Origin of the sequence: Flavobacterium panici, assembly GCF_903819335.1 — a bacterium.
Classification (GTDB): Bacteria; Bacteroidota; Bacteroidia; order Flavobacteriales; family Flavobacteriaceae; genus Flavobacterium; species Flavobacterium panici.
Genome location: NZ_CAIJDE010000034.1, coordinates 461,229 through 518,899 on the forward strand (window position 1 = coordinate 461,229; position 57,671 = coordinate 518,899).

47 protein-coding genes and 1 tRNA gene (2 of these 48 cut by a window edge) are annotated in these 57,671 nt (G+C 32.0%); 24 read left to right on the forward strand and 24 right to left on the reverse strand.

What is annotated here, in order from left to right; translation table 11 throughout:
- The 4 genes from FLAPXU55_RS08255 to FLAPXU55_RS08270 all read left to right on the forward strand — a co-directional run.
- Positions 1 to 2,566 carry the 3' portion of a SusC/RagA family TonB-linked outer membrane protein gene (locus FLAPXU55_RS08255; RefSeq protein WP_180857274.1) on the forward strand. It extends 410 nt beyond the left edge of the window, so only the last 2,566 of its 2,976 coding nucleotides appear in the window; its start codon lies beyond the left edge, outside the window; the stop codon is at positions 2,564 to 2,566.
- Between the two features lie 35 nt (positions 2,567 to 2,601).
- Positions 2,602 to 4,230 carry a RagB/SusD family nutrient uptake outer membrane protein gene (locus tag FLAPXU55_RS08260; RefSeq protein WP_180857275.1) on the forward strand — a complete coding sequence of 543 codons (1,629 nt, stop codon included), beginning with the start codon at positions 2,602 to 2,604 and terminating at the stop codon, positions 4,228 to 4,230.
- Positions 4,231 to 4,258: 28 nt separating this feature from the next.
- Positions 4,259 to 5,074, forward strand: coding sequence for a SusE domain-containing protein (locus tag FLAPXU55_RS08265; protein ID WP_053469998.1), 816 nt, complete (start codon positions 4,259 to 4,261; stop codon positions 5,072 to 5,074).
- Between the two features lie 70 nt (positions 5,075 to 5,144).
- Positions 5,145 to 8,012 carry an alpha-amylase family glycosyl hydrolase gene (locus FLAPXU55_RS08270; RefSeq protein ID WP_180857276.1) on the forward strand — a complete coding sequence of 956 codons (2,868 nt, stop codon included), beginning with the start codon at positions 5,145 to 5,147 and terminating at the stop codon, positions 8,010 to 8,012.
- A 115-nt stretch (positions 8,013 to 8,127) separates the two neighbouring features.
- On the opposite strand, the gene FLAPXU55_RS08275 is transcribed toward FLAPXU55_RS08270, so the two are convergent.
- Both FLAPXU55_RS08275 and FLAPXU55_RS08280 read right to left on the reverse strand, forming a co-directional pair.
- Positions 8,128 to 8,355, reverse strand: a complete 228-nt coding sequence (locus FLAPXU55_RS08275; protein ID WP_053470000.1) for a DUF6814 family protein — start codon at positions 8,353 to 8,355, stop codon at positions 8,128 to 8,130.
- Between the two features lie 12 nt (positions 8,356 to 8,367).
- The gene (locus tag FLAPXU55_RS08280; protein ID WP_180857277.1) at positions 8,368 to 9,864 is read right to left on the reverse strand and encodes an MFS transporter; all 1,497 of its coding nucleotides are present in this window, start codon (positions 9,862 to 9,864) and stop codon (positions 8,368 to 8,370) included.
- A gap of 184 nt (positions 9,865 to 10,048) precedes the next feature.
- Between FLAPXU55_RS08280 and FLAPXU55_RS08285 the strand changes: the two genes are divergently transcribed.
- Positions 10,049 to 10,615: a hypothetical protein gene (locus tag FLAPXU55_RS08285; protein ID WP_180857278.1), complete on the forward strand. Its 567-nt coding sequence runs from the start codon at positions 10,049 to 10,051 to the stop codon at positions 10,613 to 10,615.
- Between the two features lie 58 nt (positions 10,616 to 10,673).
- Here the strand turns inward: FLAPXU55_RS08285 and FLAPXU55_RS08290 are convergent.
- Positions 10,674 to 10,749 (reverse strand) — tRNA-Phe (locus FLAPXU55_RS08290).
- A gap of 104 nt (positions 10,750 to 10,853) precedes the next feature.
- On the opposite strand from FLAPXU55_RS08290, the gene FLAPXU55_RS08295 reads away from it, so the two are divergent.
- The 7 genes from FLAPXU55_RS08295 to FLAPXU55_RS08325 all read left to right on the forward strand — a co-directional run bounded on the left by FLAPXU55_RS08295 (position 10,854) and on the right by FLAPXU55_RS08325 (position 17,813).
- Complete coding sequence (locus FLAPXU55_RS08295; protein ID WP_180857279.1) at positions 10,854 to 11,588, forward strand: type III pantothenate kinase; 735 nt, start codon at positions 10,854 to 10,856, stop codon at positions 11,586 to 11,588.
- Positions 11,581 to 12,807 carry a hypothetical protein gene (locus FLAPXU55_RS08300; protein ID WP_180857280.1) on the forward strand — a complete coding sequence of 409 codons (1,227 nt, stop codon included), beginning with the start codon at positions 11,581 to 11,583 and terminating at the stop codon, positions 12,805 to 12,807. Before FLAPXU55_RS08295 ends, FLAPXU55_RS08300 begins: the two co-directional genes overlap by 8 nt.
- Positions 12,808 to 12,859: 52 nt before the next feature.
- Positions 12,860 to 13,420 (forward strand): LPS export ABC transporter periplasmic protein LptC, encoded by a 561-nt coding sequence (gene lptC / locus FLAPXU55_RS08305; protein ID WP_180857281.1) that lies wholly within the window; start codon positions 12,860 to 12,862, stop codon positions 13,418 to 13,420.
- 3 nt (positions 13,421 to 13,423) lie between these two features.
- Positions 13,424 to 13,618, forward strand: a complete 195-nt coding sequence (locus tag FLAPXU55_RS08310) for a hypothetical protein (RefSeq protein ID WP_053470005.1) — start codon at positions 13,424 to 13,426, stop codon at positions 13,616 to 13,618.
- Between the two features lie 2 nt (positions 13,619 to 13,620).
- Positions 13,621 to 14,880: a hemolysin family protein gene (locus FLAPXU55_RS08315; RefSeq protein ID WP_180857282.1), complete on the forward strand. Its 1,260-nt coding sequence runs from the start codon at positions 13,621 to 13,623 to the stop codon at positions 14,878 to 14,880.
- Between the two features lie 108 nt (positions 14,881 to 14,988).
- The gene (locus tag FLAPXU55_RS08320) at positions 14,989 to 17,088 is read left to right on the forward strand and encodes a peptidylprolyl isomerase (RefSeq protein ID WP_053470007.1); all 2,100 of its coding nucleotides are present in this window, start codon (positions 14,989 to 14,991) and stop codon (positions 17,086 to 17,088) included.
- A gap of 290 nt (positions 17,089 to 17,378) precedes the next feature.
- Positions 17,379 to 17,813 (forward strand): hypothetical protein, encoded by a 435-nt coding sequence (locus FLAPXU55_RS08325; RefSeq protein ID WP_053470008.1) that lies wholly within the window; start codon positions 17,379 to 17,381, stop codon positions 17,811 to 17,813.
- Between the two features lie 21 nt (positions 17,814 to 17,834).
- Here the strand turns inward: FLAPXU55_RS08325 and FLAPXU55_RS08330 are convergent, their stop codons facing one another.
- A complete protein-coding gene (locus FLAPXU55_RS08330) occupies positions 17,835 to 18,749 on the reverse strand; it encodes a GYDIA family GHMP kinase (RefSeq protein WP_180857283.1) in 915 nt (304 codons plus the stop codon).
- Between the two features lie 97 nt (positions 18,750 to 18,846).
- Positions 18,847 to 20,169: a hydroxymethylglutaryl-CoA reductase, degradative gene (locus tag FLAPXU55_RS08335; RefSeq protein WP_180857284.1), complete on the reverse strand. Its 1,323-nt coding sequence runs from the start codon at positions 20,167 to 20,169 to the stop codon at positions 18,847 to 18,849.
- 180 nt (positions 20,170 to 20,349) lie between these two features.
- Here FLAPXU55_RS08335 and FLAPXU55_RS08340 point away from each other — a divergent pair, with 180 nt between their 5' ends.
- From FLAPXU55_RS08340 to FLAPXU55_RS08365, 6 genes are all read left to right on the forward strand, one after another.
- Positions 20,350 to 22,521: a S9 family peptidase gene (locus tag FLAPXU55_RS08340; RefSeq protein WP_180857285.1), complete on the forward strand. Its 2,172-nt coding sequence runs from the start codon at positions 20,350 to 20,352 to the stop codon at positions 22,519 to 22,521.
- Positions 22,522 to 22,556: 35 nt separating this feature from the next.
- Positions 22,557 to 24,233 carry a peptide MFS transporter gene (locus FLAPXU55_RS08345; RefSeq protein WP_180857286.1) on the forward strand — a complete coding sequence of 559 codons (1,677 nt, stop codon included), beginning with the start codon at positions 22,557 to 22,559 and terminating at the stop codon, positions 24,231 to 24,233.
- A 1-nt stretch (position 24,234) separates the two neighbouring features.
- Positions 24,235 to 25,719 (forward strand): peptide MFS transporter, encoded by a 1,485-nt coding sequence (locus tag FLAPXU55_RS08350; RefSeq protein WP_180857287.1) that lies wholly within the window; start codon positions 24,235 to 24,237, stop codon positions 25,717 to 25,719.
- A gap of 51 nt (positions 25,720 to 25,770) precedes the next feature.
- Positions 25,771 to 26,238 (forward strand): thioredoxin family protein, encoded by a 468-nt coding sequence (locus tag FLAPXU55_RS08355; RefSeq protein ID WP_180857288.1) that lies wholly within the window; start codon positions 25,771 to 25,773, stop codon positions 26,236 to 26,238.
- 227 nt (positions 26,239 to 26,465) lie between these two features.
- Positions 26,466 to 26,918, forward strand: coding sequence for a thioredoxin domain-containing protein (locus FLAPXU55_RS08360; RefSeq protein WP_053470015.1), 453 nt, complete (start codon positions 26,466 to 26,468; stop codon positions 26,916 to 26,918).
- A 266-nt stretch (positions 26,919 to 27,184) separates the two neighbouring features.
- A complete protein-coding gene (locus FLAPXU55_RS08365; RefSeq protein WP_053470016.1) occupies positions 27,185 to 27,634 on the forward strand; it encodes a hypothetical protein in 450 nt (149 codons plus the stop codon).
- A gap of 6 nt (positions 27,635 to 27,640) precedes the next feature.
- On the opposite strand, the gene FLAPXU55_RS08370 is transcribed toward FLAPXU55_RS08365, so the two are convergent.
- Genes FLAPXU55_RS08370 through surE form a run of 5 tightly spaced genes read right to left on the reverse strand, consistent with a single transcriptional unit; the run spans position 27,641 to position 32,415 of the window.
- Positions 27,641 to 29,677 (reverse strand): ComEC/Rec2 family competence protein, encoded by a 2,037-nt coding sequence (locus FLAPXU55_RS08370; RefSeq protein WP_180857289.1) that lies wholly within the window; start codon positions 29,675 to 29,677, stop codon positions 27,641 to 27,643.
- Positions 29,678 to 29,722: 45 nt separating this feature from the next.
- The gene (locus tag FLAPXU55_RS08375; protein ID WP_180857290.1) at positions 29,723 to 30,208 is read right to left on the reverse strand and encodes a C40 family peptidase; all 486 of its coding nucleotides are present in this window, start codon (positions 30,206 to 30,208) and stop codon (positions 29,723 to 29,725) included.
- Positions 30,209 to 30,219: 11 nt separating this feature from the next.
- Positions 30,220 to 31,335, reverse strand: a complete 1,116-nt coding sequence (gene lpxB / locus FLAPXU55_RS08380) for a lipid-A-disaccharide synthase (RefSeq protein WP_053470019.1) — start codon at positions 31,333 to 31,335, stop codon at positions 30,220 to 30,222.
- A 35-nt stretch (positions 31,336 to 31,370) separates the two neighbouring features.
- Entirely contained in the window at positions 31,371 to 31,643 is a 273-nt protein-coding gene (locus FLAPXU55_RS08385) for a hypothetical protein (RefSeq protein WP_180857291.1), read from the reverse strand.
- Positions 31,636 to 32,415, reverse strand: coding sequence for a 5'/3'-nucleotidase SurE (gene surE, locus FLAPXU55_RS08390; RefSeq protein ID WP_180857292.1), 780 nt, complete (start codon positions 32,413 to 32,415; stop codon positions 31,636 to 31,638). The genes FLAPXU55_RS08385 and surE overlap by 8 nt, the downstream gene beginning before the upstream one ends.
- A 212-nt stretch (positions 32,416 to 32,627) precedes the next feature.
- Here surE and FLAPXU55_RS08395 point away from each other — a divergent pair, with 212 nt between their 5' ends.
- Together FLAPXU55_RS08395 and FLAPXU55_RS08400 are read left to right on the forward strand one after the other, a co-directional pair.
- Entirely contained in the window at positions 32,628 to 34,811 is a 2,184-nt protein-coding gene (locus FLAPXU55_RS08395; RefSeq protein ID WP_053470022.1) for a carboxy terminal-processing peptidase, read from the forward strand.
- An 88-nt stretch (positions 34,812 to 34,899) separates the two neighbouring features.
- Positions 34,900 to 35,685 (forward strand): DNA/RNA non-specific endonuclease, encoded by a 786-nt coding sequence (locus FLAPXU55_RS08400; RefSeq protein WP_180857293.1) that lies wholly within the window; start codon positions 34,900 to 34,902, stop codon positions 35,683 to 35,685.
- On the opposite strand, the gene rpe is transcribed toward FLAPXU55_RS08400, so the two are convergent.
- Entirely contained in the window at positions 35,662 to 36,324 is a 663-nt protein-coding gene (gene rpe, locus FLAPXU55_RS08405) for a ribulose-phosphate 3-epimerase (RefSeq protein ID WP_180857294.1), read from the reverse strand. The two genes, FLAPXU55_RS08400 and rpe, sit on opposite strands and share 24 nt — an antisense overlap.
- A 249-nt stretch (positions 36,325 to 36,573) precedes the next feature.
- Between rpe and FLAPXU55_RS08410 the strand changes: the two genes are divergently transcribed.
- Positions 36,574 to 38,496 carry a transglutaminase-like domain-containing protein gene (locus FLAPXU55_RS08410; protein ID WP_180857295.1) on the forward strand — a complete coding sequence of 641 codons (1,923 nt, stop codon included), beginning with the start codon at positions 36,574 to 36,576 and terminating at the stop codon, positions 38,494 to 38,496.
- Between the two features lie 6 nt (positions 38,497 to 38,502).
- Complete coding sequence (locus tag FLAPXU55_RS08415; RefSeq protein WP_180857296.1) at positions 38,503 to 40,656, forward strand: DUF3857 domain-containing protein; 2,154 nt, start codon at positions 38,503 to 38,505, stop codon at positions 40,654 to 40,656.
- Positions 40,657 to 40,848: 192 nt separating this feature from the next.
- Here the strand turns inward: FLAPXU55_RS08415 and FLAPXU55_RS08420 are convergent, their stop codons facing one another.
- The 12 genes from FLAPXU55_RS08420 to FLAPXU55_RS08475 form a co-directional block, all read right to left on the reverse strand.
- Entirely contained in the window at positions 40,849 to 41,712 is an 864-nt protein-coding gene (locus FLAPXU55_RS08420) for a sigma-70 family RNA polymerase sigma factor (RefSeq protein WP_007804760.1), read from the reverse strand.
- A gap of 169 nt (positions 41,713 to 41,881) precedes the next feature.
- Complete coding sequence (locus FLAPXU55_RS08425; RefSeq protein ID WP_235992005.1) at positions 41,882 to 43,576, reverse strand: hypothetical protein; 1,695 nt, start codon at positions 43,574 to 43,576, stop codon at positions 41,882 to 41,884.
- Positions 43,577 to 43,590: 14 nt separating this feature from the next.
- Entirely contained in the window at positions 43,591 to 44,766 is a 1,176-nt protein-coding gene (locus FLAPXU55_RS08430; protein ID WP_180857298.1) for a DUF4249 domain-containing protein, read from the reverse strand.
- A 78-nt stretch (positions 44,767 to 44,844) separates the two neighbouring features.
- Positions 44,845 to 46,026 carry a DUF4249 domain-containing protein gene (locus FLAPXU55_RS08435; protein WP_180857299.1) on the reverse strand — a complete coding sequence of 394 codons (1,182 nt, stop codon included), beginning with the start codon at positions 46,024 to 46,026 and terminating at the stop codon, positions 44,845 to 44,847.
- Positions 46,027 to 46,073: 47 nt separating this feature from the next.
- Positions 46,074 to 47,264, reverse strand: coding sequence for a DUF4249 domain-containing protein (locus tag FLAPXU55_RS08440; protein WP_180857300.1), 1,191 nt, complete (start codon positions 47,262 to 47,264; stop codon positions 46,074 to 46,076).
- Between the two features lie 3 nt (positions 47,265 to 47,267).
- Entirely contained in the window at positions 47,268 to 50,054 is a 2,787-nt protein-coding gene (locus tag FLAPXU55_RS08445; RefSeq protein WP_180857301.1) for a TonB-dependent receptor, read from the reverse strand.
- 5 nt (positions 50,055 to 50,059) lie between these two features.
- Positions 50,060 to 50,803, reverse strand: coding sequence for a hypothetical protein (locus tag FLAPXU55_RS08450; RefSeq protein ID WP_180857302.1), 744 nt, complete (start codon positions 50,801 to 50,803; stop codon positions 50,060 to 50,062).
- A gap of 190 nt (positions 50,804 to 50,993) precedes the next feature.
- Entirely contained in the window at positions 50,994 to 51,245 is a 252-nt protein-coding gene (locus FLAPXU55_RS08455; RefSeq protein WP_053470032.1) for a hypothetical protein, read from the reverse strand.
- 189 nt (positions 51,246 to 51,434) lie between these two features.
- A complete protein-coding gene (locus FLAPXU55_RS08460; protein WP_053470033.1) occupies positions 51,435 to 52,181 on the reverse strand; it encodes a LytR/AlgR family response regulator transcription factor in 747 nt (248 codons plus the stop codon).
- Between the two features lies 1 nt (position 52,182).
- Positions 52,183 to 53,916 carry a tetratricopeptide repeat-containing sensor histidine kinase gene (locus FLAPXU55_RS08465; RefSeq protein ID WP_053470034.1) on the reverse strand — a complete coding sequence of 578 codons (1,734 nt, stop codon included), beginning with the start codon at positions 53,914 to 53,916 and terminating at the stop codon, positions 52,183 to 52,185.
- A 2-nt stretch (positions 53,917 to 53,918) separates the two neighbouring features.
- Complete coding sequence (locus FLAPXU55_RS08470) at positions 53,919 to 54,317, reverse strand: hypothetical protein (protein WP_053470035.1); 399 nt, start codon at positions 54,315 to 54,317, stop codon at positions 53,919 to 53,921.
- 210 nt (positions 54,318 to 54,527) lie between these two features.
- Positions 54,528 to 55,490: a hypothetical protein gene (locus FLAPXU55_RS08475; protein WP_180857303.1), complete on the reverse strand. Its 963-nt coding sequence runs from the start codon at positions 55,488 to 55,490 to the stop codon at positions 54,528 to 54,530.
- Positions 55,491 to 55,593: 103 nt separating this feature from the next.
- On the opposite strand from FLAPXU55_RS08475, the gene FLAPXU55_RS08480 reads away from it, so the two are divergent.
- Positions 55,594 to 56,427 (forward strand): LA_2272 family surface repeat-containing protein, encoded by an 834-nt coding sequence (locus FLAPXU55_RS08480; RefSeq protein ID WP_053470037.1) that lies wholly within the window; start codon positions 55,594 to 55,596, stop codon positions 56,425 to 56,427.
- Positions 56,428 to 56,439: 12 nt separating this feature from the next.
- A complete protein-coding gene (locus tag FLAPXU55_RS08485) occupies positions 56,440 to 57,039 on the forward strand; it encodes a CDP-alcohol phosphatidyltransferase family protein (RefSeq protein ID WP_180857304.1) in 600 nt (199 codons plus the stop codon).
- An 89-nt stretch (positions 57,040 to 57,128) separates the two neighbouring features.
- On the opposite strand, the gene FLAPXU55_RS08490 is transcribed toward FLAPXU55_RS08485, so the two are convergent.
- Positions 57,129 to 57,671 carry the 3' end of a hypothetical protein gene (locus FLAPXU55_RS08490; RefSeq protein ID WP_180857305.1) on the reverse strand. 1,134 nt of this gene lie beyond the right edge of the window, so only the last 543 of its 1,677 coding nucleotides appear in the window; the start codon falls outside the window, past its right edge; its stop codon occupies positions 57,129 to 57,131.

A 57,671-nucleotide genomic window follows, 5' to 3' on the forward strand; every position in this document is an offset into this window, starting at 1 on the left:
AACTCCAGAAAGTTTAATCAGCGGCCGTATTTCGGGTGTAAATGTAACAGGAGGAGGAGCGCCAGGTGCAAAAGCAGATATCAGGATTCGTGGAGGATCTTCTTTAAATGCATCAAATGAGCCTTTGATCGTTTTAGACGGATTACCTTTAAGTAATGCTGTACCAAGTGGAGCTACTAGTATTTTATCTACAATTGATCCTAATGATATTGAGTCTTTTACAGTGCTTAAAGATGCTTCTGCTGCTGCGATCTACGGATCTCGTGCTGCAAATGGTGTAATCGTTATTACTACTAAAAAAGGAACAAAAGGCGGTGTTAAAGTAAACTTTAGCTCTCAGGTTGGTATCAATACTGTTGCTAATACTGTTGACGTGATGAGTGCAGATCAATTCCGTGAATTGGTTAATACAAAAGGTACTCCTGCTCAACAAGCTTTATTAGGTAACGCAAACACAAACTGGCAAGATGAAATCTTTCATACAGCTTTAACAACAAATAACAATATATCTGTAAGTGGTGCTTTATTTAATAAATTACCAGTACGTTTATCTGTTGGAAATGTTGATAATCCTGGAATCCTAAGAAACACTTCTTTTGAAAGAACTACGACATCGTTATCGTTAAATCCAGTTTTATTTGATAATCATTTAAAAATTGATATTAGCGGAAATCTATCTTTTGGAAAAAATCAATTTCAGGACGAAGGAGCAGTAATTGGAAGTGCGATTGGATTTGATCCAACGCAGCCAGTGTATCAGCCAGGATCTCGTTATGGAGGATATTTTGAATGGTTAGAGCCTACTGGAAACTTGCCTTTATTGCCTGCAAGAAACCCTGTAGCAAGATTGAATCAAGATGAAAGAAGAGCAACTTCTACAAGAAAATGGGGAAATGTTAGATTGGATTATAAATTCCATTTCTTCGAAGATTTGAGAGCTGTTGTTGAAGCTGGTATCGATAGATTTGATAGCAGCGGTTACACAGAAGTAAGTACTCAAAGTGCTTTAGGATATCAGCCAAAACCTTTTACTGATCCAGGTTATGTGAACTTAGGAAACTATAATCATTATACTGATGCACTTCAAAACAAAAACTTAAATGCGTATTTTAATTATACTAAAGATTTAGGAAAGTTTAAAATTGATGCAACAGCAGGTTATAACTATCAGTTATTCCAAAAAGAGAAATATTCATCAGGAGAAGTTAGACAGCCAAATCCTAATGCGGATGTTGCTACAGATCCAGATGTTAATTTACAATCTTATTTCGGTCGTTTAAACTTAGGTTATGACAGCAGATATTTATTGACACTTAACTACAGAAGAGACGGAACTTCTCGTTTCTCTGAAGATAACAGATGGGGTAATTTTGGAGGAGCTGCTTTTGCATGGAATCTTTCTGAAGAAGCTTTCTTAAAAGATAATGCAACAGTATCAACTTTAAAATTAAGAGTTGGTTACGGTACAACCGGACAACAGGATATTTCTGCGCAGTATGATTATTTACGCAGAGTAACTCTTGGAACAATTAATACACAATACATTTTTGGAAATACTGTTTATTCAACAGCAAGACCAGAAGGTTATAATGAAGATATTAAATGGGAAGAGCTGGCAGAGACAAACGTTGGTATTGATTACGGTTTCTTCAATGATAGAATAACTGGATCTATCAATTATTTTAATAAAAAATCAACAGATTTATTAGCTGATATCGCAGTTCCTGATGGAGCTAATCTTAGAAATCAAGGTTTCTTTAATATTGGTAGTGTAGATACAAAAGGGGTTGAGTTCAGTATTCAATCAGATATTGTTAAAACAGATGATCTGAATTGGAATGTTGCTTTTAATGCTACTTATATCGATCAGAAAATTGCTGATTTAGGAATTACTGTTCCAGGTTTTCAAGGCTACCTAGCTGGTGATAATATTGCTGGAGGAAGTGGAAATAAAATTCAGATAAACTCTGTTGGATATGCTCCAAACTCATTCTTTGTTTACGAACAATTATATGATGCAAACAAACGACCAATTGCTGGTGCTTATGTGGATAGAAATGGAGATGGAAAAATAGATACTGGAGATCGTTACAGATTTCATAAAACAGCTCCAGATTATACTTTCGGATTGTTTTCTACTTTAAACTATAAAAAGTTTGATTTTACAATGAACTGGAGAGCGAGTTTAGGGAATCGTATTTTTGATAACGTAAGTTCTAACTTAGGATATTCTGATGCAGGTTTAAGAAGACAAACAGATTTATCTAACGTGAGTTCAGATTATTACAATACTGGTTTTACATTTGAAGACAATGGTACACAGCGTTATTTATCAGATTATTTTGTTAAAGATGCCTCTTTTATAAAACTGGATAATGTAACTCTTGGATATACTTTTGATAAAACAATAATTAAAGGGGCTTCTCTAAGATTTACTGCTGGTGTACAGAATGTATTTATTCTAACCAAATATGATGGTTTAGATCCGGAAAAATTCAATGGAATTGATAACAATGTTTATCCAAGAGCAAGAACATACTTGTTTGGTGTTAATGTGAATTTCTAATAGGAACTGAAATCAAAATTTAAAAAATAAACAAAATGAAAATATCATTTAAATATATAAGTTATTTTTTCCTATTCGTTTTAGGATTAAGTATGACGCTTACTTCGTGTACGGACGACTTAAACGTGACGCCAAAGGATGATGATGAATTTTTATCTGAAACCTTTTTTCAAGATCCGGCATCATACAAACAAGTACTTGCAAAATTATATGCAGGACTATATGTAGGAGGTAACGATGGAGATGGAGATGCAGCGGTTCCAACAAAAAGCCCTGATATTGCAGGACTTGGAGGAGATTTTAGTAGTTACTTAAGGTTACTTTTTGTAACTCAGGAATTTACAACAGATGAAGCAATTATTGCATGGGCAGATGGTACTTTACCAACATTAAATAGTCAAACCTGGTCTCCGGCAAATGAATTTTTGGCAGGAACTTTCTCTAGAGCATTTTATCACATTAGTGTTGCTAATGAATTTTTAAGACAAACTACAGATGAAAAACTAACTGCAAGAGGAGTTGATGCTAATCTAAAAACGCAAATCGCAGCTTTTAGAGCAGAAGCTCGTTTCTTGAGAGCTTTTTCATACTATAATTTAATGGATTTGTTCGGTAATGTGCCAATTACAACAGAAAATGATCCTGTTGGATTCTTTTATCCGGTACAAAAATCAAGAGCAGAAGTTTTTGCTTTTGTTGAATCTGAATTAAAAGACTTGGATAATAGCTTAGTTGCTTCAAAAGCAAATGAATATGGAAGAGTTGACAAAACTGCTGCTAAATTTTTATTAGCTCAGCTTTATTTAAATGCTAAAGTATATACAGGTACTGCAAGAAATGATGAAGCAGCGACATTATGTAATGAAATAATTACTAGTTCAGGTTATACTTTTGCAAATGTTCCTTACGGATACTTATTTTCTGCAGACAATAACAGAAACGGTGCTCAAAGTGAAGTTATCTTTCCTATTATTGGTGATGGTAATGCAATTAGAGCTACTGGTGGAGGAATGAGTTTTATTATGCACGCTTCAATTGGAGGAAGTATGAACGCTGCATCCAGAGGTATGGACGGAGGATGGCAGGGAATTAGAACTCGTAGAGAGTTTGTAAATCTTTTTCCTGATGAAACTGCAACTGGTGATAAGAGAGGTACATTTTATACAAATGGACAATCAAAAGACATCAAAAATGTTGGAACTTTTACAGATGGTTATGCTGTAACTAAATACATCAATGTTAATTCTGATGGATCTGCAGCACAAAGAAATGATATTCCAGATATCGATTTCCCAATGTTCAGATTAACAGATGCTTATTTAATGTATGCTGAGGCAACGCTTAGAGGGGCATCAACAGGAAATATGGGTACAGCTTTAGGGTACATCAATCAAATTAGAACAAGAGCCGGAGCTCAGACTATAACAACGCCTCAACTAACCCTTGATTTTATTTTAGATGAAAGAGGAAGAGAGTTGTTTTGGGAATGTCACAGAAGAACTGATTTAATCCGTTTTGGGAAATTTACTGGTGGATCAAAAATCTGGCAATGGAAAGGTGGTTCTATAAATGGAAGCGCAACTGAATCATACAGAGATTTAATGCCTATTCCTGCAAGAAATATACAAGCAAATCCAACATTAAAACAAAATCCAGGATACTAAACTAACCTATAACTAAAAATAAAACAAAATGAAAAATATATATAAAGTATTAATCGCATTCATTGGTGTATTAGCTGTGTCTTGTAATGCTGACGATGTAGAAAACAGACCAGTAATCGAGGCAGCAACTGCTCCAGTATTATTAAATCCTAAATCTGATTTTAGTATCGTTCTATCGAAAGAAACTGAAAACAATGTGGCAACAATTGTAGTATGGAATGATGCAAAATATGAAGGATCCCAAACAGTTGTTAATTACACAATCGAAGTAGCAAAAGCAGGAACAAATTTTGCTGTTCCTGTAGTTGTGTCAAATACTACTGAAAGAGTTAAAAGTTTAACGGTTGCTGAATTAAACTCAGCTTTAGTAAATGGTGGTTTTGTTGAAAAAGAAGAAAACAAAGTTGATATTCGTATCAAATCTGTTGTAGGTGCTTCAGGTTTGCCTCAATATTCTAATGTTTTCACTATTACAGCTACTCCATACCACGTACCATTAGCAAGTTCTCACTGGTTAGTAGGTGCTGCAACTCCAGGAGGTTGGACATGGGCTGGTGATGCTGAAACTGAATTCCCATTAGTAATTGGAAAAACAGATGTTTATCAAGTAACAATTGTTCTTAAAAGCGGAGAAGCATTTAGAGAATTCTTAGGAAATAACTTTACAAGTGATGGTAACTGGGATTCTAGTCATAACTACACTTACTATTCAGGCCAAGGATTTACTATTGATCCAGAATTAGTAAATGCAAACGATGGAGACAGTAACTTTAAATATACTGGACCAACTGGACCAAGAGTTCTAACAATTGACAATAGTGCAAAAACTATAACATTAGACTAGTTTCTAATGTATTATACAAAAGGGCTATCTCCAGATAGCCCTTTTTTAATAATTAACTAACCGAATTATTATGAAAAAAACTTTACTCTTATTTTTCCTTTTATTGTCTGTGTTTTCTTTTGCACAGCAACAAACGGTTACCTATTCTGTTAGTCCTGCAGCTTTTGAAGAAACTACTTCTATAACTATTACAGTTAATGGAAACAGTATTAATGAGGCTACATGGGGAGTTGCAGATCATTCTCTTTACATGTGGGCATGGGCTTTTGACACAAACGATACTACACAAAAAGGTACTCCAAACAATGGTTCTTGGGAAGCTTCAAGTGATGCCAGTAAGTTTACTTATAATGCAGGCACAGATACTTATACAAAAACAATTGTTCCAACAACATATTACAACACCACAGGAATTGGAAAAATTGGTTTTTTAATTAAAGCTAAAAACGGAACAGGCGATAAAAAGTCTCAGGATATTTTAGTTGAGGTAGGATCTTTTCAGGTAAATCTATCTGCACCAGTTGAAAATAGCGCAACAATTATAGCTTCTGGTTCTAATTTTACTATTACAGCGACAAATACAAACGGAAACGCAAGCTATTCTTTAAAAGCAAATGGAACGGTTATCAATACAAATACAAACACAGCAAGTTACTCGTATTCGCATACTAATATTACAGGTAATCAAAGTTATGAATTAAGCGCAACTCAAGGAGCAGTTACTATAGTAAAAAAGTTCTCGGTTGTAGTAAATCCTAATACTGTTTCAGCAGCGATGCCAACAGGCTTGGTTGACGGAATTAATTATAATAGTGCAGATGCTTCAAAAGCAACTTTAGTTTTAGACGCACCTTTAAAAGATTTTGTTTACGTAGCAGGAAGTTTCAATAACTGGCAGCCAACTTCGGCGTATGCCATGAAAAAAGATCCAACTTCTGGTAAATTTTGGCTGGAGTTAACTGGCTTGATTTCTGGTGTAAATAATACGTATCAATATTGGGTTGTAGATGCGACACCACTAGCGAATTCACCTGCAATGGTAAAAACTGCCGATCCGTATTCTACTTTGGTTTTATCTCCTTATGATGATCCGGGAATTCCAGCAGCTTCATATCCAAATATTCCTGCTTATCCAGCAGGGCAGCAATTTGAAGTTACAGTACTTAAAACTGGACAAACTCCTTATAATTGGCAAGTAACGAACTTTACAAAACCGGCAAAAGAAAAATTGGTTGTTTATGAAGTTTTAGTTCGTGATTTTGATGCTGCTAAAAATTATCAAAGTTTAATAGATAGGATAGATTATTTTAAAAATCTTAAAATAAATGCAATCGAATTAATGCCGGTAATGGAATTTGAAGGCAATGAAAGCTGGGGTTATAATACTTCATTTCACATGGCTTTGGATAAATTTTATGGATCGTCTGATAAACTAAAAGAGTTGATCGATGTATTCCACCAAAACGGAATCGCAGTTATTCTTGATGTTGCGCTAAACCATGCTTTTGGAAGAAATCCAATGGTGAGAATGTGGATGAACGATCCTGATGGAGACGGTTTTGGATCTCCAACGGCCGAAAATCCTTATTTTAATATGGTTGCGAAGCATACGTATAGTGTTGGAGAAGATTTTAATCACCAATCACTTAAAACACAGTATTATGTTAATCGTGTTATCAAACAATGGATTGAAGAATATAAAATTGATGGTTTCCGTTGGGATTTAACTAAAGGATTTACACAAGCTTGTACAGCTTCTGATGAATCTTGTACCAATGGTTATCAGCAGGATAGAGTTGATATTCTAAAAAAATATGCTGATTATTCATGGAGTTTAGATCCAACACATTATACTATTTTTGAACATTTAGGAACTGATACAGAGGAGCAGCAATGGGCAAATTATAGAATTGCCGAAACGCCAAGTAAAGGAATTATGATGTGGGGAAAAATGACAGATCAATACAATGAATTGTCAATGGGATACACAAGTAATATTACAAGAATGTCAAGTGCAAGTCGTGGTTTTATAGCAAACCGTTTAATGGGTTATGCAGAAAGTCATGATGAAGAAAGACTGATGTATAAAAATGTTCAATACGGAGCTTCAAATGGTTCATACAATGTAAAAACATTAAATACAGCTTTATCTAGAATGTCTGCAATTGGAGCGGTTTCATTACTGGTTCCGGGACCAAAAATGATTTGGCATTTTGGAGAATTAGGGTGGGAGAAATCTATTTACACTTGTAACGATGGAACTGTAAACGATGCTTCAGCAACAATAGCAGGAGATTGTAAATTAGATACAAAACCACAGCCGCAATGGGTAAACAATTGGTTAGGAGATTCAAATCGTAGTAAAATTTATAACGATTGGGCAAAAATGATAACGCTTAAAACTGTAGAGCCGGTATTTTTAGGAACTTCTACAATTACAAATGCTAATTCATCAACAGTAAACATCAAAATTACAAATGCAAGTTTAGCTTCAACACAATTAAAAGATGTTGTGATTTTAGCCAATTTTGGTACTTCTGCACAAAATGTTGCAACAGGCTTTCCTTACACAGGAACTTGGTACAATTTAATGGATAATACAACGATTAATGTTACGGATGTAAATGCTGCAATAAGTTTACCAGCAGGAGAATACAGAATTTATGGTAATAAAACAGCAAATCTTGCTATTGAAGATTTTGAAAAAGGAAATACAGTGAGTTTGTATCCAAATCCGGTTTCAAATTACTTTACCTTAAATACTGCTTTTACAAAAGTTCAGGTTTATTCAATTTCGGGACAATTAGTAAAAAGTTTTGCTTCAAATGGTAATGCTGATTTTCAATTTGGCGTAAGCGAATTACAAACAGGATTGTATGTCGTAAAAGCTTCAGATGAAAATAACAAAGTTCAGGTAATGAAGTTTATCAAAAAATAAACGCTGAAAATATATCTCTAACAGATTAAAAATTTGGTTTGGTTAGTAATGAGAAAGGGCTGTTCTATTGAAAAATAGACAGCCCTTTTCTGGTTTAGTTGTTTATTGTTTTCGTTTATTTCTTTTTATCGTTGTATTCCCCAATTACGGCAAAATAACCAAAAGTCCCTAAGCCCAAAACAATAAGAGGCGTTAGAATAAAAAGAATAATGATGCCAAAAACTAAATCATCTTGCTGGTCTGATAATAATTTAGGTAAGCCAAATTCAAACACGCAGAAATAAGCGGCTGCAACTGCCAAAATAACCCATAAAACGCCTAAAGTTTGTTTGATTTTGTCCATGTTCATAAAATGTTAAAGATGATTAATTTTGTTTTTGTTGTCTATGTAAATCATTCCAATCACAAAGCAGATTGAAGCTATAATAATAGGATACCAAAGTCCGTCAAGATAAAAATCACTTTTTCCGGCCGCTTTTGCATGCGTTACAAAATAAGTCGAAATGGCCGGCAGTAAACCTCCAAAAATTCCATTTCCTACATGATAAGGAAGTGACATCGAAGTATACCTAATTTTAGTTGGAAACATCTCAACCAAAAATGCCGCAATTGGCCCATAAACCATTGTAACAAAAATAACCTGAATGAAAACTAAAAAAATTAAGGTCCATTCATCGCCAGAATTGATATTAATAATAACACTGCTTTGAGATTTCTTCTTATTAGCAAAATCTGTCTTCTTTTCAATATACGTAGTTCCGTCAGTATAGGTTTTTGAAACTGTGGTAATTACATCATTATTTTTTGCTGTTTCTGTATTTTGGGTTGTTCTTTCTACGATTTCGGTTTTGTAATTAACATCAGTAGTATTGTACATCATCTTATATATAGGTCTGTAAAACAAAATAGCAAGCAGCATTCCAGACATCATAATATACTTTCGGCCTACTTTATCACTCAGCCATCCAAAAACAATAAAAAACGGAGTACCTAATAATAATGCAATTCCCAGTAAGCTATCAACCTGAGAAGATTCTACATTCATAACCGTTTTCATAAAACTCATAGCATAGAATTGACCGGTATACCAAACAACACCTTGCCCCATTGTGGCTCCAAACAAAGCCAGCAAAACAAATTTTAGATTGTATCTATTGCCAAAACTTTCCTTTAGCGGATTTGTACTTGTAGTCCCTTCTTTTTTCGCTTTTGCAAAAACAGGCGATTCATCCATATTTTTTCGAATCAAATAAGAAACACCAACCATAACAATAGAAACCCAAAAAGGAACGCGCCATCCCCAGGAATCAAAAGCCTCGCTTGAAAGTATATTTTTAGTAGCCAGAATTACCATTAAAGAAATAAATAAACCAACAGTTGCTGTGGTTTGAATCCACGAAGTCCAATATCCTTTTTGACCAACAGGAGCATGCTCTGCAACATAAGTAGCCGCGCCGCCATATTCTCCGCCAAGGGCTAAACCTTGTAATAAACGTAAAATCAAAACTAATAATGGAGCAAGAAAACCAATCGTTTCATAACTCGGAATACATCCTATTAAAAAGGTAGAACCTCCCATTAATAATAACGTAGCCATGAAAGTATATTTTCTGCCAATAATATCGCCTAATCTTCCAAAGAACAAAGCTCCAAAAGGTCTAACAACAAATCCGGCAGCAAAAGTGGCTAAAGTCGATAAAAACGCAGCGGTGGGATTATCACTCGGGAAAAATTTGGTTGAAATTACAACGGCCAAACTTCCAAAAATATAGAAATCATACCATTCAATCATTGTTCCCATAGAAGAGGCAGAAATTACTTTCCAAATGCCTTTAGTAGAAGTTTTACCCATAAAAAACGCTCTGTGTTTTTAATAATAAATAAAAAGCTATAATACGATTTCACGAATATAACGGATATTTTTTTATTTAGTTAATACTTTTTTAACAAAAACAACTTAAAATTTGACTTATAAGATTTAACTGTTTAATTTACATTTGAAATTAATTAAATGAGAGTAAAAGTTTAAAATTATTATGAAAAAGAAAATAGGGCTGTTAATCGTTTTTTTAATTTTAAGTGCATGTACAACTCGCAAAGAGATAGTTTCTGCTAAAAGTGAATGCAGTGTTTCAATTGTTACTCCAGAAGATTTGGCTTCAAATTACAAAGCATTTTATTCTTCTTCATATTTCAACATCAATCAGTTTGAAGATTTTGATAAAATAAAAAATGGAATTCTTATGTGTCGTTGGAATGAAGGTTTTAAGAATTCTACTTTTTTGATAGTTGACTTTGATAAAGAATTCAATGCTATCAAAAAAAGAGAAAATTCAACGGAGGCAGTAATTCTTTCTTTGGAAGAAAAAATGCGCCTAAAAAATATCTTAGAAATTTTGAAGAAAGAGAGCTACTATCAAAATTGTGCACATGATCATGGACATGCATCATTATATATATTAGAAATAAGACATAATGATGAAAAGATAGTTCAGTATTATTCACCTATGAATCATCCCTATGAAATAGTAACATCAAATGCTAACATTAAATTAGTCCAAGACGTATTTGGTATAATGGATCGTTGCTATTATAGAAAATGATTGATGCTTTTCAGGAAAATATGTAAAAACAAAAAAACCCACTCGGTTGAGTGGGTTTTGGTGGTACCTCCAGGGATCGAACCAGGGACACATGGATTTTCAGTCCATTGCTCTACCATCTGAGCTAAGGTACCGTGTGGTGCTTATTGCGGGTGCAAAGATAGAATCATTTTTCGTTTATCCAAAACATTTTTTTAAAAAAATCAATTCGTATCTTCGCAAGGGTAAAAAAATAAATATGACTTTAGCGGTTGACGTTGGAAACACTCGAATTAAAGCAGCTGTCTTTGAGGGAAGTACTGTTCTTGAGAATTTTGTTTTTGAGAAAAACGAACTCGAAAAAAAAATTACAAAAATTTTAGAAAAATTTCAAAACTGCTCTGATTTGGTTGTTGCTTCAGTTGGAAATGTCGAAAAACAATCATTTTTGACTTTCGAAAAACAGCTTAACATTCATTTTTTTACCCATGAAGATATTTTTCCCTTCATCAATAAATATGCAACACCAAAAACTTTAGGAATAGACCGAATGATTTTGGCCGCTGGAGCAACTTTACAATTTCCCAAGCAAAATAGATTAGTAATTGATGCCGGAACTTGCATAACCTACGATTTTATCGACGAAAATGATAATTATCTGGGCGGCGCGATTTCTCCGGGACTTCGTTTACGCTACGAATCTTTGCACAATTTCACGGCCAGACTGCCGTTACTGACCTTAGAAGCACCAGATTCCTATATAGGAAACTCGACTGCACAAGCCATTCATTCTGGAGTTGTTAATGGTTTCGTCTATGAAATTGATGGTTTTATCGATGAATATCGGTCGAACTTTTCAAATTTTATAATAATTTTAACGGGAGGTGATGCAGAATTTTTGGCTAAACGATTAAAAAATACCATATTTGCCAATTCAAATTTCCTTCTGGAAAGTTTGAACCAAACATTTCAATATAAAATCGACAATGATTAAAAAAATTATAATAAGCGCTTGTCTGCTTATCTCGTTCGTTTCATTTGCTCAGCAAGGTACTTCGTCACCATATTCTTTCTACGGAATTGGAGATACAAGATTTAAAGGAACTCTTGAAAACAGAAGCATGGCAGGAGTTGCGGTTGAACAGGATAGTATTCACCTGAATATTGAAAATCCGGCAAGTTATGCCAGTCTGGGTCAAACTACTTTTTCAGTAGGAGGAACTTTTGGAACTAATACTATCAAAAGCAGCACAGAATCCTCAAAAGCACAAAGATCAACTTTCGATTATTTGGCATTAGGAATTCCTATGGGCAAATTTGGAGCTGGTTTTGGTTTGATTCCATTATCATCAGTTGGTTATAAAATCACAGATTTTAATGCCGGACCAAATGAAGTTAGCAGCCAGCTTGAAGGAAAAGGTGGTGTTAATAAAGTATTCTTTGGTTTAGGATATAAAATTACACCAAAGTGGAACATTGGAGCAGATTTGCAATACAACTTCGGTAAGATCACAACAACGACAATTGAAGCTGTGACTGATGTGCAAAATGCAACCAGAGAAACAAATTCATCTGAATTATCGGGTGTGAATTTTAATATTGGTACAATGTATCAAACTAAAATTACAAAAAAGCTAAACGTTTACACGAGTTTAAACTATACTTTCGGAAGTACATTAAATTCAGTTAGTACAAGAGTAATTGAAGTTGATGGAGATCCGGATGCAGTAACTGCAGATCCGGTTGACACAAAATTAAAACTTCCAAATAAATTGACTTTCGGAGCAGGTATCGGAGAGGCAAGAAAATGGTTAGTAGGTACTACACTTGCTTTTCAGGGAACAGGTCAGCTTGCTAATTATTACAACGCAAGCCCAAATGTTAGATATGAAAAGTATACTAAATATGCAGTAGGAGGTTACTATATTCCAAACTATAGTTCGTTTGCTAGTTACTTTAGCAGAATTACCTATAGAGCTGGTTTGAAATATGAAAAACTGGGTTTAATAGTGAACAACGAATCAATCAACGATGTTGGAATGTCATTAGGAGCAGGATTCCCAATTACAGGAACTTTTTCAAATGTAAATTTCGGAATCGAATTTGGAAAAAGAGGAACAACTTCTGCTGGATTGGTTCAGGAAAATTATATGAACTTCAGCGTAGGCTTCTCATTTAACGACAGATGGTTTGTGAAGAGTAAATTTAACTAAACCTAAATTTACGTGGTTTTTTAACCTCGTCACAATTTATTACATTTGGCAGATGAATTTACCAAAGAGATATATCATAAATGTTGTCACAGTTTTTGCTGTGACACTGTTTTTTGGATGCGAAAGTAATTTTAAAGATGTCCAGAAAATTAACTTCTCAGAGTTCGTTCCAGGAAGTGATGCAGATACCGTAAACATTAAATATACAGATTCAGGAAGAATAACAGGCGTTTTGATAAGTCCAAAAATGCTGGATTATTCCAATCTTGACTTTCCTTTTACAGAATTTCCTAAAGGACTCGATGTTACTTTATACGATAAAAAACAAAAGCGTACTTTTATACGATCAAATTATGCCGTTTCATACAAAACGACCGGTATAATTGATTTGCAGGGAAAAGTTAAAATCACATCAGAAGCAGGTCAGGTTCTGGAAACAGAGCAATTGTATTTTGACCAGAAAAATGAATGGTTTTATACCGAAAGAAAATTTAAGCTTACAGATGCAAAAGGAGTTTCTTACGGACAGGGAATTGATTTCAGCAAAGATTTTAAAGTGATCAATTCACAGCGAATAAGCGGTGAAATTGAATCAAATGATGATAAATTATAAATTATGGGTTACTTAAAATATACACAATACGTTTACATAGCATTTGCGGTTTTCTTTATTTACGACGGTGTAATAAAACTAAACGAAGGAAATGTAAATTATCCGTTAAGCTTTCTAATTGCCGGAATGGCGATTTTTATGTTTTTCTTTAGAAGAAGGTTTACCAAGAGGTTTGATGATCGTAATAAAAAACAGTAAACATGGAGATTAGTATTATAATATTATGTTTAATACTATCAGCTTTTTTCTCAGGAATGGAAATAGCTTTTATTTCCTCAAACAAAATTTATCTTGAAATTGAAAAAAAACAAGATAATTTTCTATCTCAAATTTTAACCAAACTTACCCAAAACCCTTCAAAATTTATTGCGTCAATGCTTATTGGAAACAATGTAGCACTTGTAGTTTATGGGTTTTATATGGGAGATGTTGTGCTTCAATGGATAATTGGTTTTGGATTTCAATTCTCTTATTTAACAACAATTCTGGTTCAGACTGTGATTTCAACTTTTATAGTTTTAATAACGGCTGAATTTTTCCCGAAGGTATTTTTTCAAATTTATGCCAATTCATTAATTAAGGTATTTGCAGTTCCGGCTTATCTTTTCTACAGACTCTTTTATTATATCTCAACATTTTTTATCTGGATTTCAGATTTTGTTTTGAAGAAATTTTTCAAGACAGAAGGCGATCAGGTGCAATTGTATTTCAGTAAAATAGAACTGGGAAATTATATTACAGAGCAAATGAATTATGTTGAAGATGATGAAGAAGTCGATTCAGAAATACAGATTTTTCAGAACGCATTAGAATTTTCCGGGGTAAAAGCGCGCGATATTATGACCCCGCGTACAGAGATTGTTTCGATAGATTTATTTGAAACAGTTTCAGATTTAAAAGAACTTTTTATTGAAACAGGATATTCTAAGATTGTTGTAAGTCAAAACTCCCTTGACGATATTGTGGGATATGTACATTCATTTGATTTGTTTAAAAAGCCAAAAACTATAAAATCGGTTTTAATGACCGTTGAATTTGTGCCGCAAACCATTTTAATTAAAGATGCTTTAGATCTTTTAATTAAAAAGCGAAAAAATGTTGCTGTAGTTTTAGATGAATACGGAGGAACTTCGGGAATTATAACCATAGAAGATATAGTTGAAGAACTTTTTGGCGAAATCGAAGACGAACATGATTTAGATGAAGAACTAATAGAACAGGAATTAGGAGAAGGTAAGTATTTGTTTTCGACACGATTAGATGTAGAGTATTTAAACGAAACCTACAAATTGATGATTCCGGAGGAAGATTCCTACGGAACATTAGGAGGTTTTATTGTAAATTCGACCAAAGAAATTCCGCAAAAGGGCGAAAAGATTGTCATTGACAGGTATCATTTCGTTATAGAACAGGCGTCAAACAACAAAATTGAATTGGTCAGATTGACAATAAAAGAGTAAATTTTTAAAGAATTAAAAAAAATTGTGTAAAATAAAACGCTAGTTGTATTGTTATTAACTAGATAATTGTATTTTCGCAAACTGAATATAAAATTAACGATAATTAAAATGGCAGTTTTAGCAAAAATTAGACAGCGTTCAGCTCTATTGATAGGTGTTATTGCACTTGCATTATTTGCATTTATAATACAAGATTTATTTACTAGAGGAACATTTGGTCAAAGTTCAAAAGATGTAGGAAGCATCGATGGAAAAGATATTTCATTTGAAGACTTTAGAGTTAAAGTTAGTAATCTTGAAAAAAGTGGTCAAGGAATTACTTCCACTGAAGCTGCAAACAGAGTTTGGGATCAAGAAGTTTCAATCGCATTATTATCAACTCAGTTTGATAAATTAGGATTGAGAGTTGGTGAAAAACACTTAATTGAAGTTTTAAAAGCAGATCCGAACATTGGAAAAGCTCCTATGTTTTTAAATGCAGCAGGAATGTTTGATGTTACAAAATTTAAAGACTACATCAAAACAAATCCTGAAGCAGCTCAATTTATTACTGCAAAAGAAAAAGATGCTGAATTAAACGCAAAATTTCAAATTTACAATACTTTAATAAAATCTGGACTTTATACAACTGCTAGTGAAGGAAAGTTGAAGTATGAAATGGAAGCTAACAAAGTAAACTTTGCTTATGCCGGAGCTTTATATTCTTCTATTAAAGATAGTGAAGTAAAAATTTCTGATTCAGATATCGTAGATTATATGAAGAAAAACGAGAAAAAATTCAAAGCGGATGCAACTCGTGAAATTCAATACGTTTTAGTTGAAGATAAAGCTTCTAAACAAGACGAAGCTGATATTAAAGCTAAGATTACTGCTTTATTAAATGGTAGAGTAGAATACAATGCAAAAACTGGTAAAAACGATACATTGCCAGGTTTTAAAAATGCAACTAATATTGCTGAATTCGTAAACGCAAATTCTGACGTTCCTTACGATTCTACATATGTTCCTAAAAATGCTTTACCAGCAGTTGATGCTGATAAATTATTCAGCTTACCAGCCGGAGCAATTTACGGACCGTATGTTTACGGAAAATATTATGCTATTTCTAAATCTTTAGGATTTAAAGCTGGAGTTAACGCAAAAGCAAGTCATATCTTAATTGCTTATGAAGGTTCTCAAACTCCATCTCCAAAAGAAAAAAGAACTAAAGAAGAAGCTAAAGCTAAAGCTGAAGAAATTTTAGCACAAGTTCAGGCTAATCCAGATAGTTTCATGATGCTTGCTTTTACAGCTTCTGATGATTCATCTGCACAGCAAGGTGGTGATTTAGGATACTTTGGTCAAGGTCAAATGGTAAAACCATTCAATGATTTTGTATTCAATAATGGTATTGGAAAAATTGGTTTAGTAGAAACTCCATTTGGTTTCCACATTATCAAAGTTACTGACAAACAAGACGGAATTCGTTTAGCTACAATCGCTCAAAAAATTGAGCCTTCTGAAGCTACTTCTGATAAAGTATTTACATTAGCTACTAAATTCGAAATGGAAGCTGCAGACAAAGATTTTGCTGCTACTGCAAAAGAATTAGGTTTAAAAGTTGCAGCGCCAATTTCTGCAAAAGCTATGGATGAGCAATTTGGACCATTAGGAAACCAAAGAAACATCATTAGATGGGCATTTGATAAAGAAACAAGTACTGGAGACGTAAAACGTTTTGAAATCGCTAACGTTGGGCACGTAATTGCTCAATACAAAAGCGAAAACAAATCAGGTTTAGTTTCTGTTACAATGGCAAGACCTTACGTTGAGCCAATCTTGAAAAACAAGAAAAAAGCTGAAATCTTAAAAGCTAAATTAACAGGTTCAACTATCGAAGCTATTGCAAAAAGCGCTGGTGTAGCAGTACAACAAGCGACAAACGTAACTCTTGAAAATCCGGTTTTACCTGGTGGAGTTGGACAAGAGCCAAAAGTAGTAGGAAATGCATTTGCTTTAGCTGCTAACAAAATTTCTGCTCCAATTGAAGGAAACACTGGAGTTTATGTTGTGAAAAACATTAGCACAGTAAAAGCTCCTGCAATTGCAAATCATGCTGAATATGTTGCTAAAGTAAAAGCTCAAGGCGCATCAGATACAAGCAGAATTTTACCAGCGTTGAAAAACAATGCTAAAATTGAAGACAACAGATTACAATTCAATTACTAGTTTCTAGTAAAACAATTCATACAAGAAACCCGAAACATTCAATTGAATGTTTCGGGTTTTCTTTTTTTAATATTTTTTCATAACTGTTTTGTAGTAAATACTTTATATGTTTTTCTTAACTATATGGGAATAATCGAAATATAACTTAAAAAATTTGTGATATTCAAAATATTACAGTTAATTTGTCGGAATTTTTATTGTAACGAGGTATACTTTATTTGCCAAATTGTAAATAAAAACTGAAAGAGAATGATAAACAAATACTTTAAAAATTGGGGCGTTTAATGTTTATGTTTAATCTACTGAGAAGAAAACCTAAAGTTTATTCCAAAATCGAGAATCATATTTTTGGAATAATTACGGAACTTCTAAAGGTGAGCAGTACTGACATCAATGTTGATGAATTAGGAGGCAAGTATTATTTGAGCAATGAAGAACAGCATTTTAAAGTTACTATATTAAGTAACGATTATGTGATCAGGCTTACTAATACTCGCGATTCTGTGGCTGAAAAGTACGATAAGGTTTTTGTTGAAGATGTTTTAAAAGCTGTAAAAGAAGAAAAACATCGCAGAATGGAATTGGTTTATGATTCTATCACGAATAGTATAGAAAAAATGGCCGAACGTCTGCACAATACACTTATCGAATCAAACGAACAGGAAAACGAAAAAGTTCGTCGTCTGGAAGCAGAACACGTTAGTGATCAGAAAGTAAATTTTTAATTTACTTCTTTGATCAAACCATTACTCCTGTAAAATCATTTCGTCATACGTTAATATTGTGTCATAACCTTTTGACGCAAAATATTTTCTTGGATTTTCTTTAGAAATTACCATTACAAAATCGCCGCCCCAGGCACCAAGACTCTTAACTGTACCATTAAAATCAGGAAAAGCGATTTCTTTGATCGTTTTTATTTCCATGATGTTGCTTAAATGAATTTCATGTTTTTCGACTGCATTTGCAAACTCTTTTAGAGATTTAGCATTTAAAATAGCATGTGTTATTTTATTGTTTTCAATAACGCTTTTAGCTAAATTTTGCTGTTTATGTTTATTGTAAGCATGTATTGCAGTTTTGCTATTTTGTTTTTTATTCAGGTAAACAAAGAAAATGTTCGTTGTAAAGTCTGGATTGAAAATAACAGGCTCAACAAAATTATTTTCTATTCTGTATAAAATAGGAGTGTTATTTTGGGCGCAGGCAATATCATAGCCGCTTCCGCCAAAACTGTTTCTAAGAAGTGTAAAGGCATTAATATTCGTCCACTGAGCAATATTGTTAATTAAAGTAGATGACGTTCCTAAACCCCAATTTCTTGGAAAAGTAAGATTCGTTGTTACCTTATATCCTTTTGACTGTTGAATAAATTCCGGATTTAAAACGTATGCCTCGTGAAGTATATTAATTAAGGTTGTTTTTACAGTTTCAATTTCAGAAACAATATTGTTTATGACTTCTTCAAATGAAATCGTAGTTTCAAACCAAAGTTTGTTATCGTAATCGTAACTTTTCCATTCTATTATTTGGTTTTCGCCATCTTCAACAACTAAATTTTGACCAAATTTTGTTGGTAATGCAAAGGCGTCTGCGCCGTCTAAAACTAAATATTCTCCAGAGATGAATAGTTTTCCGTTACTATAAAAGGTTGTTTTCATGCTTCGATTTTAAAACAAACTCCAATATTTTAAATTCCAAATTCCAAAGATAATTGGAATTTGGAATTTTACTTAAAGGCTGTAATTTTTGGAATTTTTATTTATTTTGTATTCTTAAACTTTCAATAAATTCTACTACAGCGCTGTGTGAAACTATGTTTTTCTTAAAATGCGCTTTAATTAAATGACGCTCTTCGTCTGTAGCTTCAAATTGATTGATGATATTATTAAGGTGCATTTTCATGTGCCCTTCCTGAATTCCGGTTGTAGTTAAAGAACGCAGTGCGGCAAAATTTTGTGCCAAACCTGCAACCGCAGTAATTTCCATTAATTCTTTTGCAGAAGGTTTTTCAAGTATATCTAAACATAATTTTACCAGAGGATGTAGTGAAGTTAATCCGCCTACTGTTCCTAAAGCCAAAGGAATTTCAAGCCAGAAAGTAAAGATTCCGTTTTCGATTTTAGCATGAGATAAACTTGCATATTGTCCGTTTTTTGAAGCATAAGCATGAACTCCAGCTTCAACGGCTCTAAAATCATTTCCTGTTGCTAAAACTACAGCATCAATACCATTCATGATGCCTTTATTGTGTGTTACAGCTCTAAAAGGTTCCACTTCAGCAATTTGAACTGCCTGAACAAAACGTTCTGCAAATTCCTGCGGATTTGTAATATGTTTTTCGGCTAATTCTTCAATAGGACATGAAACTTCGGCTCTTACAAGACAATTCGGAACATAATTAGATAAAATACTCATAATTACAGTCAGCGTATCTTCTTCAGAAAATAAATTAGAATTTTGAAATTCCTCTTTTAAAGTCGTTGCAAATTGCTCTAAACACGAATTGATAAAATTCGCGCCCATGCTGTCTTTAGTTTCAAAAGTGGCATGAAGCTGATAGTAATTCTCCAGTAAATTTCGTTTATCCTTTAAGTGAATATCTAAAATTCCGCCTCCGCGTTCCTGCATATTTTTGGTAATGCTTTGCGTTTCAGAAAAGAATTTAGGTTTTATCTGCTCAAAAAAGGATTGCAGTTTTTCGGCATCACCATTAAAAGTAAAATGAACCTGGCCAATTTTTTCAGTATCAATTATCGTTGCTTTAAAACCTCCGCGTGTAGCCCAGAATTTTGCAGCTTTTGAGGCTGCGGCAACCACAGAACTTTCTTCAATTGCCATTGGGATTGTTTTATACTTTCCGTTGATTAAAAAATTGGGAGCAACCCCAAGCGGAATGTATAAATTGGTAATTGTATTTTCAATAAATTCATCATGAAGCTGTTGGAGCTTTTCATCTGAATTCCAGTAATTTCTTATAATACTCAAGGCTTCATCAGGAGCCGAAAAATATTCATTGGCAATCCAGTTAATTTTTTCTTTTTTGGATAATTTCGAAAATCCGGCAACAGCGTTGTTCATTCTCAATATATTAAATAATAATGTTGCCGCAAAGATACTATTTTAAGAGTTTTGATTGTAATCTATTTCAAACATGGAAGTACGCAATCGTTATTTTTTTTAACATTTAACACTTAAAATGTGTATTATGTTTATTTTTTTCACTAAAATTGGGCTCTTTTTATATTTAAAATAATTCTAATGAATACAAGTAAAATTACTGTAGTACTTTTATTTATAGTTGCATCGGTTTTTGGGCAGCAAAAAATAACGGTCGAAAATATTTATGGTGGTGCATTTCGGGCAAAAGGAATGGACGAATTGCAATCTTTAAAGAATACAAATCAATATACGGTTCTAAATGTTGATCAGGCAAGCCGGACAATGCAGATTGATTTATATGATTTTGCAACACTAAAAAAAGTATCGAACCTTATTGATACTAAAAACCACAAAGAACTTCAGGACGGAATTGACAGCTATACCTTCGATGCCTCAGAAAAAAAGATTTTAATTGCTTGTAATTCAAATCAAATCTTCCGTCACTCTTTTACAGCAGATTATTTTTTATACGATATCGCTTCAAAATCTCTAAGGAAACTTGTTGATTTTCAAATTCAGGAGCCAACTTTTTCTCCGGATGGAACTAAGATTGCTTATGCTAAAGAAAACAATCTGTATGTTTATGATGTAGCTACAAAAAAATCGACGGCAGTAACTACAGACGGAAAGAAAAACGCAGTTATTAATGGTATTACGGATTGGGTTTATGAAGAAGAATTTGCTTTTGTTCGTGCATTTGACTGGAGTAAAGACAGTAAAAAATTAGCTTACATTCGTTTTGACGAAAGTCAGGTTCCTGAGTTTTCAATGTCAATCTTCAAAAAAGATTTATATCCAACAATCGAAACGTTTAAATATCCTAAAGCGGGAGAAAAAAATTCTGTAGTTTCATTACACATTTATGATGCAGCAGGAAACGCTTCTAAAAAAGTAGATTTAGGAAATTATAATGATTTCTACATTGCAAGAATGCAATGGACAAACGATAACAATACATTGTCTGCACAGGTTTTAAACCGTCACCAGGATAATCTTGATTTATTATTTATTGACGGAACAACAGCTGCAGCAAAAGTGGTTTTGAATGAAAAAGACAAAGCTTACGTAGATGTTACAGATAATTTGACTTTTTTAAAAGATAACAGTTTTATCTGGACAAGCGAAAAAGACGGTTTCAATCATATTTATGTGTTTGATAAAACCGGAAAACTTAAAAATCAGGTTACAAAAGGAAACTGGGAAGTGGTGTCTTACTATGGTTTCGACGAAAAAACAAAAACTATTTTCTACCAGTCTACAGAAAATGGTTCTATCAACAGAGATATTTACAGAATTGGTTTAGACGGAAAAAACAAAACCCGTTTAACTACAAAAGTGGGAACAAGTGCGGCAACTTTCAGCCCGAATTTCCAATATTTTATTACTACTTTCTCAAGTAATTTAGTGCCTACAACGTATACTTTAAACGAGGCAAAAACAGGAAAAGAAATTCAGGTTATCGAAAACAATCAGGCTCTTGCTGATAAATTAAAAGCGTATAATCTTCCTGCAAAAGAATTCTTTGTTTTAAAAACTGCAAAAGGAAACGAATTAAACGCATGGATTTTAAAACCAAAAGATTTTGATCCATCAAAAAAATATCCTGTTTTCATGTACCAATATTCTGGTCCGGGATCACAGCAGGTAAACAACGATTGGAACAACAGCGATGATTACTGGTTTTTATCTCTTACACAGCAAGGTTATATTGTAGCTTGTGTTGACGGAAGAGGAACTGGTTTTAAAGGTGCTGATTTCAAAAAAGTAACGCAAAAAGAATTAGGGAAATACGAAGTTGAAGATCAAATCGATGCTGCAAAAGTAATTGGCGCGTATCCTTATGTTGATGCTTCAAGAATTGGAATTTTCGGATGGAGTTATGGAGGTTTTATGTCTTCTAACTGTATTTTTCAAGGAAATGATGTATTTAAAATGGCAATCGCTGTTGCGCCGGTTACAAACTGGAGATTTTATGACAGCGTTTATACAGAAAGATACATGCAGACGCCAGAGGAAAATGCAAGCGGATACGATCAAAACTCTCCTATAAACCATGTTGATAAATTAAAAGGTAAGTTTTTATTGATTCACGGTTCTGGTGATGATAACGTTCATGTGCAAAATTCAATGCAAATGATGGAAGCATTAATTCAGGCGAATAAGCAATTTGAATCTCAAATATATCCAGATAAAAACCACGGTATTTATGGCGGAAAAACGAGAATTCAGCTTTACAATAAGATGACTAATTTCATCAAAGAAAATTTATAATTTAAAAAATATTAACCTTAAATATAGTGAATAATATGGGAGAAACTCAAGTAAAAACTGCGCATCCAAAAGGACTTTGGGTATTGTTTGGGACGGAGATGTGGGAGAGATTCAATTTTTATGGAATGCGAGCTTTATTAACTTTATTTCTTGTGAATTCATTATTAATGAAGGAAGAAGAAGCGTCTTTAATTTATGGAGGTTTCCTTGGACTTTGTTACTTAACTCCAATGTTAGGAGGTTTTATTGCCGATCGTTTTTTAGGAAACAGAAATTGTATCCTTTTAGGCGGATTATTAATGGCAATTGGTCAAATGTTATTGTTTACCAGCGGTAGTGTTTTTGAATCTAATCTGGAAATGGCAAAAGCTATTATGTACTGCGGATTAGGTGTAATTGTTTTTGGTAACGGATTCTTCAAACCAAATATTTCCAGTATGGTGGGAAGTTTGTATCCAAAACAAGAAAAAACTAAACTGGATACAGCTTTTACTATTTTCTACATGGGAATTAATATTGGTGCTTTCTTAGGCCAGTCTATTTGTCCTTTGTTAGGAGACGTAAAAGATGCTGGAGGAATTAGAGATATTCATGCTTTTAGATGGGGATTCATGGCGGCTTCTGGCGCAATGCTTATTGGAACTATTCTTTTCTATTTCCTGAAAAATAAATATGTGGTTTCTCCGGAAGGAAGACCATTAGGAGGTTTGCCTTCCAAAAATGTTGCAGAAGATTTTGAAGAAGGAGAATCGCAAAAAGCTAATTTTTCTACTAAAGCATTGATATTGGCAGGTGTTGCATTTATTGGTTTAGGATTCTTTTTTCATTATGCTGTAGGTCAGAATTTAATTTACACTTTGATTTATTCAAGTGGATTGGCTTTAGCAGGACTAATTATTTCTGACACATCTTTAACTAAAATTGAAAGAGACAGGATTATTGTAATTTATATCGTTTCGTTCTTTATTATTTTCTTCTGGGCAGCGTTTGAGCAGGCAGGTTCTTCATTAACTTTTATTGCAGATAATCAAACCGACAGACATTTCTTCGGTTATCTAATGCCGCCGTCAATGGTTCAAATCTTCAACGGACTTTTTGTAGTTGTAATGGCAGTTCCTTTTAGTATTCTTTGGGATACTTTAAGAGCAAAAGACAAAGAACCAATTTCGCCAGTAAAATTAGCAGCCGGATTAGTAATTATTTCAATTAGTTTCTTCATGATTGCAACTCAGGTTTCATTCATTGGAACTTCAGGATTATTACTTGTAAAATGGTTAATCTTATTATATTTCTTAAACACATGTGCAGAGTTATGTTTATCTCCAATTGGTTTGTCATTAGTTGGTAAATTATCTCCAAAACGTTTTGCATCACTATTATACGGAGTGTTTTTCTTATCAAACGCATCTGGTTATGCATTAGGAGGAACTTTAGGTTCAATCCTTCCTGCAACTGGTGATAAATTTGCAAAAGCAAAAGAATTAGGAATTGATCTTCAGGCTGTTTTAGATAAAAAAATTACGCCAACTGCAGAACAATTAGCTTTATTAGATAAACATCAAATTAGTGATCACAATCCTATTTTTGCAGGATTTGAAATTCATAATTTATATGAGTTCTTTATGGTGTTTGTTGTTCTTACGGGTATCGCTGCAATTATATTATTTGCCTTGACTCCATTGTTGAAAAAAATGATGCACGGAGTAAGATAATATGGAACATAATATAGCTTTAGAGGAAATTCAGAATTTTAAAGGCAAGTACCCAAAACAATTGTGGTATTTGTTTTTAGTTGAAATGTGGGAACGTTTTTGTTTCTATGGAATGCGTGGTGTTTTAGCTTTTTTTATGGTAGACCAATTAGGTTTGCTTGAAGGAAAAGCAAATTTACAATACGGAGCCATTCAGGCTTTTGTTTATGCATTTACTTTTATTGGAGGTATTTTTGCAGATAAAATTCTAGGATTTAAAAAATCACTTCTTTTTGGAGGAATCGTAATGATTTTGGGGAATTTGCTGATTGCAGCTTCTCCGCATGATTTCTTTTATTACGGCATAACACTTTCTATTATCGGAACAGGTTTTTTTAAGCCAAACGTTTCTTCAATGGTTGGTGAATTATACCATGAAAATGACGGACGTCGTGACGCAGGTTACGGGTTGTTTTATGCGGGAATTAATATTGGCGGAATGCTTGGTGGTGCTATTCCTATTTATTTAGGGAAAAACTATTCATGGAGTCTTTGTTTTCTTTCGGCAGCAATCGTTATGATTATTGGTGTAATTACTTTTCTTTTAACAAAAAAGCATTTAGCACCAATTGGAAATTCTCCATTAGAAAATCAACCGCAAAAAAAACGTAATTTATATGAAATTGCAGTTTATGTAGGTTCTTTTGTTGTTATTCCATTAGTATATATAATGGTTATCAACTCTGACTTTACAGAGTATTTTATGTATACTATGGGAATAGTTGCATTAGGATATTTTGTATATGAGCTGATAATGTTAAAGGATGGAAAGCAGCAGCGAAAACTTTTAGCAGCATTTGTATTTATTTTTGGATATTTTATGTTTATGGCAATTTCAGAGCAATCTGGAGGCTCATTGTCTTTGTTTGCAAAGGATAATCTATCTAACAAGATGTTGTTTTTTCATATTGATCCAAATGTGGTAAATAACAGTATCAACTCATTGTATGTTGTTATTTTTAGTCCATTAGTAGGATTGTTATGGATATTTATGGCCAAGCGAAAAATTGAACCAAATACCGTTATTAAGTTTGGTTTATCATTTGTTTTGCTTGCTGCAGGGTTCTTTATTTTTTACACTGCCAGATTTTTTGTAAATCAAGATGGATTAAGTTCTTTAGACGTTTTTGCCTTAGGATACCTTGTGTATACGCTTGGAGAATTGTGTATTGGCCCGATCGGAATGTCGGTAATTACAAAATTATCGCCTAAACGTTTGTTTGGAATGATGATGGGATTATGGTTCCTTTCTAGTGCTTTCGGACAATTTGCTGCCGGAAAATTAGGGGCCGAAATATCTGATGCCAATACAGGAACAACCTTAATGTCTAAACTTATCGCTTATACAGATGGATATTATCAATTAGCATTATATTCTCTTATTGCGGGTATTGCATTAATTGTTTTGACTCCGTTAATTAGAAGGTTAATGCAAGAAGTAAAATAAATAGATTTTTGAATTCATTTTTTATTTAAATTTGCAAAAAAATCACATGTTATGAAAAGAATATTACTAATAGCCTTTTTTATAGTTGGAGCATTTGCAACTCAGGCTCAGGAACTAAAATGGTATACTGATGTAAAAGAAGCAATCACAGTAAGTAATAAAGAACAAAAACCTATGTTGTTGTTCTTTACAGGAAGCGACTGGTGCGGATGGTGTATTCGTTTGCAAAACGAAGTTTTAAAAACTCCGGAATTTAAAAAATGGGCTGCTGATAATGTTGTTTTAGTAGAATTGGATTATCCAAGAGCTGTACCTCAAACGCCAGAGCTTAAAAGCCAAAATAATGAGCTACAACAGGCTTTTGGAATCCAGGGATTTCCAACTGTATTTTTTACAAGCGCACAAACAAAAGATGGAAAAGTTAATTTTACAGGTCTTGGCAGAACAGGATATGTTGCCGGAGGTCCATTGGCTTGGTTAACAGTTGCAGATGGAATTGTTCATCCTAAAAAATCGTAAAGAATTTAATTTTTAAATCAAGATTATATATAAAACTCCTTACAGTAATGTAAGGAGTTTTTTTGTTTAGTAGGAAAAGATTTTCATTTGTTAAGTTTAAATTGTTATTTCGATATTTATTTATAAATAAAAAAACATATAATGTAATTTTTGATGCAATTAAATTTGGATAATTAAAATATTGTGTTAATTTCGTCATGCTATACTAACCAAAACCAATATATAATATGACTAAAAAATTACTTATCCTACTGTTTTTTTTAGGTTCATTTTTCATGCACGCACAAACGCTTGCATGGCGAACAAACATGACTGATGCAATTGCAATTAGTAATGAAGAAAGAAAACCCATGTTAATTTTATTCACTGCCTCAGGTGTACCAGAAAATCTTCAGAACGAAGTATTTAAAACCCCAGACTTTGCCGTTTGGTCGCGTGATAATGTAATTCTTGTAAAATTAGATTTATCAGACGCTACAGCTTCAGATGGTGATAAAGAACAAAACATTAAATTAAAAAATGCTTTTGGAGTTGATGATCTGCCGCAAGTATGTTATGCGATGGCTTCGATAAGAAAAAACAAAACAACTTTTAGCGCCCTTGGTAAAATTGCATACAAACCGGGAGGTGCAAAAGCATGGATTGCAGAATCAAATAATATTCTGCATCCGAGTGAGTAATAATTTAAATTAAGTTTCTTAGTTTAATTTGTAGAATCCCTTTTCAATTATGTTGAAAAGGGATATTTTTTTTAAACAAGCTAAAATGTAAATTGTACATTTAATATTTTAAGACCGTAAATTTTTCGTTTTTTTCAAATAAAGAATCTTAAATAATTAAATTCATTTTAATGCACTTTTTTTGTAACTATTTGTTTTAATGGAGATTGTTGGCAACAGGTTTTGTGTTAATTTAGTTTTATTAACCAGCCAAAAACCAATAAACTATGACCCGAAAACTACTTATCCTGCTATTTTTTTTAGTAACATGTTTTGCTGAATCGCAAAATTTAGAATGGAAAACGAGTGTGGTTGATGCCATTACCTTAAGTAATGAAGAAAGGAAACCACTATTGATTTTTTTTACTGCTGCTAATGCTCCGGAGAATTTACAAAACGAAGTTTTTAAAACCTTAGAATTTGAAAAATGGTCTCGCAGGAACGTTATTTTATTAAAGTTAGACTTATCTGATGCAGCAGTGTCGAGTGAAATCAAAGAGCAGAACATTAAATTAAAAAATGCATTTGGCGTTGCCAATCTTCCGGAGGTTTGTTATACAACCGGTTCTATTAGAAATGGCAAAACTGCTTTTAATTTATTAGGGAGACTTCCGTATAATTCAAATGGAGTAAAAGCTTTTATTTCTGATTCCAATTTGATTTTAAACCCAGAATAAAAAGGATTAATTTAATCTATAAAATCCCTTTTCGGCCGTGGCATGAAAAGGGATATTTTTTTTCTCGCAGCTTGATTTCCATATTTTTTGAATTGTATACGCATTTGTTCCATCTGCAATAATAATTTCAGGATGTAATTCGGTTAAAACTCTATCCATATTTATTTTGGGAGACTGTGTCAAAATCACAATATCAGGTTTGTTTTTATTTTCATAAACTCCCGTGCTGTCAATTATGGAGATTTTCTTCCCATTAAAAAACAAGACATTGCTGATTTGCTGTGATTTATTTAAAACACTAAAATTGCCAACTAAATAAGAATTGAAAGCATTGTTTTTTGAGCTTTTGTCTCTAGTCGTATCGCTCGTAAAAAGTGTGATATTATTGCCGAATCTTTTTGAAATTAAGGTGTTCTTCTTGATATTATAAACAATTAACTCCTTTTGATCTGCAGTTTCTTTTTTAGTGTAAATGAAAGAAAGCTGCAATAAGATTATAGATACGAATACAATGACAAGTTTATTATAAGTGGGTTTCTTTGAACAGATTATCGCGCTGATTATTACGAAGTAAAGCGTTACCAAGTAATAAAAATTAAAACTGATATCCTGAATAACAAAAGATTCAAACGATGCGACATAATGAATCATTTGGTTTAAAATGAAAACGCTTTTTTCAAAAATGTAAACCAAAATTTCGGGCGGACTTTTGAACATTGCAAAAAGCATCACAATAATTCCGGCAATCATGATGAAAGATAAAACAGGAAGAATTATAATATTGGTAACAAAAAACAATCCCGGAAATTGATGAAAATAATAAAGGCATAAAGGTAAAGTTCCAATTTGTGCAGCAAATGAAACCGTTAAGGAATCCCAGATATAAATTGCGATTTTGTTTTTTGGCGACCAGATTTTCTTTAATATCGGCTGAAGCCAAACTATAAAATACAACGCTAAATAACTTAATTGAAAACCAACATCAAATAAGAAATAAGGCTCAAAAAGTAAGATCAATAAAATGGAAACTAATAACGTATGATAAATGTTTCCGCTTCTGCGAAGATGATTCCCAATGGCAACAAAAGAAAACATTACAACCGAACGTAAAACCGATGGAGATAAACCAGATATAACAGCAAAACCCGCAAGCGAAATTAAAATCGAAACCAATTTAATTGCCGAACCTTTTCGGGTATTGGGAACTGGTTTTAAAATAAACATGATAAAAAGCATTATAAAGCCTACATGCAGCCCTGAAACCGAAAGAACATGTGTCGCTCCAGAATATTGATAATCCTTTATAATATCGGCTGAAATTTCCTGCTGCTGTCCCAAAATAAGAGCCAGCGCCACATTCATTTCATCTTTGCTAAAATGAGCGCTTTCCAGATTTTTTAAAATAGTAGCGTGGAGTCGGCCGGAGTAGTACCAAATGTCTTTTTTGATGGTTTGGCTAATTTTGATTTCTGATTTTTTGCAATAAACCTGTGCATAAATCTGTTTGTCGGCTAAGTATTTAGCATAATCAAATTGATTTGGATTTTTGCTTGAAGCTGTTTTTTGTAAAGTAGTTTTGACTTTGATTGTATTTCCAATTATTAAGGAATTTTGAGTGCTGTCTTTTTGAATATTGACAATAATTTTTCCTGAATAAGTTTTGTTTTCAATCATATTTACAAGCCCGATATATCGATCGTTGTAATCGTTGCTTTTGAGTTTTTCCCGTAATATAAAAGTTATAAATTGAGGCTTTTCAAAAGCTGTTTTCGAATGTGTATAATTCGATTTATCAAAAGTATCCGTATGGATAAGCAAAACACAGATTCCTGTGTAAAACGAAATAAAAGCACTGCTTATTCCGAAGAATTGATTTGTCTTTTTGTTTTTCTTCGAAAGAAAAAAACTAATACAAAATAAAGCAGAACAAATTCCAAGAGAAATAAATGAAATTTGAATGGAAGGCAGACAATAATAAGAAACTAAAATGCCAAAAAGAAAGCTAATTGTAATTTTAGCTAAAGGAAAATCTAATACTTTCATGGCTTAAAAGTATTAAAAATTTGTAAGAAAATAAATATATTTTATTTATTCAATCACGCGGTTCACTTGTTCGAACGAATTTTTATAATAAGCTTCTTTTGTAGAAGAAATGATTACGCCTTTTGAAGTAGAAGAATGTATAAATTTAATTTCATCTGAATTTACTTCGGTAATAAGACCAACATGATTGATCTGCTTACTTTTATTTGTTTTAAAGAAAATCAAATCGCCTTTTTTGGCGTCATTCAGCGGAATTACTTTTCCAATTTTTGCCTGTTCAAAAGAACTTCTCGGCAGTTTTATATTTTCAGATTCGAAAGTCGTATACACTAATCCAGAACAATCAAAACCACTTTTTGTAGTTCCGCCCGCTTTGTATTTAACGCCAATATTATCTGATGCAGTTTCAATTAAATTTTTTACAATAGATCTGTTTTCTTTTTTCGTTTCACTTTTGCTCACAGCAGTCGAAGTCGATTTACAAGAAACCAATACGATTGATAAAAGAAAGAAAACGAGTATTTTTTTCAAAACAGAAATAATTAAGATTTTAAATCGGCAACAATAAGTTTAGCTGTTTTTTTGCTTGCGCCAACGCCGCCTAGTTTTTGCTCTAAAATATCATAGTTTTTAAGCAGTTTTTCGCGGTGAGAAGGCTCCAATAATTTGTTCAATTCTTCTTTGATTCGTTTTGTATTGCATTCACTTTGAATCAGTTCCGTTACAACTTCCTGATCCATAATTAAATTGACAAGCGAAATATATTTTAAAGTAATAATTCGTTTTGCAATTTGATACGAGATTGCACTTCCTTTATAACAAACTACTTCGGGAACTTTAAAAAGAGCCGTTTCTAAAGTTGCTGTTCCGGATGTAACCAAGGCAGCAGTCGAAGACCGCAATAAATCATACGTTTTATTCGAAACAAAGGCAATGTTTTTATTTTTAATAAATTGCTGATAGAATTCATAATCCTGACTTGGTGCACCGGCAATAACAAATTCATAATCCTGAAAATCATCTACAACACTCAGCATAACACTCAGCATTTTAGTAATTTCCTGTTTACGGCTTCCTGGTAAAACAGCAATAATTGGTTTTTCTCCCAATTTATATTCTTCTCTAAAAGCGGTTTCATTAAAAGCAGGCTGATTTTGAATAGCATCAATCAATGGATGCCCGACAAAATCTACCGGAAAATGATGTTTGTCTTCGTAAAAACTTTTTTCAAAAGGCAAAATCACAAACATTCTGTCAACGTCTTGTTTTATGGCGTTGATTCTGTTTTCTTTCCAGGCCCAAATTTGCGGAGAAATATAATAATGTGTTTTGTAATTGAGTTCTTTAGCCCATTTTGCAATGCGCATATTAAAGCCCGGATAATCAATAAAAATTAAAACATCGGGTTTGAATTCAGAGATATCTTTTTTGCAGAATTTGATGTTGTTTAAAATAGTTTTTAAGTTAAAAATTACTTCAACAAACCCCATAAAAGCCAATTCGCGATAATGTTTTACCAATGTTCCGCCGGCTTTTTGCATTAAATCACCGCCCCAAAATCTAATGTCAGCCTGAGGATCTTCCTCATATAATGCTTTCATTAAATTTGAACCGTGTAAATCTCCAGAAGCTTCGCCAGCTATTATGTAATATTTCATATCAACGAATTTTTATTGCAGCACAAAGATAGGATTTAAATAATTATGGTCGAAATTGCTAAAACAATCACGGCTAAAATCACGCCGCGAGCCATCATTTCCTTATTTCTTTTTAAAAGAATTAAAAAAACAGGAAGATCTAAAACAGCCCCAATTGTAATCACTTTTCCTAAATATCCCATTTCTCTAATAGTTTGAATTCCGTCTGGAAGATCAAATTTTGTAAAAAATTTGATAAACAAATAACTTCCAAGAAGCGAAGTAAAAATCCCAACAATAAATCCGATTACGAGTTCTTTTTTATCCATTTAATTTCCAAGTATTAAGTTGCTGCATTGTATGATGTGCGGTTAAGTCAAACTGAACAGGGACTACCGAAATATATCCGTTTTCAAGCGCCCATTCGTCTGTATCTTCGCCATTATCTTCATTAGTAAATTTGCCTGTTAACCAGTAATAATCTTTACCGTAAGGCGTTTGTCTTTTGTCAAATTTCTGGGCGTAATACGCTTTCGCCTGACGGCAGATTTTTATTCCTTTAATTTCTTTTTCGCTCAATTTCGGAAAGTTTACATTTAAAACCACGCCGGGAGGAAGTTTATTTTTTAATGTTTCTAAAGCTATTTTTTTTACGAATGCTTTAGCAGGTTCAAAATCGGCATTCCAGTCAAAGTCCAAAAGAGAAAAACCAATTGCCTGAATTCCTTCAATTCCGGCTTCGACAGCGGCGCTCATCGTTCCCGAATAAATCACATTTATAGAAGAATTTGATCCGTGATTAATTCCCGAAACACACAAGTCCGGTTTTCGTTTTAAAATCTCATTTACAGCTAGTTTTACACAGTCTACAGGCGTTCCGGAGCAGCTGTATTCTGTAATGGAATCGCTGTCTTTAGAAATTTTATCCAGAAATAAAGTATTATTTATCGTAATGGCGTGTCCCATTGCACTTTGAGGCTTGTCTGGAGCGACCACAATTACATCGCCAATAGTTTCCATAACGCTTATTAAAGCTCTGATTCCGGGAGCCAGAATTCCGTCATCATTCGTAACTAATATTAAAGGTTTTTCGTCTTTCATGCTGCATTTTCCATTTTTGATTTATCAAAATAAAAGCTTGTTAGGGCAAATGTAGTAACAGATTTTGGTAGAATACTAACAAATAAATAAAAATTGTAAACTAAATTCCAGAAGACTTTTAAGCATCAAACATTTTTATATCTTTAACAAAAAATTATACTGATCTTGGCATGTTGGCATAGTTTTTACCGTAACTTAGATTAAAAAATTTGATGAATGCTATTATTAAGTTTATGAAAAGAAATTATAAAATACTTATAGCCGTATTATGCTTGTCTTTAACCCTGTTTGCTTTTAAAATAAATGCTGACAAGAATGATGATCCGGACCCAAATAAAGACAAGACATTATTAGAATTACTGGCTTTTGTTATTGAAAAAGGACACTACAGCCCGGCTGAAATAAATGACGAATTTTCGAAAGGTATTTTTAAAGATTACATCGAGGCATTAGACCCTTCGAAGCGATTTTTTCTGCAGTCTGATATTGATGAATTTAAACAATATGAGTTAATGCTGGACGATCAGTTTTTGAATAAAGATTTGACATTTTTCAACTTGACTTATACAAGGCTGATGAAGAGAATGGAAGAAAGCAAAAAACGTTACAAAACGATTTTAGCTCAGCCATTTAACTACACAACAGATGAGACTTTTAATGCAGATTATGAGAAACTTCCGTATGCAAAAAACTTAACGGAAATCAATGAAAGATGGAGAAAACAAATTAAATTATCTACACTTTCATCTCTTGTAACAAAGCAAAAAATTGAAGAAGAGAAAAAGAAAAAAGATCCTTCTTATCAGGAAAAATCTTTTGATGCTTTAGAAAAAGATACACGCGAAAGTTCATTAAAATCTTTAGATGATAATTTTAGTGTAATTAAAGATTTGAATAAAGATTACTGGTTTTCAGTGTATTTGAATTCAATCATGGCTCGTTTTGACCCTCATACAAGTTATTTTGCTCCAGAAGAAAAAGATCGTTTTGATGTAAACATCAGCGGAAAATTAGAAGGAATTGGCGCAAGATTAACGAAGAAAAATGATTTTACTCAAATCGACGAATTAATTTCTGGCGGACCAGCTTGGAAAGGAAAACAACTTGAAGCAGGAGATTTAATCCTGAAAGTAGCCCAAGGAAACGAAGAACCTGTTGATGTAGTTGGAATGCGTCTTGATGATGTTGTGAAAAAAATCAAAGGTCATAAAGGAACTGAAGTTAAACTTACCGTTAAAAAAGTGGACGGAAGTATTAAAGTAATTTCAATTATCAGAGATGTTGTTGAAATCGAAGAAACGTATGCAAAATCAAGTATTGTTGAGAAAAACGGATTGAAATACGGCGTTATTTACCTGCCTAAATTTTATATCGATTTTGAAAACAAAGACGGTCGTGATGCCGGAAAAGATATTGCTCTAGAAGTTGAAAGACTGAAAAAAGAAAACATAAACGGTATCGTTCTTGACGTTCGTGATGACGGTGGAGGATCTCTTTCAACAGTTGTTGATATCGCTGGTTTATTTATTGAAGAAGGACCAATTGTGCAGGTAAAATCTGCTGGTAAAAAGAAAGAAGTTTTATACGATAAAGATAAAAAAATAGAGTGGGACGGACCATTAGTAATTATGGTGAATAGTTTCTCTGCTTCGGCTTCTGAGATTTTAGCAGCGGCAATTCAGGATTACAAACGTGGTGTTATCATTGGTAGTAAACAAACTTATGGTAAAGGAACTGTACAAAATGTATTGGATTTGAACCAATTTGTTCGTAATGCAAATTATGGAGATTTAGGAGCTTTGAAAATTACAGGTCAAAAATTCTATAGAATTAACGGAGGTTCAACTCAGTTAGAAGGTGTTCATAGTGACGTGGTTATGCCAGATCGTTATGCTTACTTAAAAATGGGAGAGCGCGATATTGACAATGCAATGCCATGGGATAAAATTGACCCGGCAGATTACAGCACTTGGACTTCTAACGAAAACTTTACAAAAGCAATCGAAAAAAGTAGAAATAGAATTTTACAAAATCCTCAATTTAAATTAATTGAAGATAATGCGAAATGGATTGATGTTAAGAATAAAGAAAACATATACAGCTTGAACATTAACAGTTTTAAACAAACTCAGGAACAAGTTGAAAATGAAGGAAAAAAATACAAACCAATTTCTGATTATAAAAACAGTTTAGTGTTTAAATCATTGCCTTATGAAGAGGTTGAAATGAATAATGATGCTACATTGAAAGAAAAAAGAGAGGCTTGGCACCAGGCATTATCTAAAGATGTTTATGTTGAAGAAGCATTAAATGTTTTAGATGATTTACAATCTAAATCTTTAGTAAAAGCTGGCGTTTCTCCTAAAATGAAAAAAGATAAATTGGTAAAATCGTAAAGATTTTAAATGTTTAATTTGTTATTAAAAAACGCTTCTTAAAGTAATTTATGAAGCGTTTTTTAGTTTAAAAGAAAAAGTAATATTTATGAAAAGTATTTTAGTCTGCGGATTGATTGGTTTAGCATTCCTTTCTTGTAAAAAAGAAAATGAAACTGTTGTTGAAACAGAAATAGCAAAAGCAGAAAATTCATTTGTTGCTGACCAAAGCAATACAGGTTCTTTGTATACTGTTGCTTATCAGCCAACTTCGACTACAAATCAAATCGTACAACATAAATATTATACACTTTCTTATAATGAAAAGTTTGAGCAGGCCGAATGGGTGGCGTATGAATTAAAGAAAGAATATCTAAAAAACGGAAATTACAAACGTCCGTATTTTATTGAAGATCCAAAAGTAACAACGGGTTCTGCAGACTGGAGAAATTATAAAAAATCAGGTTATGATAAAGGGCATCTTTGCCCTGCCGGCGATATGGAATTTAGCGAAGATGCTTATAATGACACTTTTTATACTTCGAATATTTCACCGCAAAGACATGATTTTAACAGCGGAATCTGGAATAGAATTGAACAGAAAACACGTTATTGGGCCGGAAAATACAATGATATTTATGTTGTTACAGGCGGAATCCTGAAAGATTCAGATAAAAAAATAGGAACAGAGAAAGTTTCTGTTCCTAAATATTTTTATAAAATTGTTTTAGCCAAATCAGGAAAGGAACATAAAGCCATCGCTTTTTTGGTTCCGAATGAAGACAGCGATAAGCCAATTTATGATTTTGTAGTTCCTATTGAAACTCTGGAAAAAATGACTGGAATTGATTTCTTCCCGAATTTAAAAAACTTAAAAAGCAGTAAGGACTTTTAAATCTGCAATTGTTTCAGTTGGATTTTCGGCTTTAAAAACAAAACTTCCGGCAACTAAAACATCAGCTCCGGCTTCTACTAATTGTTTTGCATTTTTGTTGGTTACACCGCCGTCAATTTCGATAAGAGTTGACGCGTTTTTGCGTGTAATTAAAGCTTTTAGTTTTTTTACTTTATCATAAGTGTTTTCAATAAACGACTGTCCGCCAAAACCCGGATTCACACTCATTACACAAACTAAATCAATATCATTGATAACATCTTCTAACAAGTCAATATTAGTATGCGGATTGATGGCAACTCCCGCTTTCATTCCTTCGGCTTTAATAGCTTGTAATGTTCTGTGTAAATGTGTACAAGCTTCATAATGTACCGTTAAACCGTTAGCACCTAAATCAGCGAAGGTTTTAATATAACGATCCGGATCAATAATCATTAAATGTACATCAATATACTTTTTCGCATGTTTAGAAATAGCTTCTAAAACAGGCATCCCAAAAGAAATATTCGGAACAAAAACTCCATCCATAATATCAATATGAAACCAATCGGCCTCGCTGATGTTAATCATTTCGATATCGCGCTGCAGGTTCGCAAAATCGGCAGCAAGAACAGAAGGAGCAATAAGAGTATTTTTCATTTTGTAGTGGTGTGTTTTTTTACAAAGATAAAATTTTTTAGCCGTAATCTTGATAGCTATAAGAGCAAGGATTCAGGTAAAGTTTTTATAAGTTTAAGCGGTTTATGTTTTGCTAAATTTATTTTTAATAGATTAAGATTTTGTCATTATTTTAATTAAAATAATAAGAAAGAAATATAGTAAATCTAAAAAAGGAAATAAATAATTCGTATGGGTTTTTTTGTAAATTGCGGCAAATAATCCTACTTGATGAAAATAACTCTACTTTCAATTATTACCTTTTTTTTGTCTGCCAATATGCTCTTTAGTCAAAAGGCATTAGACCCTACACCAGAAGATATTCAATTAGCAAAATCACTTAGAGAGAAATATTCTAAAGATGATGTTGCCGTTTTAGAAAGCAAAGAAAACATTACGTTTGAACTTAACAAAAGCGATGCTAAAGTCGTGGTTAAAAATTCTGTGAGAGAAGTTTTAATGAACATTAATCATAGAGCTGATATTAATAAATATGAGTTTTATGACAGTGAATCTTCAATTGAAAGTTTTATTCTGAAATACAGAAATCAAAAAAATACCAGTTTTACAATAAAAGATCAGTTTTATAAAGACAACGATTTGTTCTACAATGATGCTCGTGTAAAGTATATGGACGTAGATTTTCCGGTTCAGGGTTACAGTTATATTTATGAGCTTGAAAAAAAATACAATGATATTAAGTATTTTACCTCTTTGTATTTTAATGATGAGTTTCCGGTTATTAAAAAAGAAATCACAGTTACGGTTCCGGACTGGTTAAATTTAGAATTGAAGGAATTTAATTTTGATGGGAATACTATTTCTAAAACTAAAACACGCGACGATAGAAACGGTACTACAATTTATACTTATGTAATGGAAAATGTTGATGCTTTTTATAAAGAGAAAAAAGCACCGGGAAGAAGTTACATTTATCCGCATGTTTTGGTTATAGCAAAATCATTTAAACATAGAGATAAAGAGACGATGCTTTTTAATTCGACTGCAGATTTGTATAAATGGTATAAATCATTGGTAGATTCTATGAAGGATGATACAAGCCTGCTTGCTGCTAAAGTTAAAGAGTTAACGTCTTCGGCAAAAACGGATGAAGAAAAAATCAAGAATATTTATTACTGGGTTCAGGATAATATTAGATACATAGCATTTGAAGACGGAATTGCCGGTTTTAAACCAGATGAAGCGCAAAACGTTTTTGAAAAAAGATATGGGGATTGTAAAGGAATGGCAAACTTGAGTAAACAAATGCTTAAGCTTGCAGGATTCGATGCCAGACTTACCTGGATTGGCACAAAGCATATTTTATATGATTATACGACCCCTTCTCTGGCGGTTGATAATCACATGATTTGTACGTTGTTTTATAAAGGAAAAACCTATTTTATTGACGGTACAGAGAAGTATAATTCTTTTGGAGAAGATGCAGAAAGAATTCAAAATAAGGAAGTAATGATTGAAGACGGAGACAAATTCATCATTAAAAAAGTTCCGGCTTCGGGAAGTGAATTAAATAAAGAAATTTACAACGCCAAATTAATTGTTGACAATGATAAATTGAGCGGAAGCTGCTCCAAAACCTATTCGGGCGAAAGTAAAACGGAGTTTTTAAATATTTTTAATTCTTTTGAAAATAATAAAAAAGGCGAAACTTTAGAGAAATACCTTTCTGGAAATGATAAGAATATTACAGCTAAAAATATTAAAACCTCAGATTTAAAAAACAGAGATTTAAAACTTTCTCTGAATTATGATTTAGACGTTCAAAATAAGGTTTCAAAATTTGATAATGATATTTTTATAGACTTAGCCTACATGGATGAATATAAAAATTTTGAGTTTAAAGACAGAAAAACAAATTACGAACTAAATTATAAAACAAATTACGAGTCGAATGTAGTTTTGGCGATCCCTGATGGATATAAACTGAGTAAATTACCTGAAAGCCTAAATGTAAATGAAGAAGATTTCAGTGTTCTGATTTCGTTTAAACAAGTTGGTAAAGAGATTGTTTACAAAAAGCAATTTGTGTTTAAAAATGCCGTGGTTAAAAAAACCGATATGGCAAAATGGAATGACTTTAATAAAAACCTTAAAACAATTTATAACCAACAAATAATTTTTACAAAATCATAAAACAGTATGAATAAAACATTACTCATTTTCTTTATTACAATTTGTTTCTCTTCTTATTCGCAGGATAAAACCGAAGTAAAAGATTTCTTCTGGGGAAAATCAGACACTTTTAAAACGGTAACCAAAACTCCGGATAAATGGAAAAATGAATCGGCAGTTATTATTTATAAATATGAACATTATGACTATCATAATTCTGGTGTAAAAGTAGTGTTTACAAGTGCTTATAGACAAAGACTAAAGCTTCAGGATGAGAATTCGGTTAAAGAATTTTCGGAATTCTCGTTTAAAAACAAGTTTTATTCTTCAAGAGGATATAGCTATAAACAAGGAACAACATTTTTAGGAGTTAAAATTGTTAAACCAGACGGAAAAGAAATTGAGGTTGATGTAGATAAAGATGCAAAGAAGGTTGACGACCAGAAAAAAATAGCTATAAATGGTCTTGAAATAGGAGATATTATAGATTATTATTACTACTCTTATGAGCCATTTGCCAGTCTGACTCAGAATTTTGAACCTGTTGAAAATACATTAGGAGATGTATATCCTATTATGAGCAGGAAAATGAAATTTTTAGTCGAAGAGGATTTTTACGTTAACTTTAATACTTACCATGGTGCACCTGAATTAAAGGAAGTTGAGTCTGGAAAAAAGCATACTAAAGCATACGAATTGACGGCTCAAAATGTTGAAAAAGAAGAGTTTCTTAGATGGTTTTATCCGTTAGTTGAGCTGCCTTGTTATAAATTTCAGGTGTTTTTTGCAAAAAAATCAGGTGATGCTGTTCCGTATAATTCGCAGATATTTTTACCTAAAAAGAATGAATCTTTTAGAAAAACAGTCGATAAAGATGATATTTTCGATTATTATGAAAAGAAATTTCATGCTGTTTTTGATTTAGGAGAAACACTAAAGTTTTTGAAAGGAAAAACTTTTGAAAGTGAGGAAGAAAAAATAAAAGCAGTTTACTTATTTGCCAGACATCAATATTACACACAATTTATTGAATCGGCAGTAATTAAAGAGGCAGATATTTTTAATTCGTATGCGATGTACAAGAATCCTGATTTCTTTTCAAACGAATGGTCTTTTATATCGTATTTTATGGCTTACATGAAAGAGTTTAAAATTGATTACAATATTGTATTAGCGACAGCCAGAAATAATGGTTCTCTGGATGAATTACTGATTCAAAAAAACCTGACTCCATTATTACGAATCAATACACCAACTCCGTTATATCTTGAATATTGTAACCCATTTACCACGCCTGGAACGATTGATTACAATTTAGAAAATACCAAAGGTTACATAATGGATTTTGTCAGCAACAGGACTATTGCAAATGTAAAGGAAGTGAATTTGCCATCGACTACCGTTAAAGATAATGTTACAAAAGTCGTTACAAATGTTTCTATGGATGCTGATTTGTCTAGTTTGAATGTTAAAAGAGCTTCAGAATTTTACGGACATTTTAAAAGCGATGAACAAAAAGACAAATTGAAGTTTTATGATTATGTAGAAGAAGATTATCAAAAATACGGAACTGAAAGAGTTATAGATAAAGTAGGAAGTAAAAGCAAACGTGAACAATATAACAAAGAGTTTGATGCTTTGAAAAACAAACTAAAAGATATTCAAAAAGAGGATGAGAAAAAATCTCTTTCGGGAGAGTTTGATTTTGAGATTGAAAATCCAACAATTAAAATTACAAATACGGGAAGATATGGCGATAATTCTCCAGTTTCATATGAGGAAGAATTTGTTATAAAAAATAATTTCATCAAAAAAGCAGGTGAAAATTATATTGTTGAAATTGGAAAAATGCTGACGAACCAGCTTGAAATTGATAAAAAAGAAGTTGATAGAAAGAATAATGTATATATGCCATTTCCAAGAGCTTTTGAAAATGAAATTGTATTTGAAATTCCTGCAAGATATAAAATTTCTGGAATTGAAAAACTAAATAAAAATGTTCAAAATTCAACGGGAGAATTTAGTAGTACAGCTGTTTTAAAAGATAATAAACTAATAATTAAAACAGTTAAGAAATATAATAATTACTACGAGCCTAATGCAAATTGGAACAAAATAGTAGACTTTTTAGAAGCAGCTTACCAATTTACCCAAGAAAAAGTTTTGCTTAAAAAACAATAAGATTAACTTCTAAATCTTAAAGTATTTGATGTTATAAATAAAAAACTCCGGTAATCAGCCGGAGTTTCAATCATCAATCAAAAAACGAACAGTCAATCAAACTGTTGTTTGCTTTAAAATTCCAAATCTAAAATTCCAAATTCCAATTGTTGGTTGGGATTTGGAATTTAAAAATATTGAAATTTAATATTGTTATCCTAGGTATGTTTTAAGGATTTTACTTCTTGAAGTATGTTTTAATCTACGGATTGCTTTTTCTTTAATCTGACGAACACGCTCACGAGTTAGGTCGAAAGTTTCTCCAATTTCTTCTAAAGTCATTGGGTGCTGATCGCCAAGACCAAAATACAAACGTACAACATCTGCCTCTCTAGGAGTTAATGTTTCTAACGAACGCTCGATTTCAGTACGTAATGATTCGTGAATTAACTCTCTGTCCGGGTTTGGAGATTCTCCAGAACGTAAAACATCATAAAGGTTAGAATCTTCACCTTCAACAAGAGGTGCATCCATTGATAAGTGACGACCAGAGTTTTTCATAGACTCTTTTACGTCATTTACAGTCATGTCAAGTTCTTTTGCAATTTCTTCAGCAGAAGGCGGACGCTCATTAGACTGCTCTAATAACGCATACATTTTGTTGATTTTATTGATAGAACCAATTTTGTTTAATGGTAAACGAACAATACGTGATTGTTCTGCAAGAGCCTGAAGGATCGATTGACGAATCCACCATACGGCATAAGAAATGAATTTGAAACCACGAGTTTCATCAAAACGCTGTGCAGCTTTAATAAGACCTAAGTTTCCTTCATTAATTAAATCAGGAAGAGTTAATCCTTGATTTTGATATTGTTTAGCAACCGATACAACGAAACGTAGGTTGGCTTTTGTTAATTTTTCTAAAGCTCTTTGATCACCAGCCTTTATTCTTTGTGCTAATTCTACCTCTTCATCAGCGGTAATCAGGTCAACTTTTCCGATTTCTTGTAGATATTTATCTAACGATGCAGTTTCACGATTAGTTACCTGCTTGGTGATTTTAAGTTGTCTCATGTTATTTGTCTCCTCAATTTTTAAGTGTACAAGTGGTTATACGTAAGAAGTTTCAAAAAAGTTACAAATTGTATCAAAAATAATTTGTTTTTTTTCAAAAATCAAAAACCTGTCTGGAAATAGACAGGTTTTCAGTGTGTTATGATGTTTTTTAAATTAAAAAAATCAATTAATTTGCTGTGGTATTTTGAACTTCTATAATTTCTTTTACAGAAACCGGGATTCCGCTTTTAGTAAAACCTTCAAGTCTTATTTCAAAAGTGCCCGAAAGATCAGAAGTATAAAATGAAGTTTCAGAATCTTTATTTAACTGAACATCAGGATTCCAGAATAATTGGTTTCTAAAATCAGGAATTCTTTGATTGTCAGCAGTGTTTTCGTATTTTACTTTATTGTATATCTTTTTTGGCTGTGGTCTTAAAATAGTTGGTTTTATGATTGAAGAACCTGTTTGTGTACTTTTGAAATCTCTGTCAAAAGTTGTAAAACTGATCAAACCATTAAATGATTTTGAACCAACATAATATCGGCCTACGATAAGTTCAATTTTATAAACGTTTTTCATATTGTAGTTTACAAGATCATTTTGGTTCTCTAAATATAATCCGTCAACCAAAACCAGTGCTGATTCTGGAAGCTGAGGAAAAATACTTGGATCATTTACGTGCAGATATAATTTATCGTCTTTTTGTTTAGAATACACTTCAACAACAACTTCTGTAATGGTTTCTTTTAAGGTTTTAAAACGAGTAAAATCATCTAAAATATATTCTTTTGGAAGAGGATAATAAAAAGCATCCTGACTTGGAGCTTTTTCAATATTGTCAACTTTTTTATGAAAATAGGCATTTTCTACCTGACTTGAAATTGATCTTTCTAAAAGACTTTCTTTAAATGTGTACGATAGTTTAGCATCTTTTTCAAAAGATATTTTACTGTAATCAATCTCTGGAGCATTGTTTACTGCAAGATCATAATTGTTAGCTTTTTCATCAATAAGCTGAATAACAATATTAGAAGTATAAAATGTTTTGTCGACATTAAAAATAAAGTTCCCTTTGCTGTCTGTTTTTACAACTTTAAAAGCAAAAGATTTTCCCGGAATTGATAATCCAACTGAAAGATTTTCGATTTTATCAGTTTTATTTTTTGCTGTAATTTTTCCCGAAATAATTTCACCTCTCAATTCTGGCAAAATAATTTTATCCTGATTTTGTAAATCTAATACAACCGGATAGGAAGTATTTGAAGCAAATTTGACAGCCGAAATTTGATTTTGAGCAGGAATGTTATCCAGTTTTCGAACTGAAAGGGAATAAACTCCGTCTACAAAATTATTGTTTGAAGACTGAATTTTTAAGTCAACCAATTCACGATTTGTAAATGTTTTTTTGTTTAGTTTAAGTACAACATTTTCATTTTTTAAATCCTCAGATGCATTTGAACTGCTTGCTAAAAGATTTTCAGCAGTAGTTTTTTCATCTGTTTTGTATGGATTAACGATGTTTATATTCAATTGAAATAATTCTGAAACGGGTTTATTTAGCATCCAGTTTGTGTATCCAACTAATTTATAACTCCCTGTTTTTAAAGTTGTGGGAATGAAATAATCGCCCTGTCCGTTTGCGTTTTCCAATGAAACTTTTGTTTTAAATACTGATTTTTTAGTATTATCTAAAAGTTCTACGTAAGCAACTTTACTAATGTCACTTGGCGTTTTGTCTGTTGCTTTTAAACAATAAACTTTATATAACAAGGTTTCACCCGAAACAAATGTTGTTGCATTTGCGTGAATGAAAACAGTTTCATCAACAGCAATTGTTTGCTGCGCTTTACTTAATTGTGTATTAATTAATACAAGCAATAAAATTATGTGTTTTAGTCTATCCAAAATGAAGGTTTTATGTTAGATGAAAATGATGTACAGTCTCCGCAAACAGCGTCTACTAATTTATAATTTATACCGCTGTTCCCTATATAGGTCATGAGTTCTCTATTAATATTATAGATCATGGTTTCTCCCTCGCAGTCTTCTCCTCCAAAACAAAATTTAAAAGGAACGTCCTCACAGGTATTAAAATAGGGTATAGGTTTGTTTGGGAAAAAATCACTGTAATTAAAAAATATTCTTTTTTCTGAATAAGAAGCTACATCAAAAAAGCCAATGACTTTAGTACTCGAATCATTAATACATTTTATGTTTCCTGAGATTAAACCGGGCTGTTTTGGAGATAAAATGCTCGATGAACCAGCGATATCTCTTAATGTTTTATGAAAGGTGTAAGCTTCTAAATTTTCTACATATTGTTTTACTAATATGCTGTATCTATGACCTATTATGTAATTACTTTCTTCAATAAAACGGATTGGCAGGTTTACACGATCTTCTGTTTTATCATTGGTATTTACTAAAATAATGTCTGTTGAGTTTTTACTAGAATAACAAATTCTTGTGTTAGGATCGTTATTAATTAAGTCAACAGTTTGTGTACCGGTTGCAATAATTTTTAATGATGTCCATCTTGGGGCAACAATTTTATATGTTTCATCATATTCATATCTGTAATATTTTGAAGTTTTTGCAGGATCAAAAGTATTTACATTTATCTGAACTCCGGTTTCATTGTCTTTATTTGTTGCAAGCGAAGGAACAACACTTTCAATAGGATTTACTGTTGTTAAAGTTTGCGGGGTAGATTGATAAATTTTCCCATCTTTAGTGGTGATTTCCAGTGTATATTTTCGATCTGGCAATGCCTGAAATACAGACTGAGATTTGTAAGTACCAGCACTTTCAATAAAAAGATATTCATTATTTTGATCGTCTTTAACAGTAACTTTTGCACCAGTTTCGGTTTGAACGCTCTGGTCTTCAAACTTCGAAGTTTTAGTGATTTTTATTTCCTGATTTTTAAGTTCATTAGTCAAAGTGGCTTCAACAACAATGATTTCTTCATAAGTGTTTGTTAACAGCGGATATGTTTCTGTACAGCCGTTAAAAACGATTGCAAGAAATGCTAATAGGATTATATTTTTTATTTTATGAATTTTCATTACTTAAAATAGGTTCATTTTTAATTGAAATAAGAATGTGTTTTTCATTTGGGAGTGAAAAATTATTTATCTGCTTTTTTAATCTGTCCAGAATGTTGGTTTTATGTTTGAGGCTATAGTGGTGCAATCTCCGCACGGCGGTTCAACCCAAAAAGTACGCCCTCCCATCCCTGAAAAATATTTTATTCTTTCTGCCGCCAAGTCATCTCCGGGACCGCCATAATGAGTACAAGGATCAGGAACAAAAGGTTCTACAGCATAACAAAATTCTTTACAGTCTGTAACATACGGTGGTGGTTTTTTACCAGGAAACAAATCGGCATAATTAAAATAAATTCGTTCGGTAGATACTGAGCAAACATCAAAATATCCGGCTATCTTATCATTAGGATTTTTAACTGATTTTAAATTACCCAGTAAAAAACCTGGTTGATTTGGAGAAACAATGCTTTCGGAACCTGATATTTTTTTTAACGTACTGTAATAATTAAATGCTTCAAGACTTTCTATATACTGTTTAACTAAAATGCTGTATCGGGTTGTAATAATATAATTCTGATCGCTAATAAATCTAACTAAAAAATCAACTTTATCTTCCGTTAGGTTATTTGTGTTTGCTAGTAACAAGTCATAATTTTTACCACTTGCGTAACAGGTTTTTGTATCAGTCAAATTTGGCATATAAACGATAAAACCATTTGGATCCCAGACAGCTTTAGTCAATGTCCATTTTGGAGCTACAACTTTATAGGTTTCTTCATATTCATATCTATAATAATTTGAACTATGGGCAGCGTCAAAACTATTTACTTTAATGCTTACACCATTTACGTTATCCTTTTGTTCAACTTTAGCTTCAACACTTTGAATTGGGTTTATGGCTGTAAGAGTTTCAGCTGATGATTCAAATGATCTGCCGTCTTTTGTATTAATATGCAATTGATATTTGGTGTTTGGTGTGGCACGAAATTCTGTGCTGGAAACATATTTCTCAGAATTTTCTACAAAATCGTATTGATTTCCTGCATCATCTGTGATAAAAACTTGTGCACCACTTTCTGTTAAATAACCTTCATCTTCAAATTTTGCTGTTTTGGTAATTTTTATTTCCTGTTTTTTAAGTTCATTGGTCAATGTTGCTTCAACAACTATTACTTCTTCATATCTACTGGTAATTAACGGATATGTTTCTGTACACCCGTTAAAAACGATTGCAAGAAATAGGAAGAGAACTATATTTTTTATTATATGAAATTTCATTGTTTGAATATTCTTTTAATCTGATTCTTATTAAAAAATCATCGTTTTTAGTTATCTACCCAGAATGTTGGTTTTATGTTAGATGCAATTGTTGTACAGTCTCCACATGGCGCATCAACCCAATAAGTTGTAACGCTGCTGGTTCCATCTCCTGAAAAATAGCGTATTTTTCCATAAGGAAGATCTTCCGCATAATGGCAGCAGTGTGTACAAGGAATAGGGTTGTTTGGTTCTTTTGCATAACAAAATTGTGTACAGTCCGTATAATAAGGAGGAGGAAATTTACCTGGAAATAAATCTTCATAATTAAAATATATTCGTTCAGTCGATACGGAGCAAACATCAAAATATCCTGCTATTTTACTGTCACTATTAACCGCTTTTAAATTGCCCAATAAAAGACCGGGCTGAGTAGGAGAAACAATAGTTCCGCCAGAGGAAGCAGTTTTGTTTAATGTATTGTAATAATTATATGCTGCAAGACTTTCTACATATTGTCTGACCAAAATGCTGTATCTGTGTGTAATAATGTAATCCTGATCACTAATAAATCGAATCAAATAATCTACACGATCTTCTTTTAGATTGTTTGTATTTAGTAAAAGTAATTCTAAACTTTTTTTAGATCCATAGCAAGTTTTAGTAACTGGCGAATTTGGCTCGAAGGTTGGAGATCCATTATTCCATTCAAGTTTTGTAGGCAGCCATTTTGGTGCAACAACTTTATAGGTTTCCTCAAATTCAAATCTGTAATAGGTTGATGTGCTTGTAGGATCAAAGCTGTTTATACGAATACCAACACCATTTTTATCATCTTTTTGTTCAATTGCAGCGACTACACTTTGCATAGGCGTTATGGTTGTAAGGGTTTCTGGCGATGATGCAAAAGATCTGCCGTCTTTGGTGTTAATGTGCAATTGATATTTAGTATTAGGAACAGCCTGAAATTCTATAGTTGAAACATATTTACCAGCATCTTCGCTAAAATTATATTGATGACCAGCATCATTTGTAATAAAAACTTCAGCTCCACTTTCCGGAAGATAGCCTTCATCTTCAAACTTTGCAGATTTGGTAAGTTTTATTTCCTGTTTTTTAAGCTCGTTGGTTATGTTGGCTTCAACTATAAGGACATCTTCAAATCGGTTGGTTATTAACGGATATGTTTCGGTGCATCCATTAAGGATGAAAGTAAGAAAAATTAAAATTACAATATTGTAAAATTTATAATTTTTCATTTCTTAGAATTTGAAATTATAAGTTATACTTGGTACCGGAATTGAGAAAATAGACGTTTTATAACCTTTAACTTTTCCGTTTTGATCTGTCACAAAATAAATAGAATATGGATTGTTTCTTCCTAAAACATTATAAATCGAAATGTTCCAGAAACTATGCGCTAACTTTTTAATTTTATGATTTCCTTCGATATTAATACCAATGTCTAAACGGATATAATCTGGTATTCTATAAGCATTTCTGTCGCTATATAATGTGTATTGAGAATTTCCATATTGAAATGTTCCAATTGGGTATGTTATTGGTCTTCCAGTTTGATATAAGAAATTTGAAGACAAACTATAACGTTTTGTAAATTTATAATTTAAAATAGCACTTAAATCATGAGGTTTGTCAAAATTTGCCGGGAAATAGTTCCCGTTATTTACAATTTCTGAACTAAACTGACTATCAAGTTTAATAAAAGTACGAGAGTAAGTATAGCCAATCCATCCGTTTAATCTTCCGGTTGTTTTCTTTAATAATAACTCAACTCCGTATGCTTTTCCTTCACCTTGTAATAATTCTGTTTCAACATTTTGATTTAGCAGAAGCTGCGCTCCAACTTTATAATCAAGGATGTTTTTAGATTTTTTGTAATATCCTTCTAAACTAACTTCGTATTCTTCATCTTTTAGTGTTTTAAAAAGGCCTAAAGAAACTTGCTGCGCAGTTTGAGGTTTTACGTTAGAATCAGATAATTTCCATGTATCTGTAGGAGATTGCGTAACGTTACTCGATAAAAGGTGAACATATTGACGTGTAACATCATAACCCGCTTTTATTGAGAAATCTTCAGTAATAAAATAACGTGCTGCTAAACGAGGTTCAAGTCCGCCATAAGTTTTTATGACTTCGTTTTTTTTGTAATGCGTTGTTCCAGTTACAGTCTCATCGCTTAAAGGCAGACCGGCTTGATAAGTATTTACATTTGCTTCTCCTAAAGAGGCATAAAACGAATATCTTAAACCTAAATCAATTAAAAGTTTATCACTGAATTTGTAACTATCGGCTAAATAAGCAGCAGATTCCAGCGCTCTTTCTTTTTCAAGATCGGTAGCAATTAAAGTGGCATCAGGATTTGTTGGATGCTGATAACCTGGTGAAATGTTATATAATTTGCTTGCAACACCATACGACAAAGTATGTTTTGGATTAAGTTGATAATTTAACTTTGCCTGCAATTGAGATTCGTTTACTTTATATCCAAAATCAAATGCATTAATATCATTTGAATCATAGTCAATATTAAATTTATACTCGCTGTTTGTAAAAATTAAAGCCCCTTTACTTTTTTTGTTAAAAGTATGATCCCATTTTAAAGAAGCAAGCCTGTTACTGTATTTATAAATAGAATCTGAGCTTAAACTAAATTTATCATGGCTGTAATATACAGTTGCTTCAAGATTGTTATTGCTGTTGATTGCGTTATTGTATTTAATAATTCCATCATAAAATCCAGCCTGACTGTTTTTTAAATTTTCATCGTCAAGAGATTTTAAAATCCAATCTGAATATGTAGCACGGCCTCCAACAATAATACTTGATTTGTTTTTCTGGATTGGTGTGCTAAGCGTCAAATTTGAGGTTATAGGTCCAATGGCACCTTCACCAGAGAATTTTTCAGGATTTCCATTTTTTGTTGTAATATCAAATACAGAGGATAATCTTCCTCCAAAATCTGCCGGAATGCTTCCTTTATAAATATCTGCTTTCTTTGCTGTATAAGGGTTTATGGCCGAGAAAAAACCTAAAAAGTGCTGCGGATTATATAAAACGGCGTTGTCTAAAAGAATAAGGTTTTGGTCGTCTTTTCCGCCTCTTACGTTAAATCCTGCAGATCCTTCACCCGTAGTTTTAATACCCGGAAATGTAGTGGCAACTTTTAAAATATCTCTTTCTCCAAGAATTAAAGGAACATTTTTAATTCCTTCTATATCAATTGAAACTAAACCAGAAACTGTAGTTTCGGTTGTTTTTTGTCCTTTCTTTTTAATGACAACTTCGTCTAATTGATTGGATTTTTCATTGATGCCAATATCAAATTTTCCGTCATCATAAACCATTAAAGTTCTCACAACTTCTTTGTGGCTTAATGATTTTACTTCAATAACATTTATGCCTCGCGGAAGCTGTAATGTGTAATTTCCATCAAGATCAGTAGATGTGTTGATGTTTTTTCCTCTTACTTTAATGTAAATGTTTTGCTCTACTTTTCCTGTTTCTTCATTTCTAACAGTACCAGAAACAGTATAATTTCTCTTAACAGAATCTTTATTTTCTTTTCCGATAAAAACAATCGAAGCTTTTTTAGTTACGCTGTAACTGTTTAAAGAATCATATTGCTGATGAAATACCGGATTATCAGATTGATCGTTTCCATTATTTTGATTCGTTTCGACTGGTGCATCGCTAAAATAATTCGAAGGCAGAGTATCGTGAATTGTACTGTTAAGCGTTAAAATTACTTTGTTTTTGAGAACAATATAATTCAGATCTGTTTTACTTAAAATTGAATTAAGTACAGTATCAATCGTAGCATCATTATAAACTCCGGAAATCAATTCTTTATTAGAACTGACCCATGTTGGATCAAAATAAAATTTGTATGATGTTGCAGCTTCAATGCGTTTTATTGCATTTTCAATGGTTTCATCTTTAAAAGTAATTGATAATTTCTCATTTGAATTTTGTGCAATAGACAATTGAAATGAGAATAAAATAACAAAGGCGAGTAAAAATTTTTTCATTTGTCTTATTTGGTTTGAATTGAAAGAGAATTAGAAATGTATTTCATCAAATTTTTCATAAATTGATTTAAATCAGATTTTTTTAACTCTCTATTCAGTAAATAAAACCCATTGATTTGTTTTTTTTGTTCGGGGAATAGTTTGATAATATCATTTTTTCCTTTTATGAGGTAAATGTTATTTTTTAGATCAATAAAAAAAGAATTATTTTCTTTGAAAGTATAAAACACGCCGGTTTCTAATACTGTTTTTTGAAGATCTTTATGGTGTTTGATGTAAAATGTAAAATCTGGAGCAACTTTACTTTCCTCATAATATCCAAGTGTGAATTCAGGAACTGTTGCAATTTTTCTGTCTATCTTGACAAAATTTTTATCCAGTATTGAAAAAGACTGAACTTTATTTTGAATAAGACTTATTCCAGTGTTTTCAGATTCTCCATATGGATTTAGAACTAAAATATCTCTGAAGATGTCATATTTGAGTTTTACTTCATAATATTTTTGCCCCTCACAAGTGATTTTTCCAATTTCGTATTTGTTTATTAAATACAAATGACTGTCTCCAATCGTTCTATACGGATTAGTGTACGGCGTTCCGTTATTAAGATCAAGATTGTCTTTTCCAACAGTTTTGTCAAACCAATTGTAAATATTTACATCGTTATTTGTTTGGCTATGAATAACATAAATGTTTAACAATAATCCAAATAACACAAGGAAAACGAATTTTTTTTGATAATTTTTCAAAGGATTCTATGGTTTTTAGTGATTTGTTTTGGGGGTTTCCAAATTTATTAAAAAAAGGTTATAAACAAAACGTATATCTGTTAAATTGTGATAATTTCTTATTTTTTTAATAACAAAAACCCTAAATCGCAATAACGATTTAGGGTTTTTAACGAATAATTTGATCGAATTAGAATTGTGTATTTAAATTTTAATCATAGAAATCATCAGTGTTATCAAGGATTTCGTCGAATATTTTTTTTAATGATCTTATATAAACTGGAAACGCAATGGCCAGTAAGATATATTCTAATCTTAAAACAGTAACATCGTCTAAAATTCTATATAAGCAGGGAATAATTACAGCCAAGGATACAACAACCCCAACCCACGGATTGTTTTTTATTTTTTTTATAGTTGGCAAAAGTTTCATTTCAGGTTGTCTCGTTAAGGCTATCTTCATCTATCTCTATTTTGATTTAGGTGGGATAAAAGTAATTTTGATCTCAATTTATAAGTGTGAAAATGTCACGAAACGCTTTTTCTCTGTCATGAACGCCATGAAATGTTTATTATGTAGGAATCTTTTCTTTGAAATAAGCATAAAAAAATCCTCTATTAAAGAGGATTGGTTTTGAATTTGAGATCTTTACTAAGATAAAATATTCATTTTTTTTATAAAATCTTTGTAGGTGTCACTCAGGTTTATTTTATGATTTCCTTTTAAAATAATAAGGTTATCTGCCAGGATAATTTCTTCTATTTTATCCGTATTTACAATTGTATTGCGATGCGTTTTTATGAATTTATTTTTGTCTAATAAATCGCTGATTTTAGTCAATGAAATTAGAATTACAAATTTTTCTTTCTCGGTTATAATATTGCAGTAACGCTCTTCAACTTCAATGTAAAGAATGTCTTCAAGAGATACTTTTTTTAAGGAATTTTTCTTTTTAATAAATAAAGAATCATTACTGATTACGGTATTTTGTTCTTCGCTAAAAAAGACATTTGTCTGCTCATAAAATTTCTCGACAGCCATTTCTAAGGCATACAAAATTTCAAGTTCATTAAACGGTTTCATTAAAAAACTGAAAGGCCTTGTGAGTTTTGCCCTTTCAAAAACCTGACGATCCTGAGAGCTTGTTAAAAACACAAATGGTTTCGATGCATGCGGAATTATATTGATAGATTCTGCAAAAGTTATTCCGTCTGGTTTTCCATCCAGGAAAACATCAATTATAATTATATCAACGGGTTTTTCATAAAAAAGTTTTAGTGCTTCTGTGTAATTTACGGCAACTCCGGCAACATTATAATTGTTTTTCTCTAATACTTTTACAAGTTCATCACTCTGCTCTAAAGTATCTTCTATAATTAAAACATTAATATTATCCATTTCATTTAGTTTTTGGGAATGTTAATATCATTTTAGTCCCTTTATTGAGTTCGCTTTCTATTTCAAACGTTCCCGAATTTTTCTTGATCATTTGCTTACATAATTGTAAACCCAAACCAGTTCCTATAATTTCTGAATTGCCTTTTTTAGCTAATAATTCTCCTTCATAAAGCAATTCTTTAATAGTGTTTTCATTCATTCCAATTCCGGTATCCTGAATTATAACCTGACAAAAATCAGAATCTGGTTCATTTGCCGAAAATGTAATTTGTCCATTCTCATTAGAAAATTTAATAGCATTGTCCAGTAAATTTCTAAATACAATTTTTAGAGAATCGAGGTCAACAAACAAAAATATATTTTTTGAAACCGAATTCTCGAACGTTATTGATTTCTCTAATAATAAGGGCTTATAATTATATTCGATTTGCTGTATTACGGAGTATAAATGAATTGATTCTTTATTAAAATACAATTGTTTAGTCTGTAATAATGCCCAGTGTAATAAATTATCTAACAAGCTGTAAGTACCGTTTGCAATACTGCTGTTTTGAATAATTAAATGATTTAATTCGTCGTAATTTTTAGTTTCAAGCGTGGCAGATAATTTAGAATTACTGTTTTTTAAAGCATTTACAGATGAACGCAGATCATGGCTTACAATAGAGAAAAGTTGATCTTTTGTGGCATTGAGTTCGTCGAGTTTGTTTTTTTGACGTAAAATGGTTTTGCCATTTTTTACTTTTTGTGCATATAAATAAACACCGCCCGTTAAAATCAATAATAAACCAATTGAGGAGAAAAATAAGGTATTACGCTGTGTGTTTTTTAATTTATTTTCGACCTCAAGAACTTTTATTTGTTTTTGTTTTTGAGCCACAGCGAATTTTTTCTCAAAATCAGCAACTGCCCAAATTTTATTTTGGTTGTTTAAGGAATCTTTCCATTGTTCAGATTCTTTTCTATAAACTAATGCCTCTTTGAAATTGCCTCTGTTTTCTTCTACAATTGCCATATTTCTTGAAGCAATTTCTTTTTTATTATAATTTTTTATTTTTTTTGATAAGTCATATGCCTTTTTAAAATAAGGAATGGCTAAATTATCCTTGTATTGTTCATAATATAAATTGGCCAAATTAATGTAAGAAGAACAGATTCTATCATTATTTTGAGTTTTTGCAGTTAAACTTAAGTTTTTTAGTAAATAATCTTCTGCTTCATCTAACTGTTTCAGATATATATATGAAGAACCAATTCCTGTATAAATATCTGCTAAGTAGTTGTCTTCGTTTAATTTAATAAATTGTTTTTCAGATAATCTGAAGTAAAAAAGAGCTCTTTGAAATTGCTTAGATTCTAGAAACGAAGCGCCTAAAGTAAAGTTTTTGATTGGCGTAAGTACAAATTTTTCTGAAACCAGGAAAAATTCTTTTTGTGCTTCTTTATAAAGTTTTTTATGAAAAAAACTAACACCTCTAAAATAATGACAATAATCAGACATTACTTTATGATTATTGTTATTCAATTGTTTCATTGAATATACTAATGTAGAGTCCCAATCTTCTTTAAGATAAAAAGATTGGGCCTTTACAAAATTTATTTTTCCTTTATATGTTATTGCTCCTTGTTGAATTTCTTTTTTTTCAAATTCGAAAAACTTTTTTTCCTGAGAGAATAGAAAATTTAAGTTTGTTACAAATAATAGTATTACAATATAAAAGATTTTACTTTTCATATTTAAGGAATAACAGTAGATGTACCTCTAGAAGTTTCAGGGTCAAGATCTCTTAAATAAGATATGATTTTTGTAACATTTTGAACGGTGTCTGAAGTATATTCTATCTCTACATACCAAACATCATAAGTTTCTGGTGATTTATCATCATAATCATAATCAAAATAGATTTCTATCAATCCATCATTCTCTGTAAATATTCCTACACTAGGATTTTGCGAATCCTTAGAATTAATGTATAAAGTAGCGTTAATTTTTAATTTTCGTACCCCATGTTGTACAAAAAGTCTTGCAGAAACTAAGGGAGGAACTGGGTAAGTAAGGCTTTCAGGATCTAAAAATCTAAAATCTACGGTATTAATCTTCGTGTTTTGAATCACAAAATATTCTGTGGTTTCCATAATTAGGTTTTAAGGGTTAATAATTTTATTTTTGGTGGGTTAAAGATATTTTATTTCTTTAAGAAAATATAAGCATTGTCGTGTTTTTTTTGTTAAATTATTTATTTATTGCCGTTCGTCGATAATAAATATTATAATTTGCTTTAGAAAGGAAAAAAAAACCAGCCGAAAAAAAATGAATTGAGTTTGTTGTAGAAAAGGCTTATTATTTTAGAAAAGTAAGTCAACCTGCGAATTAATTTTTTCGAGATAATAATCTATTTTTCGAATGGCACGATTAAAGAAAAGGTTTTGCTCTTTAATACCAGATTGCCCTAAAGCTATTGAGTTGCTAATTTGCTGTTTAAAAAACTGATGCACATTTTTACAGCTGTCTTCATTGTCTGTAATAAAATACCCTAAGAGTGTATAAGGAACAAACATAGTTAGTTTTTCTTCCGTTTCTATGAGCATGTTATTGTTTAATAATATCAGTTCATTATAATAAAGCGCAAAGTTGTTATTAGCATCATTACATTTTGCCTGTATTAAATTTATAATTCTCTTTAAGTCCTTACAAAGAGCATTAGCATTTTTTAAATTTAGCAAGCCGGCTTCATAAAAATATAGAATCTGCTGCAAACTGCTGTTTATAGTGGTATCGTTCCAAATTTCATTTACGGTAGTGTTTTCATATGCTTTTTTTAAGGTTTGCATATATTCTGTAAAAGATTCCTCAATTACAAAATTTTCAAAAGATACTTTTTTCTGGTTTGTATTTAAAAGATTCAGCCAGACAAAAGCCTTGAATTTTGACAAAATCGTTCCGTCCATAAAATAGAATAACGGAATATCCTTGGCCGAATAATAAAGTTTTGTTTTTGGGTTTTTTGTCAGTATTTCAACCTGTTGTGCAGATGCTTTAAAATATTGGAGCATATCTTTTAAGGATTCGATCTCAATAGTTTTTTCTACAATGACTTTTTCTTTTTGTGAAAATAAATTATCCAATGAAATATTAAAATGATTCGCCAGTTTGATGGTTTCGTCAATAGAAAATTTACTTTTTTGAGATATCCTTCGATGCGACGCATCATAACTGATTTCCAATATAGAAGCAATCTCATCTATCAAAGAATTTGACTTTGAAATTTTACTTCTAATAGCTTTTAAAAACGATTCCTGATGTTTCATAATTTGCGATAATCACAAATATAATATATTTTTTTATTGTTTTGCGCAAATCAATATGTGATAAATGCAATAGGTTTGTCCTGTAATTTTAAAAAGAAATAGTATGAAAATTATAAATCAAATTATGAGCGCCAATTCTTTTGGCCGTTTTCACAGAATACAATTTATAGGTCTTTTCTTGTTCACTGGCTTTTGTTTTGGACAAGATGCTTCGTCAAAAGTCATGGATACCTTAGTTAATAATATTTCAGAAAGTCCTTCTCTAGAATTTGATGGAAAAGATATTGATCTGCATTATTTCAGATGGAAATCTAATAATAATTTAAGGAACGATAGTATAAAGATTTTTAGTCTGTCTCCAATATCCAGAAGAGTAAATAAAGTAAATGGTTTTGCTCTTGGAGTAGGTCATTATGAGAATGAAAAAATTAAACTTCAAACAATTAATGGATTAAATATTGAAGCCAGTCCGCTGTCAGTGGCTTTATTTACAATTTCAATTAATGTTCCTTTTGAGTCTTTTTTAGTTGGAATTAATGATAATGTTATAAGTAACGTAGCTTTTTTTGATGATCATAAAGATACTTATATTAAGGTAAATGGTTTGAATATTAGTTCGGGAGGATTTACGGGAGGTGCAGAATTAAGAGGTATAAATATTTCGATAATTTCTGGAATGAATAAAATGAATGGATTCTCTGTTGGAGGAATATTAAATACAAAGAGCTTTTCTGGTGTAAGTATTTCGGGTTTAGCTAATATTTCTGATTCAGGAAATGGAATTCAAATTGGGTCGTCAAATGTTTCCAGACGACATAACGGAATTCAGATTGGATTATTTAATAATTCGAAAGAATTGAGAGGAATGCAATTTGGTCTTTGGAACACAAACGGAAAACGTAAGCTTCCTTTTTTTAACTGGCAGTTTAAGAAATAAAAAATAAAACAAATGAAAAATATACCAATCCTGCTTATTGCTTTCAGGCTTTTATTAGGGCCAATTTTAATAATACTGACTTATAATTTTGGAACCGAAATTAGAACGGAACTTGTTGTTTTAATCTTTTTAGGATTATTGTCTGATATTTTTGATGGTATTATTGCACGCCGGCTAGGAACTTCCTCAGAAAAACTCCGAAGAATGGACAGTCAGACAGATTTAGTTTTTTGGTTATGCGTTGCCTGGTGTTCATGGATATTAAAACCCGAAATAATAATAGAAAATGCATTCCCTATTGCTTTGATTTTTATAATGGAAGCATTGACGTATGTTTTCAGCTTTATGAAATTTGGCAAAGAAACCTGTACACATGCGTTTCTTTCTAAATTATGGGGAATAACGTTGTTACTTGCTTTTGTTGGAATGATTGGTTTTGGATATTCCGGAATTACTTTTTCTTTAGCAATTATTTTTGGAATTGTCGGTCATATAGATGTTTTGCTTATCATCTTAATTCTTCCAAAATGGACATTTGATGTTCCCAGCTGTTATCATGCCTATTTGATTCGGAATAATATTCCTTTTAAAAAGAATAAGCTTTTTAATTAAAACCGAAAACCCCAATTCAATTAATAAATTGGGGTTTTAGCTAATAATTTTAGATAAGCCAAATATTCTATTTGAGAAATTTGATTTATTTATTCAATTTTGAATGTTTTATAAAAATGAATATAATTCCCTGTTTCGTTTACTCCTTCCAGCAGGATTTCATAATCTCCGGCAATATCAGACGTGTAAAAAGAGATCGCCATTTCGCTATTTTTAAATGCTATATTAGGTTTCCACAGTAATTGATATCTATAATCAGGAACTCGGTTTAGGGTATTAGATATTTCATATTTTGGTTCAAAATACACTTTTGCAGGTTCAGGTCTCAAAATCGTCGTTTTCAAAATATTTTTATCCGTATAAATACTCGCAAAATCGTTATTTTTTGTAATGAGGCTAACAATTCCGTTGAATATTTTAGGGCCATAACAATATGGTCTGTCCACAACGCTAATACTTTGAATTTGATAAGCATTGTAATTAAGTAGTGCATTTATATCCTGAATTTGCAGCCCATCAACCAAAACCAGACACGGTTCAGGAGATTGAGTTATATTAAATCTGGAATTTCTTAAATACAGTGAAGGAACTTGATTATAATCTTTAAAATTAAGTTCGGTAACAATTTCTAT

Bases quoted from the DNA above. Each gene is read 5' to 3' on its own strand.
- FLAPXU55_RS08260 (WP_180857275.1), top strand. From the start codon at position 2,602: ATGAAAATATCATTTAAATATATAAGTTATTTTTTCCTATTCGTTTTA.
- FLAPXU55_RS08265 (WP_053469998.1), top strand. From the start codon at position 4,259: ATGAAAAATATATATAAAGTATTAATCGCATTCATTGGTGTATTAGCT.
- FLAPXU55_RS08270 (WP_180857276.1), top strand. From the start codon at position 5,145: ATGAAAAAAACTTTACTCTTATTTTTCCTTTTATTGTCTGTGTTTTCT.
- FLAPXU55_RS08275 (WP_053470000.1), bottom strand. From the start codon at position 8,355: ATGGACAAAATCAAACAAACTTTAGGCGTTTTATGGGTTATTTTGGCA.
- FLAPXU55_RS08280 (WP_180857277.1), bottom strand. From the start codon at position 9,864: ATGGGTAAAACTTCTACTAAAGGCATTTGGAAAGTAATTTCTGCCTCT.
- FLAPXU55_RS08285 (WP_180857278.1), top strand. From the start codon at position 10,049: ATGAAAAAGAAAATAGGGCTGTTAATCGTTTTTTTAATTTTAAGTGCA.
- FLAPXU55_RS08295 (WP_180857279.1), top strand. From the start codon at position 10,854: ATGACTTTAGCGGTTGACGTTGGAAACACTCGAATTAAAGCAGCTGTC.
- FLAPXU55_RS08300 (WP_180857280.1), top strand. From the start codon at position 11,581: ATGATTAAAAAAATTATAATAAGCGCTTGTCTGCTTATCTCGTTCGTT.
- lptC (WP_180857281.1), top strand. From the start codon at position 12,860: ATGAATTTACCAAAGAGATATATCATAAATGTTGTCACAGTTTTTGCT.
- FLAPXU55_RS08310 (WP_053470005.1), top strand. From the start codon at position 13,424: ATGGGTTACTTAAAATATACACAATACGTTTACATAGCATTTGCGGTT.
- FLAPXU55_RS08315 (WP_180857282.1), top strand. From the start codon at position 13,621: ATGGAGATTAGTATTATAATATTATGTTTAATACTATCAGCTTTTTTC.
- FLAPXU55_RS08320 (WP_053470007.1), top strand. From the start codon at position 14,989: ATGGCAGTTTTAGCAAAAATTAGACAGCGTTCAGCTCTATTGATAGGT.
- FLAPXU55_RS08325 (WP_053470008.1), top strand. From the start codon at position 17,379: ATGTTTAATCTACTGAGAAGAAAACCTAAAGTTTATTCCAAAATCGAG.
- FLAPXU55_RS08330 (WP_180857283.1), bottom strand. From the start codon at position 18,749: ATGAAAACAACCTTTTATAGTAACGGAAAACTATTCATCTCTGGAGAA.
- FLAPXU55_RS08335 (WP_180857284.1), bottom strand. From the start codon at position 20,169: ATGAACAACGCTGTTGCCGGATTTTCGAAATTATCCAAAAAAGAAAAA.
- FLAPXU55_RS08340 (WP_180857285.1), top strand. From the start codon at position 20,350: ATGAATACAAGTAAAATTACTGTAGTACTTTTATTTATAGTTGCATCG.
- FLAPXU55_RS08345 (WP_180857286.1), top strand. From the start codon at position 22,557: ATGGGAGAAACTCAAGTAAAAACTGCGCATCCAAAAGGACTTTGGGTA.
- FLAPXU55_RS08350 (WP_180857287.1), top strand. From the start codon at position 24,235: ATGGAACATAATATAGCTTTAGAGGAAATTCAGAATTTTAAAGGCAAG.
- FLAPXU55_RS08355 (WP_180857288.1), top strand. From the start codon at position 25,771: ATGAAAAGAATATTACTAATAGCCTTTTTTATAGTTGGAGCATTTGCA.
- FLAPXU55_RS08360 (WP_053470015.1), top strand. From the start codon at position 26,466: ATGACTAAAAAATTACTTATCCTACTGTTTTTTTTAGGTTCATTTTTC.
- FLAPXU55_RS08365 (WP_053470016.1), top strand. From the start codon at position 27,185: ATGACCCGAAAACTACTTATCCTGCTATTTTTTTTAGTAACATGTTTT.
- FLAPXU55_RS08370 (WP_180857289.1), bottom strand. From the start codon at position 29,677: ATGAAAGTATTAGATTTTCCTTTAGCTAAAATTACAATTAGCTTTCTT.
- lpxB (WP_053470019.1), bottom strand. From the start codon at position 31,335: ATGAAATATTACATAATAGCTGGCGAAGCTTCTGGAGATTTACACGGT.
- FLAPXU55_RS08385 (WP_180857291.1), bottom strand. From the start codon at position 31,643: ATGGATAAAAAAGAACTCGTAATCGGATTTATTGTTGGGATTTTTACT.
- surE (WP_180857292.1), bottom strand. From the start codon at position 32,415: ATGAAAGACGAAAAACCTTTAATATTAGTTACGAATGATGACGGAATT.
- FLAPXU55_RS08395 (WP_053470022.1), top strand. From the start codon at position 32,628: ATGAATGCTATTATTAAGTTTATGAAAAGAAATTATAAAATACTTATA.
- FLAPXU55_RS08400 (WP_180857293.1), top strand. From the start codon at position 34,900: ATGAAAAGTATTTTAGTCTGCGGATTGATTGGTTTAGCATTCCTTTCT.
- rpe (WP_180857294.1), bottom strand. From the start codon at position 36,324: ATGAAAAATACTCTTATTGCTCCTTCTGTTCTTGCTGCCGATTTTGCG.
- FLAPXU55_RS08410 (WP_180857295.1), top strand. From the start codon at position 36,574: ATGAAAATAACTCTACTTTCAATTATTACCTTTTTTTTGTCTGCCAAT.
- FLAPXU55_RS08415 (WP_180857296.1), top strand. From the start codon at position 38,503: ATGAATAAAACATTACTCATTTTCTTTATTACAATTTGTTTCTCTTCT.
- FLAPXU55_RS08420 (WP_007804760.1), bottom strand. From the start codon at position 41,712: ATGAGACAACTTAAAATCACCAAGCAGGTAACTAATCGTGAAACTGCA.
- FLAPXU55_RS08430 (WP_180857298.1), bottom strand. From the start codon at position 44,766: ATGAAAATTCATAAAATAAAAAATATAATCCTATTAGCATTTCTTGCA.
- FLAPXU55_RS08435 (WP_180857299.1), bottom strand. From the start codon at position 46,026: ATGAAATTTCATATAATAAAAAATATAGTTCTCTTCCTATTTCTTGCA.
- FLAPXU55_RS08440 (WP_180857300.1), bottom strand. From the start codon at position 47,264: ATGAAAAATTATAAATTTTACAATATTGTAATTTTAATTTTTCTTACT.
- FLAPXU55_RS08445 (WP_180857301.1), bottom strand. From the start codon at position 50,054: ATGAAAAAATTTTTACTCGCCTTTGTTATTTTATTCTCATTTCAATTG.
- FLAPXU55_RS08455 (WP_053470032.1), bottom strand. From the start codon at position 51,245: ATGAAGATAGCCTTAACGAGACAACCTGAAATGAAACTTTTGCCAACT.
- FLAPXU55_RS08460 (WP_053470033.1), bottom strand. From the start codon at position 52,181: ATGGATAATATTAATGTTTTAATTATAGAAGATACTTTAGAGCAGAGT.
- FLAPXU55_RS08465 (WP_053470034.1), bottom strand. From the start codon at position 53,916: ATGAAAAGTAAAATCTTTTATATTGTAATACTATTATTTGTAACAAAC.
- FLAPXU55_RS08470 (WP_053470035.1), bottom strand. From the start codon at position 54,317: ATGGAAACCACAGAATATTTTGTGATTCAAAACACGAAGATTAATACC.
- FLAPXU55_RS08475 (WP_180857303.1), bottom strand. From the start codon at position 55,490: ATGAAACATCAGGAATCGTTTTTAAAAGCTATTAGAAGTAAAATTTCA.
- FLAPXU55_RS08480 (WP_053470037.1), top strand. From the start codon at position 55,594: ATGAAAATTATAAATCAAATTATGAGCGCCAATTCTTTTGGCCGTTTT.
- FLAPXU55_RS08485 (WP_180857304.1), top strand. From the start codon at position 56,440: ATGAAAAATATACCAATCCTGCTTATTGCTTTCAGGCTTTTATTAGGG.